Below are 57,671 nucleotides of genomic sequence, written 5' to 3'. Positions count from 1 at the left end.
AAGAATTATGAAGAAGGATATTGATTTTTCACCCGTTACAGGTGTGGAGTTAGTAATTACTCAATCAGAAAATGAAGGAAATGCTCAATGGGATGTTTATCTTATAAATAAAAATCTCATTGAATTAACTACGGTCATGATTACTTCAAAGGGTTATGGTAGAATAGATGGAGAAGAAAAGCAGACCTCTGTTTTGCGCCATATGATAGAAAAAGTGGAGGAACAAAGCTATGCACGCATTGAGCCAATTCAACCTGAGCTTTTTCAACTGAACAATGAATATTGGGTGAGTTATTTTATACTCGACCAGATTTTTGATAAGAAATTTGTCTTTGTCCCTGACAGTATTCAAAAAGAGAATCTTCAATATATTCCTGAATTGGATTTAATGGGAGTTCGTCATGCATAATCCATCTTATTGAAATTTAAATTTCAATTCTGTATATTGAATTTTTTAAACTTTCATATTATGAAATTCAATACTTTTTATCTTATCCTTTTTATAGTTTTTACTTTTTCCAATGGATTGGCGCAGATTAACGGTAAAAGCTGGAATACGGTTAAAACTGCTGGTCAAGGTGAACTTACTTGCGTTTATTATCAAACCCCTGGTTTGGTTTTTGAAGAAAATGGAAAGATGCAAGGGGTCTGTATTGATATTATGGTAGAGTTTAAGGGTTTTGTAAGTGATAAGTATAATGTTAACCTGACATTCAAATTTGAAAAAAGAATTCCCGTTTTTACTGACTTTATCAATACAGTTAGGAATGGTAAAAATATAATGGGGGTATGCAATACCAGTATCACCTCTGAAAGGAAACAGTATTTAAGTTTTAGTCCTGCATATATGAACAACCCTTCCGTATTACTTTCCAATCAAGATGCAGGGACACTGCGGGATTTTTCGAATATGGCTGATAATTTTGAAGGTTATAAGGCAGTGATTATTAAAGGTTCCACGCATGAAAAATACCTAAAGAAGATAGCTGATCAATACTATCCAAACTTGACTATTGAATATGCTAATTCTGGAACAGATGTGAATGCTAAATTAAGAAGTAATGCTAAATATTTCACCTTAATTGATTTTACGGAATACTTTGATGCAGTTAGAAAGAAAATGAACGTTACCAGACATCCTGTCCCTTTAAATGAATTGGAAGATCAACTAGGATTTATTTTTCCAAAAGGAAGTGATTGGGCAAAAGTATGGGAGGAGTTTTTAACGCCTTCTTTTAAAGAAAGCGTTAAATATAAAAAGATAGTAGCAGATAATTTAGGAACTGCATTTGTGAATTTAATCAGGTAATCAACTTTCCACAAGTTTTATTGAGGCTGAATTTATGCAATATCTTAATCCGGTAGGTTTAGGTCCATCCGGAAAAACATGACCGAGGTGTGCATCACAAACATTACATAGCACTTCAACTCTCACCATTCCGAAGCTAACATCTTTATGGTATTTGATTACATTATTTTCAATTGGCTCTGTAAAACTAGGCCAGCCTGAACTTGAGTCGAATTTTAATGTAGAATCAAAAAGGGAGGTGCCACAGCATCTGCAGGCATATTTTCCAGCTTCATGAGCTTCACAATATTCTCCGGTAAAAGCTCTTTCCGTTCCTTTCTTTCGCGTAACTCTAAATTCCTCATCGGTTAGGATGGATTTCCATTCCTCATCAGTTTTTTCCACTCTTTTTGGTGCTTGTGGACTACCATTGTTAGCGAATTTTATTACTTCGTTCCAGTTCATTTTTGAATGATTTTATTTATGAATATTAAACTGATGAAATGGAGCTATGTTTTGCTAAGTAAAATATTCTGGATGATATAATGTGTAGGCACAAAAAAAGGTTTCCCAAATTCGAGAAACCTTCATTCAATTAAATGATCTTAAAATGTATATTTATCAATTAAGCTAATTTCACATTCACTGCATTTAAACCCTTTTTTCCGTCTTGAAGTTCGTAAACAACTTCATCATTTTCTCTGATGTCATCAATTAGACCAGATACATGTACGAAATAATCTTGTTGTGTGCTCTCATCAATAATAAATCCAAAACCTTTTGAATCATTAAAGAATTTTACTGTTCCTTTATTCATTATAATAATTTTAATTTATGCAAAGCTACGGCTTTTATTTTCAATTACTATTGCTTTGCTATATTAATTTATATTTCTGTGGTTTTAGCTTACAGTGATATAACAAAAAGTACATTTAAATCGGGTGTTCGGATTATATTTCTATTATTTTTACGAAAAATATTTTTTGATATCTAATTAGTATGTCCAAAAGTTTCTGTTATCTATTCATTTTGTCTTTGATCATTAGCTCATGTACCAAGAACCAAAACTCTCAGTTTAATTCAGACTTTACCATAAAGTATATTGATAAAGTAAGCATTCCGAATGATCAGTTAATTGATAGTACTTTAATTGGGGGGCTTTCCTCTATAGACTATTTGGAAGGAAATAAATTTGTAGTAATATCTGATGACAGGTCTGAATTTTCGCCTGCTAGAATTTATGAAGTTCAGATTGATTTTGACTCAAGTGGTATAACGGATTTTATTTTCAATAAGACCACCTTATTGAAGAATAAAGACAGCTTATCTTTTAAGGAAAATGAAATGGATCCAGAATCCATAAGGTATAGAAAATCAACTGATACTTATTTTTATACAAGTGAAGGAGGAAGAACAGAGGATTGGATTGATCCTTTTATTTGGGAGATTAATAGGAGTGGGGAATTTATTTCTGAAGTAGAAGTACCAGATATTTTTCAATTTAGTGATGAAACAGGTTTAAGAGTAAATGGTGGTTTCGAAAGTTTAAGTTTTGAGAATGACACTATCATTTGGTATGCTAATGAATTGCCTTTAAAGGAGGATGGAGAAGTGGCCAGCTTTGAAGCTGGGGATTTTCCAGTGCGTTTAGTACGACATGATATTAAAAATAATAATGTGCTTAATCAATATGCTTATAAAATCAGTCATTTGAATGAAAAACCTATACCTGAAGATGGATTTTTCATCAATTCTGTGCCTGAAATATTATTCATTGATGATAACAGGCTTTGGGTAATGGAAAGGTCCTACACCAAAGGAATTGGAAATTTTGTCAAGTTATTTGAAATTAATTTAGACAATGCCACAGATATTATGGAAATTAAAGCACTGGCCGAGGCTGATTATAAGGCAGTTTCAAAAAATATGATCCTTGATTTTTCGGACTACAATCACAAAATCGATAATATAGAAGGAATGACTTTTGGCCCTGATTTTCCGGACGGTAGTAAAAGCTTGATATTTATTTCAGATGATAATTTTAATAAGGAGCAGGAAACGCAGTTGTGGTTGTTTTCAGTAAAGGGATTAAATTAGATAATTTTAAATACGATATACTTTCGTTTTCTTTACACGTTTACGTTATTATATATCCTAAACCATGATAATATGAGCTTTTTATCAAAATTTCTTAACAGTTCAGGTATTTTGGAAAATTCCAAAATAATGGAAGACTATGACCAACTTTTTCTTGATAATGAAGAAATAGAGGTAGGCTTTAAACTCATTGAGGACATCTTTATTTTCACCAATAAACGATTGATTGTAATTGAAAGGAAGAAGGATCAAGAGGATATTCTTGCCTATACGTCTTTACCATATTCTCAAATTTCTTATTTCACTGTAGAGGCCAAAAAGTCCTTTGATCTAAAATCAGTTCTTAAAATTTGGCTTAGTGGACAATCAGAAGTTGTTGTAGAAAAAGAATTTAATAAGTCGGTAGATGTTTATGAAGTTCAGAAAATGTTGGCTGATCATGTTTTATAGTAAATGCTTGTAAAAGGATTTTTGATTAAGCCACACACCTATCAAACCGTGTGTAGCCTAATCAAAGTTGATTATCTTTATTTTAATTCTATATCATAAATCCCAAATCTCCTTTTTAATTCCATACTGCCTAATAGGTCTTTGGACTTAATTTCTTTTAGGCTTAGCTGTCTTGTCGCCTCATCCGAACCTGCTAAATAAATAATAGCCTCTCTCAATAATTTTTCATTGACATCTCCTAATTCCAACTTGATCAATGAATTATCTCTTAGAGGGATATCAGGATAAAATCCTAAGTCATAATCGGACTGGTTTAGGCTGTTAAAAGATTTGGTAATAATAGGTTGCATACCCCATGTATTGTCAGGATTGTTCTCCTCATAAAAGCTGGTTGAACCAACATTCTTTCCTACTGTAGTATCACCTATAATAAAAGTTTCCATAAATGGATTCAAGCCGTTTATCAGAAGTTCAGATGCGGAGGCTGTTCTAGATGAGGTCAACACGGTTAGCTGAGGACTTTGCAGGTTAGCCCCAATGTTTTGGGTTTTACTCACAAATTTTCTATTTAATGATTCTTCCCCATATTCATCTATTAATGCCTGTTTCAACCCTTCGTTATAATCCCTTTTCACAAAAATATCTTGCTCGGTGATATTGGAGCCTATTAGGCTGGCCAGGTTTATGGTTGCTCTTTCAGCTCCGCCACTGTTATACCTTAAATCAAGGACAAGATGATCGATTCCCTCTGCTTTAAATTTCTCGAATATTTGATCCATCTCCTCGGCATATTTTGCACTGTCGGTGTCTATTCCAACTGAAAATAAATTATAGACATAATATCCTATTTTTTTACCATTTCGAGTGTAAACTGTGTCTAAGTGGTTCGGGTTTTCGGCAAATTCTATGGCACTTAGCTCGAAATCTCCAATTTCCTCAAATTGCTCGAGTTCAAAGTCATATCGTTCTATTGTTAGCTTATGATTTTGACTTAGGTTATTTAATTGATCTCTATAATTATCTAAAGTCAATGTACCTCCATTGATTTTAGTAAATAAATCGCCCCTTTTAAGGCCTACTTGTTCCGCTGGTGATCCTTTTTTCACGTAAGCAATTTGTCCAACCACGCCATTCTCATTGTTAGGGTCATTATATAGAATAAATTCATAACCCGACTCTAATGTGATTCCTTGAAGAGAATTAAGTAATTCTTGAAAATTAGGCTGTATCCAAGAAAATCTGTCTTGATTTGAAAGTAGGCTGTAAAAATAATCATCAGGACTTTCTCCGTTGATATTTTTATCAGGCAAATCCTGAGTCCAATAATAGTAGAGGTTCAGGTTGTCATAAATCCAATTGTTCACATATTCATTAGTGCCTTTTTCAAATTCCTCGGGTTCAGGCTCCTCTTCCCGGCAAGATGAAATGATGATGATGCTGAATAGCATTACATAACCGAAAAGACTTTTCAAATTTACCATATTATATTGTTGTTATTGTAATAATTTAAATTTCTAATTTAAGAAAAAAGTTCCGTTAGCAGTATAATAGGATTGGGATATTAATTTAAAATTATCCGAATTATGAATAGCTTTAAAATATCCGCCTCTAGGGCTTAATTGCCTTGATTCAAGTTTGGATTTTCCCAATTTTGTTGCCCAGAAATCTACCAAAACTGCTTGAGTTGAGCCGGTAGCATGATCTTCTAATTGTTGAACATGAGGAACAATAGTTCTGCAAACGAAGTCATCATTTTGCATTGAAGGGGCTGTCACTGAATACCCGAATACATCTATTTTCCGTAATGCATCAAAATCAGGTTTCATATTAGCTAGGCTCTTTTCATTTTCTAGTAGTACGATATGTTTGTTTTCCGTTGAATAGTATTCGATTATCTTTTGACCTAAAGCTTTTTCTAAACCTTCGGGAGGGCTTTGTATTTTACTTCTTTGAATATTTTTTAAAATTATGTAATGTTCAGTGTCTGAATTTTTGTCTGCTTCTATTATCGTTTTTCCTTTTATAAGTTTGAAACCATTCACCAAAGCTAATTCTGTGAATTCTTGAGATAAGAATACAGTGGCTGCCATAGCACCATGGCCACATAATCCAATTTCAGCATCTGGGGCAAACCATCTAATTTGAAATTCATTTTCTTGATCTGTCCTCCAAAGAAAGGTAGTTGCAGGTTGTTGCAATTCAGTGGCAATTGATTGTAGTTTATCATCTGACAATTCTTGATTAAGAAGAATTACAGCAGAAGGATTGCCTAATGTTTTGGTTTCCAAATTGGAGAAAACATTGATTATAGAGAAAGGAAATGTCGAATTCATAGAGAAAGGTGTTAAAGTAAAATTACAAGTAAAAAAAGAACAGCAAGTAAAATGGCGATCCATTTAAGATTTTTTTGGTAGCCACTACTTGGGAATTCATATTGACAAATCGGACAAACTTGAGCATCCTTTTCAATCATCATAGCACAAGAAGGACATTTTTTTTTCATTATTTCTTGATTGGTTTTATTATAATGGTGCTATTTAATGTTTCTATTGATGAATTTCAAAAATAGGAAAAATAAATACTCAAAAAATATTGATTACGCTTGTAAATATTGTATAGAATTCATACATTCATATTAACGAGTCGGGAGTAGTTTTCTCCCAAACGTTATCAAGAGGTAGGATTAATGGTGAAATACCGCCATTATCACCCCAAAGGCGAGTTTAAGCTCGCCTTTTGATTTTTATGGGGTAGTAACTTTTAAAGAATTAATTCTCTTTATTTTCAGAATTTTCTTCTTTATCTTTTTTCTTGTCTTTCTTTGGTTCTTCTGGTGGGCTGTCTAAAATATTTCCGTATTCATCAACATATGCAATCATATCATCCAAATTGCCTCCTTTAGATTGTTCTTTGCGCAATTCTTTCTTTTCTTGCTTCTCTTCTTTTTTCTTCATGCGCTTTTTCTCTTTTTGTTTTTTGATAAAGCTATTTTGTGATCTTGCCATAAAGTAGGGTTTTAATTAATAGTGTAAGACAAGTATTCTACTTGAATATAAATACCCCTTTTGTAGGAGTTCAAAGTAGGGAAACCATGGGAAGGTATCTTAAAAAGATAGATGCAAATGGTCAAACTGGCTTTGAGAAGATACAAAGCTACCAAAAAGCTTTTAAAATAACTATTATTTTAAAAAATCGGCTGATTAGTATCCTTGTATTGCTAAGCGATAAGTTTTACTTTTGGTTCATATTAAACAGTAATAATTTGAAAAGATTTCAAACAATAGAAGAAGAATTGGCCAATAGTCTTACACATGGCTTTGGAATATTATTTAGTGTAGTTGCTATTTCGCTTCTTATTACATTTTCTGTTTTGGAAGGAAGTGTCTTGCATATAATAAGTAGTAGTTTTTTTGGTGGCGCATTTTTATTGATGTACACATTTTCAACTCTATATCATGCAATTCAGCATCAAAAGACAAAATCTATTTTAAGGGTATTTGACCATATTAGTATTTATTTTTTAATTGCAGGAACCTATACACCCTTTTTAATCTTGGGAATAGGCGGTACGATGGGCTGGATAATGTTTGGCATTGTATGGGGTATTGCCTTATTCGGAACTGTCTTTAAGATCTTTTTCACACATCGATTTCCTAAGCTTTCGTTAATACTTTATTTGGGAATGGGATGGATTGCTATTTTTATTGCAAAACCGCTATATGAAGAATTATCAACTACAGTTCTCTTATTATTGATAGGTGGTGGGCTAAGCTATACTCTGGGGACAATTTTTTATACAAACCATAAAATGCATTATGCCCATGCCATTTGGCATGTTTTCGTGTTAATAGGTACGATAACACATTTTATAGCTGTTATGTATTTATTATAAGAATATCAGAAATCTGTTTCCCTTATATTTAATAATTTTTTGATGGCTTCCATGGTTTTGGTCTCCATATCGTGAATAAACCCATCAGCCATTATTACTTCCTGTAAATCATTCATAATCCTATTGGCATTGATATTATCATTTTTGTAATGAAGGTAATTATGATAGATGATGTGATTGATATCAGAGTCAGATAGTTCCTCATATTCATCCTTCAGGCTCACAAACTTGGACCTAAGTTGATCCATATCCTCAATATCTGGAAAGTAATCTTCCATTTTTGAAAGAATAACTTCTATTTCAGATCCCTTTAAGCTATAGTCTGAGCTTCCTACATGGATGAGTAGGAATAAAATAAAGCTTTCGTAATTCTTAAAAATATGATGCTTGTCCATTTCTTAGTTATGTTTATGTAAATCTAAGCTTTTTAAGAATAAAAAAATAAAAAAGGCTTTGTCAATCGACAAAGCCTTAATTTTCTTCTTTGAAATGGTGAAATTACATCATTCCACCCATTCCGCCCATGCCACCTGGCATTCCGCCACCTTGCATACCGCCACCAGCATCTTCTTCCTCTTCATCTGCCACTACACATTCTGTAGTTAACAATAATCCGGAGATTGAGGCCGCGTTTTCCAAGGCCAGACGAGTCACTTTAGTTGGGTCTATAACACCTACTTTAAATAAATTCTCAAATTTACCAGTACGTGCGTTATATCCATAATCATCTTTTCCTTCTAATACTTTGTTGATGATCACTGATCCTTCTTGGCCAGCATTTTCAACAATTGTTCTTAGAGGAGATTCAAGAGCTAATCTGATGATGTTTACACCTGTTTCTTGGTCTTCGTTTTCTACATCTACTTTGTCAAGTGATTTGATAGCTCTTAATAAAGCTATACCACCACCGGCAACAATTCCTTCTTGAACTGCAGCTCTTGTAGCATGTAATGCATCATCTACTCTATCTTTCTTCTCTTTCATTTCTACTTCTGTAGCGGCACCAATGTAAAGTATGGCTACCCCACCTGACAATTTAGCCAAACGCTCTTGTAACTTTTCTTTGTCATAATCAGAAGTAGTATTCTCCATTTGAGATTTGATTTGACTCACTCTCGCTTGAATATCTTCTTTTTTACCAGCTCCATTAACAATAGTAGTATTGTCTTTGTCGATAGTGATTTTCTCAGCAGTTCCAAGGTAATCTAAAGTAGCGCCATCTAATTTATAGCCTCTTTCTTCAGAAATTACAGTTCCACCAGTTAAGATCGCGATGTCTTCTAACATAGCTTTTCTTCTATCTCCAAAACCTGGAGCTTTAACAGCAGCAATTTTTAAAGAACCTCTTATTTTGTTTACTACTAAAGTAGCTAAAGCTTCACCTTCTACTTCTTCAGAGATAATCAATAAAGGCTTGCCAGTTTGAGAAACTGCCTCTAAGATTGGAAGCAATTCTTTCATGCTACCAATTTTCTTATCATAAATTAAGATATAAGGATTGTCTAATTCAGCTTCCATTTTTTCTGTGTTAGTCACGAAATACGGAGACTGATATCCTCTGTCAAACTGCATACCTTCAACAGTTTTAACTTCAGTTTCAGTACCTCTGGCTTCCTCAACTGTGATTACGCCATCCTTACCCACTTTATCCATTGCTTCGGCAATCATTTTACCGATAGTAGCATCGTTGTTAGCAGAAATTGTTCCTACTTGCTCAATTTCGTTGCTGTTGGAAATGTCCTTAGATTGTTTTCTTAAGTTTTCAACAACAACTTTTACTGCTTTCTCAATACCTCTTTTTAAGTCCATTGGGTTGGCACCCGCAGTAACGTTTTTCAAACCGTGTTTGAAAATTGATTGAGCTAATACAGTTGCAGTTGTAGTACCATCACCTGCTTCGTCAGCAGTTTTAGAAGCAACCTCTTTCACAAGCTGAGCGCCCATGTTTTCAATTGCATCTTTCAATTCGATTTCTTTCGCTACAGAAACACCATCTTTGGTAACAGTAGGAGCACCGAATTTTTTATCGATAATAACGTTTCTACCTTTTGGTCCTAAGGTAACTTTTACTGCGTTCGCTAATTTGTCAACGCCTTTTCTTAAGCCGTCTCTAGCTTTTAGGTCAAATGAAATATCCTTTGCCATAGTTTTATAATTTTTTAGTTAATTTTTAAATAGTACCGAAGATGTCGGAATTCCTCATGATTAAATACTCTTTGCCTTCTAAAGTAAATTCTGTTCCGGAATATTTACCGTATAATACAGAATCACCAACCTTAACGGTTACAGGAGCATCATCTTTTCCTGGCCCCACGGCAATTACAGTACCTTGTTGCGGTTTTTCCTTCGCTGTGTCAGGAATAATAATACCGGAGGCTGTTTTTTCTTCTACAGGAGCTGGTTCCACTAGAACCCTATCCTCGTTTGGTTTAAATGATACGTTTGACATTTTAGTTATTATTTATGTATTGATTTTTAATTTATCTGAGTTGCTGATATCATTAAATGTGCCACTTCTTAAAGTGTGTCAAAATTGCAGGCTTTTTATTTAAAAAATGTCATGTAATATTATTCAAATTATTCTTTGTGAATTTTTGACAGATTTTCACTATATTTCTATGTCAGTTTAAGTATAAAATTGAATGAACATGGAAAAATTATCAGATGATTGGATCACCAAAGGCACTTTAGATTTCGAATATAAGAAGTACATTTTATTGGCATACTTACAGCATGTGAGTAAAGCTTTTGAGCAACATAAACTCTATCCCACTTTTGCTGATTTAATCATGCATTACAAAAATGCGGCTCAGCTTAAAGAAGGGAAACAAAAACTATTGAAATCTTTTCCGAAGAAATTAACCGAGCTCGATTTAAAAAATTTTAGAATGTTTTTTAAATCTAAAGTTGAAGAAGATGTGCAACTTAAAGAATTGGAAGATATTATTGATTTTACAATGGATAAATTACAGGGTCATATTGCTATAGGTAAAGATATTTTCGATGAGGTAGAGCAACATCTTATTATCGAGCCGGTAGGGGTAAAGGCAATAGAAGAAAATGAAGGCTTGTTATTAATTGACCCTCAATATGATCCCTTTTATCATATTTACCAATATAGAATTTCAATTTTCGAGGCGGCCGAAGAAAAATTTAGAGGGCTTCAAACTGTATTCATTGAAAAAATCAGAAAGTCGATTGGGACTACATTGGAACAACTTAAAATCCAAGTTTTGAAAAATATCCAGCTAGTGAGTAATTATTCTGCCTTTAGGGTGGTAGCATTGCAACCTTATCCTTACGAGGAAACATTGTTACCTATCGTCAAGAGAAGTTTTTCCAGTTATTTGGAGAAATCTCAAAATTGAATCCGATTCATTACCATTAAACATTTAGTTTGTCCTTTTACGTACTTTGATTAGTAAATCAGCTTGGGTTTATATAATTTCACTTATCTCAAAGAATAAACCACAAAGCACTAGGCTTTGTATTTATGTTTATATAACCCTAAAACTAAACGATATGAAAAAAGTACTTTCCCTTTTCCTGCTGTTTTTTATAAGCTGGAATTTACAGGCACAAGAAAATTTAGATTACCAGAAGCCCCCTAAAGAAATTCTGGACTTGGTGGATGCGCCATTAGCGCCATCTGTTTTAATTGATAAAAAAGGCGAAAATGTAATTTTAATTTATAGGGATCCTTACAAATCAATAGCTGAGCTTTCTGAGGAAGAATTAAGACTAGGTGGTTTAAGGATTAACCCTAAAACTAATATTGGAAGCAGAACTCGCTATTATAATAATATCCAAATCAAAAAAGCACTGAAAGACAATATTAAACAAGTAGAAGGTTTGCCCGAAAATCCAAGATTGGCAAACTTCAATTGGTCCCCTGATCAAAAAATGATTGCTTTTACCCATACTACTTCAACTGGAGTGGAAATTTGGTTGCTTAATATAAGTGAAAATAAAGTTTCCCGTTTGATGGAGGCTACGGCTAATGCCAATATGGGAAATCCCATTGAATGGAAGAAAGATAATTCCGGACTTTTGGTCAAAGTTTTACCTGAAGATAGAAAAGAGTTAATTGATACGGATGAATCTATTCCATCTGGTCCTGTGATTTCTGTGAGCGATGGTGAAAAAGCACAAAATAGGACCTATCAGGATTTATTAAGCAACCCGAATGACGAATTCAATTTTCAGCAATTGGCCTTATCTAAAATTGTATCATTGGATTTAAATGGAAATCAAAAAGAGTTTTTGCCTACCGCCATGTATTCAGGAATTTCTTTTTCCCCAAATGGACAGTATGTGATGGTGAGTAAAATTAAAACACCTTTTTCCTACCTAGTCCCATACTATAGGTTTCCGAGTGAAACCAATATTTATAATATGGATGGTGAATTAGTCAGTCAAGTCAACGATGTCCCACTTCAAGAAGTATTACCTAAAGGCTTTATGTCAGTGAGAACCGGAAGAAGAAGCATGACATGGAGAAATGATAAACCAGCTACATTAATATATGCTATGGCTTTGGATGAAGGTGATCCTGAAAATGAGGTGGAATATAGGGATGAGGTTTATCAATTAGAAGCCCCTTTTAAAGGTGATGGAGAATCATTATTGAAGACCATCAATAGATATCGTTATATTCAATGGGGAAGTGATGATTTAGCTATTGCTCATGATTATTGGTGGAATACCCGAAACATGAAAGCTTATATATTCAATCCTTCTAACAATGAGCAAGAGCCAGAAGTATTATTTGATAGAAACTATCAAGATAGCTACAGTGATCCGGGAAGTTTTGTGACTACCAAAAACGATTTTAATGAATATGTTATTGAAATGGATGGAAATAAAGTTTTTCTAATGGGAGACGGCTATACACCAGAGGGACAATTTCCTTTTATAGATGAGATTAATTTAAAAACTAAAAAGACCACCAGGCTTTATGAATCAAAATATACAGATAAGCTGGAAAATCTGTATTCTTCTATTGATATGAAGAAAGGAAATGTACTTGTAAGGATAGAAGCTCAAACAGAATATCCTAACTATTATTTCCGAAATATTAGGAAGAAAAATGACTTGAAGCAAATTACTTCTTTTGATAATCCGTTCAAAAGTATGCAAGATGTTCACAAAGAAGTGATTAGTTATAAGAGGGAGGATGGTTTGTCATTGGATGGAACATTGTATCTACCTGTAGGCTATGACAAAACTAAAAAGGAGAAAATGCCTATGATTTTATGGGCTTATCCTCGTGAGTATAAAGATAAAAGCAGTGCTGGACAAAATACTTCCAATCCAAATGAATTTATTTATCCGTATTATGGCAGTCCGATATATTGGGTGACCCAAGGATATGTAGTGCTAGATGGCGCAGCATTTCCTATAGTTGGAGAAGGAGAGGAGGAGCCAAACGACACCTTTAGAAAGCAATTAGTATCAAATGCAAAGGCGGCAATTGATGCTGTGGATGAATTGGGTTATATCGATAGAGAAAGAGTTGCTGTGGGAGGCCATTCTTACGGGGCTTTTATGGTGGCCAATCTGCTGTCTCATTCCAACTTATTCGCTGCTGGGATTGCCAGAAGTGGTGCTTATAACCGAACCCTAACTCCCTTTGGTTTCCAGAGTGAAGAGCGTTCATATTGGGATTCTCCTGAGACTTATTATAATATGTCACCTTTTATGCATGCCGATAAAATGGATACTCCCTTATTATTGATTCATGGGCAAGCCGATAATAATTCAGGAACTTATCCTTTGCAAAGTGAGCGATATTTCAATGCCTTGAAAGGATTGGGAGCCACGGCTCGTTTAGTGATGTTGCCTAAGGAAAGTCATGGCTACAGTGCAAAGGAAAGTATATTGCACATGCTATGGGAACAACACGAGTGGTTGGAGAAGTACGTTAAAAATAAAACAGAAGATTCTAAAGGAGAAGGAAATTCTAAATAGTTAGAATCATTTGATAGGTATATTATTGAATCCTTTACCCATGATCTTGGGTAAAGGATTTTTTTATAGCTTTAGAAAATATATTCCACTTATATTTTGATTAAAAGAACTATAGCCCTACATTTGCAATCCAATTTTGACAAAGAACTAATCATGGCAGGAACAAGTCTTAAAAGAAAAGCAAGAAGAAACAGAGTAGTAGCAAAACAAAGGGTAACTAGTATCCAAAAATTGCAACAGCAGCCTGTTATCAAAAATGTTGATATAGAAGCAATAAAAGCAGAATTCGCTAAAGCAGATAAGAAAAAACCTGCTGCTAAGAAAGAGGAGACTGCAAAAGCTGAAAAGAAAGCAGAAGCACCAAAGGCTGAGAAAAAAGAGGAAACTCCAAAAGCAAAAAAGGCAGCTCCAAAAAAGAAAGCGGCTCCTAAAAAGGAAGAAGCTAAAACTGAAGATAAGCCAAAAGCTTCTAAGAAAAAAGAAGATAAGAAAGAGGACTAATACCTTTTCTTTTTGCAGATATAAAAAAAAAGCGAACATCAGTTCGCTTTTTTTGTTTGTAGGTACTAAATTATAAGTCTTATAAACCCACTCCATGGCTAAAGCTATTTTAGAAGCGATAAATATCTCTAAATCATTTGATAAGCCTATTCTTTCAAAAATAAATTTGAAAATAAGGGAAAGCGAAACCCATGTGGTGATGGGGAAGAGTGGCGAAGGTAAATCGACTTTGCTGAAAATTTTAGCCGGACTGACTGCTTCTGATAGTGGGGAAGTCATTTTTGAAGGAGAAGAACTAGATAATCCTGAGGAGGTATTGGTTGCAGGGCATGAGGAATTGGCTTATGTAGCACAAAACTTTAATCTACTGCACAATCGAACTGTTCTGGAGAATTTAAAAGATGCACTATTAGCTTTTAAGGACGATTTTGCTGAGCAACAGATCCAACAATTGCTTCAATTAATGAGACTGGAAGAAGTTAAAGCCCATAAAATCGAAAAGTTATCAGGTGGTGAAAAACAAAGGTTGGCAATTGCCAGAGCATTAGCCACTCAACCCGCAGTTTTGCTTTTGGATGAGCCTTTTACTCAACTTGATTTCCCAACTCGGCAAGTCCTTTTGGATGCCATTAAGGAAGTTAAATCAGAATTTGATACCAGTATTATTTTAGTCAGTCATAATCTTTATGAAGCTTTTTATTTAGCAGATCAGGTTCATATTCTTAAAAATGGGAAAATAATCAGAACGGATAATCCTAAATCTATTTATCAAATCCCTAAGTTCTTATCTGTGGCTAATTTGCTAAATGAAGCAACAATGCTTCCTAAAGGTGCTTTAGGGAAATGGCAGAAGAATTTAATGGGGATATGGAGCGAAAATATCTCAATTGAAAAGGAGGGGAGTTCTGGTTCAAATTATTCTTTAAAATTGGAACTTACCGAGAAGCTATTTATTGGTAATTACTACCGTTATCAATTCCAATTTTCTAATCCAGAAAAAATAGTCGTAAAATCTACACAATCAGAATATGAGATTGGAAAGAAATATCATGTCATATTCAATGAACAATATTTATTTGAGTTGATTGAAGATTGATTTTTTTATTATCTGAGTCCCTCTATATTGCTACTTCATAAATAAATCGTACCTTTGCAATCCGTTCAGGTGAACGGGCTTATCTGAGTAGATAAGTATTTGTAAACCAAAACGATGGCAATCTTGGCTCGGATTGACATTGTAATTAAAGAGCCCTGACACATTATGGCAGAAAATCAAGAAAACGTAAAGAACGAAGAGTTCGACTGGGAAGCATTTGAAACCAAAGGATTTGGTGAAGGCTACTCAAAATCAAAAAGAGAAGAATTAGCAGCAATGTATGACAATGTTGCTACTGATTTGGCAGAGCAGGAAGTAGTAAAAGGTATCGTGGTAGCGATCAATGATCGTGACGTGGTATTGAATGTTGGCTACAAATCTGACGGATTAGTTCCTACCAATGAATTCCGTGACACGCCTGACTTGAAAGTGGGTGATGAAGTGGAAGTTTACGTGGAAGAGCGTGAAGACCAAAACGGAGAATTAGTTTTATCCAGAAGAAAAGCAAAAATTGTAGGTGCTTGGGACAAAATCCAATCTGCACTTGACAATGACGAAATCATTGAAGGATTAGTGAAAAGAAGAACCAAAGGTGGTTTAATCGTGGATGTACACGGTGTGGAAGCCTTCTTGCCAGGTTCTCAAATTGACGTGAAGCCTATTCGCGATTTCGATGTTTTCGTTGGAAAGAAAATGGAAGTAAAAGTGGTGAAAATCAACTACAGCAACGATAACGTAGTAGTTTCCCACAAAGTATTAATAGAAAAAGACCTTGAGAAGCAAAAAGCTGAAATCTTGAACAACCTTGAAAAAGGACAAGTTCTAGAGGGTGTAATCAAGAACATGACCAACTTTGGTGTATTTATTGACCTTGGTGGCGTTGATGGTCTATTGCACATTACAGATATTTCTTGGGGTAGAATCAACCATCCTGAGGAAGTGTTGAAACTTGACGAAAAAGTGAAGGTCGTAGTGTTAGACTTTGACGAAGGCAAGAAACGTATTTCTTTAGGTATGAAGCAATTGACTTCTCACCCTTGGGACTCATTGGCTGAAGGCCTTGATGTAGGATCAAATGTGAAAGGTAAAATTGTTAATGTTGCCGATTATGGTGCATTCTTGGAGATCGCTCCAGGCGTAGAAGGTTTGATTCACGTTTCAGAAATGAGCTGGTCACAGCACTTGAGAAATCCTCAGGATTTCATCAATGTAGGTGATGAGTTAGAGGCAGTAGTTCTTACTTTGGATAAAGAAGAAAGAAAAATGTCTTTAGGTATCAAGCAATTGACTGAAGATCCATGGAACAAGAAAGAAGTATTAACAAAGTATGCTGTTGGTACTGAACATAAAGGAGTGGTTAGAAATATGACTAACTTCGGCTTGTTCATCGAATTGGAAGAAGGTATTGATGGTTTAGTTCACGTTTCAGATTTAAGCTGGACTAAGAAAATCAAGCATCCATCTGAATTCGTGAAAGTAGGAGAGGAATTAAACGTAGTAGTTTTAGAACTTGATGTTGAGAACAGAAGATTAGCATTAGGCCATAAACAACTAGAGGAAAATCCTTGGGATACTTTTGAATCAGTATTTACTGTAGGTTCTAAACACAAGTGTACGGTGTTGAACAAAAATGAAAAAGGCGCAGTATTGGAGCTTCCATACGGAATCGAAGGTTTTGCTGCAACTAAGCATTTGAAGAAAGCGGATGATTCTATGGCAGAGGTAGGTGAGTCTTTAGAATTCCAAGTATTAGAATTCTCTAAAGATGATAAGAGAATCGTTCTTTCTCACTTACACACACACGCTAAAGTTGAAGAAGCAGCTCCTAAGAAGAAAGCGGCAACTGGTGGTGGTAAGAAAAAATCAGCTCCTAAGCAACAAGCTTCTTCTTCTACATTAGGTGATTTAGATGCATTATCTGCATTGAAAACACAAATGGAAGATGATGCTAAAGGTGGGAGCAAGAAAAAGGCTGCTCCTAAAAAAGAGGAAGAGCCAAAAGCCGAAGCTAAAAAAGCAGCTAAGAAAGAAGAGCCTAAAGCTGATGAAGTCAAAGCAGAAACCAAAAAGGAAGAAGCTAAAGCAGATGAGAAAGAGGCGAAATCTGAAGAGAAAAAAGAAGATAAAGAGTAAAATTTAATTCTTTAAAATATATTGGAAAGCCATCTACTGAAAAGTGGATGGCTTTTTTGTTTTCCATAGAAGTAGTCGCACCGATCTTGATAGGGTTCTCCTGAAGGAGAAGAAAAATGGATAAGGTAGTAAACAAAACGACATTGATATAAATTTTCCTGAAGAATGGGAAGAACTAATATAAAAATGCAAATAATGTGTTGTTTTGACAGAGATAGATTCTTAAGGAATGTATTGTAAACATGATTAACCATGTCACATTTATCTAATACAACTGGTTTTTTGAGTAAAGCCTAGTTATTTTTTTTATGTAATATTTAGTATTACTTTTGCTAAAATTTTAAATATGAAAAATTATTACTCCCCTTTATTTTGCTTAGTAGCTTTAATTTCTGTTTACTTTTTTACTGCATCTTCCCAATATCATGTTAATGATAAGCAGACAAATTCTGATGAAATTTGGTCTGCCAAAAAAACGAAAATAAAATCTGGTAGGGATGCCTATATGAAGCCAGATGGATTTATAGATTATTTTAATTCCATAACAAAAACTTTAAATCAGGAAAAGGATAATTACAAAGCTGGTTATCAATATAAGGAATTACAAAAATCATTATATAATAAAAGTTTATCTAGAACACAGAGCCTATCAGCTGATTTTATTTCACGAGGCCCTGGAAATGTGGGTGGCAGAACCAGAGCAATAGCAGTTGATCCTGAAGATAATTCAAATTGCACTTGGATAGCAGGGGCAGCAAGTGGAGGTATCTGGAAAACTACTGATTGTGGTGAGTCATGGGAAAATTTATCACCTGATTTACCAAATTTATCCACAAATTCTATTGCGCAAAGTCAATCTAATCCTAATGTAATATATGTAGGGACAGGTGAAGTTTTTGCTGGTAATACTTCTTTTGTAAGGGGAAATGGAATTTATAAATCAACAGATAGAGGTGAATCTTGGGAATTATTAACTTCTACAATTTCTAATAATGATTACCTATCGGTAAATAGAATTGCTGTTGATCCAGCAAATGAAGATATAGTGGTGATAGCTACCAACACAGGGGTTTTTAAATCAACCGATGGAGGCCAAAGTTGGAATAAAAAATATACCCCATCGAATAATGGTTCAGTTCAGGATTTACAGGTAGATCCAAACGATTTTAACATACAATATGCCGGTGTAAATAGTTTAGGTATTATTAAATCAACCAATGGAGGTGAGACTTGGTCTGTTTCTAGTTCAGGAATAGCGGAAGGTGTTAGATACGAAATTGCAGTGGCACCAAGCAATCCAGAAATTGTTTATACTTCTACCTTCTCAGGTTCAAATACTTTACTTTATTTATCCGAAGATAAAGGTCAAAAATGGATCCTGGTGGATGATCCCAATTATAATACTAATTTCTTGGGAGAGCAGGGTTGGTATGATAATACTATTGCTGTAAATCCTTATGATCCTTATGAAGTATTTGTTGGCGGGGTAAGTATAGGGAAATATAATATTGATTCAGAAAATATTGGAGAATCAGACAGGCAGTTCATTGGTATTGATTACGAAGAGAATGCACTGATTGAACTTGTTAATTTTCAAGCTGATTTTAATGGAGGTTCACTGGATATAGCGGCTGGAGCGAATAGCCCTTCACAAAATCCCGTAACTGTTGAGATAAGGTTTGGAAATAATATTCAGCAAAAGGCTCATCGTTATACCGTACCTTCTGGTGCCACTTCAGGTGTAGCTATAGCAGATTATAGTTATGAAGATTATGTGGATGTTCCATTTGAGGTATGGGATATTGAGAATAATCGACAACTTATGGTTTCATTTAGGGATCAAGAAAACAATGGTGAATTTAACTTAAATAAAAGAAGCCAAACTGATGATCAGTTATCCAATGCCAGAGAATATTTATACATTCATGATGTAGAGTATAGTGATACTGAAAATAGTAGTATTGCTCAGGATGGAGGTATTGAATTTGCTAATATGTACTTCTTTTGGCCACTTTTAGCTGAATCCGCTTCATGGAACCCTGATAACCTAAGCAATTCGATTATGAGAATTAATTACGGGGCTCAATTTATTGCCCCAGCCAATGCTGTGGCCGTTTATGATGCTTATGGTAATTATGAAAATCAAAATCAAAACAACCTTCATCCAGATCACCATCATCTCACTTTAATAAAAACAAACGAAGCAGATGAAACATTTATGATCGTTAATGGAAATGATGGGGGATTTGGTATATCAACAAATAATGGTGAAAGAATAGATCAAATTACTGATGGTTATATAACAACTCAGTTTTATGGTGCTGATAAAAAACCTGGTGAAGAGAAATATATTGGCGGTATGCAAGATAATGGTACTTGGGTCTCATCGGGTACTAGTGTTGACGAGACAAATTTATATAACTTTGCTATTGGAGGTGATGGATTTGAGGTGATTTGGCATGCTACTGATCCGCAAAAAGTGATAGGAGGCTATCAATTTAATGGTATCGCAAGATCAACCAATGGTGGGCAATCATTCTCTCAAGCTACCAATGGCATTACGGATGGACCTTTTATTACGCGTTTGGCAGGTTCCATAACCAGCCCTGACGTAATTTATGCAATTGGTCCAGAAGGAGTCTATAAAAGCTCAAATTTTGGTCAAACTTGGAATATGAAGGAAATTAATGATGAGAGATGGGGTGCTACTGCCAGCGCAAATGATGTCGAAGTATCTTTGGCTAATGATCAGATAGTATGGGCTGGTGCAGGTATGGCCGATGGTGCTTTGAATTTATTTGTATCCACTGATGCTGGGGAAACCTATGAAGCGGTTAATAATTATTCCCCAAATCCTCAAGCTTACTATACGGGAATTTATACCCATCCTAAAGATGAAAATACCGCTTATGCATTATTTAGTCGTGCTAACTTCCCAAAGGTTTTAAAGACCACTGACTTGGGGCAGAGCTGGGAAGATATTTCAGGATTTGAGGGTAATAATAACGGTAGTGATAGAGGCTTCCCAGATGTAATTGCCCATAGTTTATTGGTCATGCCTTTTGATACAGATATAATATGGGTTGGAACTGAGATTGGAATATACGAATCACTTGATGGCGGTCAATCTTGGAATATTAGAGATGATTTCCCGGCTGTATCAGTTTGGTCCATGAAGATTGTGGATAATGAAGTTGTAATAGGAACACATGGAAGAGGAATATGGTCTGCTAAAGTTGATGCATTAGCAAATGGTAATATTGCACTATCGGAATTCAATTACGCTGGATATGGAAATGCTCAATTAAAATTTGATTTTCCGGTTGATTATACAAATGTAAAGTTGATGATTGATGATGAGGAAATTGAAAGTCTTAATGAAGCGCAATCAGGGGAGAACATATTTGAATTAAATAATTTTTATGCTTTTGACGGTGCCAATGCAAAGATTGTGGCCACCTTTAATGATACTGAAATTGAATCTCAAGTATTCTCCATTCCAAGTATAGATGCTAAACCAGTAATTCTTTCTCAAGAAAGCTCAGGAGCTAATGGTGAATACCAAGTGAAATTGATTTTGAAGAATAATGAACCTTATGATAAAATTGAGGTATTATTCGATAATGAAATAGTTCACATTGATGAACAAATTTTAACTATTGAGGATGGTGATAGAATAATAGAATTTGATTATAATATTCCCAATAGTAATATTTTACAAGTCAAGGGCTACATTTTGGATACCGTTTTTACGGCCATTGGTCAAGAGCCATTGATAACCTCAAATAGTGCTTCTAGAAATCAGCGTTTAGGTATTTACCCAAATCCTGCAAAAGACTATTTAAATATTGAGAATAGAAATTCAAGCTTCCGTGAAGTTAAAATATATAACACAAAAGGAGCATTGATTATGAAACACATTCTTAAGGAAGGTAATAATTCCATTCAACTGGATTCCTTTGAGGAGGGCGTATATCTTTTACAGTTTAAAGATGATGAGGGTAAATTAGTGACCAAACGAATAATTAAGGAATAATGAAATTGTTTTATATATCAGTTGTGCTAATTTATTTTATGAGTGCGTGTACCGCACCAAAAGTAAATTCCAATAATATAGATATTAATATTCATAACTTGGCGTATTCATCTTTAAATATTGAGGCTATGAATTTTGAATATAATGAAAGTAAGGACTTCTTACTTGGCATTTTTCAAGATGATAATGTAGCTAGCCCGAGAGTATTGAAATATGTGGTAATAGATATCAAAAATGAATCGGTTATTTATAAGGAAAGTATTCCAAATGGGAAAGTTAAATGGATTGCAGACTATAAAATACAAATCGTAAATCCACCTAGAATAGTGAAGAATCCATCAGAATTATCAGATGAATATACCTCAATATTAAATGTTAAAACAGCTGAAAAAGTAAAAAAAGGAGCTACTCTTAAATGAGTAGCTTTTTTTTTATCTTAAAAATTCCGTGGATTTATCTACAATCAATTTGTAATGATTAGGTAAAGTGGATTTTTCCCAAGGATGGGCAGCACCAAAAACATGATTTTCGCCTTCAAAAATAACTAATTCAGTATCTGACTTCCATTCTTTTATTTGATGAGCCATTTCAACAGGCAGTGTTTCATCTTCTGTTCCATGAAATGCCAATAAGGGTTGTTTCATTTCCTTTACAGCTTTTGGGATAGAAAGCCTTTCAGGATTGTTTAAAACATCATCATAAAGTTGTAAATATAAAGGCATCATTTGATTAGTTCTTTTGTTTTCTATGTACTGAACCCCTTTTGCACGCCATTCATCCAAAAAAGATTGTGGCCACCTTTTGCTTAAATCATTGATGGCAGCTAAGGTTATTACTTTTTTGATTCTTTCATCCTCTCGTGCCTTTAATAGTATTAAACCACCTCCTCTGCTATGTCCCATTAAGTGAAGGTTTTCTAAATCGATTTCATTTGCAGGAATAACAGAGTCGGGAGAAAAGAGGTAATCAATACTATCGTTTAAATCTCCTAATTCAATGGTGAAATTATTATTTCCAAAAGCTTCTAAATCTGCAAATTCCTTTAATTTATTAGGTGTAGTACCATTATGGCTTAAATTAATCTTTATGAAGATGAATCCTCTAGTAGCGAATTCATTAGCCAATAAATTAAAAACACCCCAATCTTTAAAACCCTTAAAACCATGAACAAAAAGGATTAACGGTTTCTTTTCTTTGTTAGAAATGTATCTTAAATCAGCTGAAATAGGCTTATTATGTACCGTACTTGTAATTATTATATTTTCTTGAATCATTTTGTTTGTTTGCATTGCTTAGATATTCATTTGGTAGTAATATTGCACACGCATGGGGAGTAAAATTAAAGAAATACAAACACCAATAGCCAATGAAATGGCAGAATTTGAAATAAAATTCCGCCAATTCATGAAAAGTAAGGTTTATCTGCTTGATAAAATCATGGGCTATATTGTTAAAAGGAAAGGTAAGCAAATGCGGCCCATGTTTGTTTTCCTTTCAGCGGGAGTACATGGTCAAATTAATGAAGCCACTTACAGAGGTGCCGCATTGATTGAATTATTACATACCGCCACCTTGGTTCATGATGATGTGGTGGATGATGCCAATTACAGAAGGGGCTTTTTCTCCATTAATGCCCTATGGAAAAATAAAATAGCCATTTTAGTAGGTGATTATTTGCTTTCAAGAGGACTGCTTCTCTCAATTGATAATGAAGACTTCGATTTATTGAAAATCGTTTCAGAAGCAGTTCGAGAAATGAGCGAGGGTGAGTTGCTTCAAATTGAAAAAGCCAGAAAGTTGAATATAACTGAAGATATTTACTATGACATCATTAAACAAAAAACGGCTTCCCTAATAGCCTCATGTTGTGCAGTTGGTAGTCGATCTGTGAGCAAGGATGATGATGTTAGTGAAAAAATGAAGCTTTTTGGTGAAAAAGTTGGGATGGCATTTCAAATTAAAGATGATTTGTTTGATTATGGAACCAATGAAATAGGAAAACCATTAGGTATCGATATTAAAGAAAAGAAAATGACTCTACCTTTGATTTACGCATTAAACAATGCCGATAAATCGGAGCAGAAACAAATTGTAAAGTTAATTAAAAATAAAAGTGAAAGGAGCTCTACAGTAAAAACCGTAGTAGAGTTCGTAAGATCAAAAAATGGAATAGCTTATGCGGAGGAGGTGATGCATAACTATTACCAAGAAGCAATGACTATAATTCAAGATTTCCCTGATTCTGAGTATCGTCAATCACTCATGGATCTGGTAAAATACACTATTGAAAGGAAGAAATAGTTTATTGTAGCTTATACCGCTGAATATGAGAACTCGCCAGTGGCTTTTCAGCAAATAAAACCTTAGTAGCGGGCCAAACCTTTCCAAATGTTTCAGATTGTCTATATTGATTCAAACACTCTTCATTTTCCCACAGGCTGTAGGTACTAAAAATATTGGGTTGGTCTTTATCCTGCCATAATTCTAAATGGAGGCAACCAGTCTGATTTCGAATGGCTTCTTTATTTTTGTCAAAAATTTGGACAAAATCATCAATTTTATCCATTTGAAAGGTCATTTTTACTATGCGAATAAGCATTAATATGAATTTAAAGTTGTCTCAAAAGTCAAATTCTAGATTTAACTTTTGAGACTTTTAGTAAGTTTTACTTTCTTTTAATTACTTTTTCAACCGCGGAAATAATGTTTTCAGCATCTAAGCCGTATTTTTTCATCAATTCATCGGGCTTTCCACTTTCCCCAAATTGATCATTAACCGCAACATATTCTTGTGGAGTAGGGGAATTTTGTGCTAGTACTTGCGCTACAGCATCACCTAAACCACCATTTCTTTGATGCTCTTCAGCTGTAACCACACAGCCTGTTTTAGCAACTGATTTCAAAATAGCTTCTTCATCTATAGGTTTGATGGTGTGTATATTAATTAGTTCAACACTAATTCCTTTTGCTCTCAATACAGCTTCCGCTTCGATTGCTTCCCAAACCAAATGCCCAGTTGCAAAAATCGTAACGTCTGATCCTTCTATCATATTGATAGCTTTACCAATTTCAAATTTTTGATTTTCAGGGGTGAAAACAGGCACTTTTGGTCTTCCGAATCTTAAATAAACAGGTCCGTGATGATCTGTTATCGCTAAAGTGGCTGCTTTAGTTTGGTTGTAATCACAAGGATTTATAACTGTCATATTGGGTAACATTCTCATCATCCCTACATCTTCCAGTATTTGATGAGTAGCCCCATCTTCTCCGAGAGTAACTCCGGCATGAGAGGCACAAATTTTTACATTCTTTTCTGAATAAGCAATTGACTGTCGAATTTGATCATAGACCCTACCGGTCGAGAAATTGGCAAATGTCCCGGTAAAAGGAATTTTTCCTCCAATTGTCATTCCTGCCGCCAGGCCCATCATATTAGCTTCAGCAATACCAGTTTGGAAAAATCTTTCCGGAAATTCTTTTTGAAAAGCCCCCATCTTCAATGAACCGATCAAATCAGCACATAATCCTACCACCTGATCATTTTTTCTGCCAGCTTCCAAAAGGCCATCTCCAAAACCTGAACGGGTATCTTTTTTTTCTGTAAATGTAAACTTAGTTTCTGCCATTTTGCTCTAATTAGTAAATTTTGATATTTATGGTTTGTCCTGACCGGACATTAAATTCTTTTATTTGTGTGTACTTGCTGCCCATTGCTCTATCAGAACGATAAACGTACTTATATTTGCCGGGCTGAATCCCAAAACTTGATTGACCACCGCGCAAATCTAATTTTTTAATCCAAGTTTGCCTTCCATTTTCATCTATGGAATATAAACTTCCAATACCACTGCTACTGTAGCTAATATTTACCCTGCCAGGTGCCGGGATATTGATATTTCTTGTTTTACCTTGTAGTAAATTTACATTATTGATATATATACGAGGTAAAGTCAAAATCTCTAAATCGTAATTACCGATTAAATATTTTTCTTCCGATCTTATGGATTGAGTATTAATAATTTCAGGTTTTGAGGATTTTCTGACCAATACCTGTACATCTTTATCATATTCTGTTGTATTATCCTGATTGATTTTTAATGCGCCTTGAGGAGTTTTTATTTCGATTACATTGTGAGTACCTCCCTTTAGGTACACATTTCTTTTTACAACTGGTGGGACTGTGTTTACCACCACATCATAACTCAAAACTGGGTCAACTTCAACAGAATCCGGTCGTCCATTACGGTCTCTGAAATGGATAAAATCAAATTCTGATATGCCAGTAAATGTGTTAATAAATGAAACATTAACATCTTTTTCAACTTTTCTTCCATTTTGATCTAATAGCTCTACACTAGCAGTGGTTTTACTTAAAGATTGACTCAGTATTCCATTTAAAACTGATTGAAAAGCGTAAATATTTTTGGCATTGAAATATTCTCCCATGCAATCAAATTCAGATGCAAACTTTTCTTCCATTCCTAAGCCAATAACAAATGGCCTTAAGAATATATCTTTTTTCTGTAATTCTAAGGAAACTGCACATGGATCACCATCACAGGATTCTATTCCATCTGTTATAATAATGATGATATTTCTGTAATTATTATCTTGGGGGAAGTCCTTGGCTGATTGCTCTAAAGAATAAGCTATAGGAGTGGTTCCTCGTGGGTAAATGTATTTTAAACGATCTATTATGCGGTCATTGTTATTAGGAGCAAAAGGGATTTCCAATTTGGTGTCTTGACAATTCCTTTCTTTTGCAGGCGTCAAATGACCATAGGGTCTTAAGGCTAATTCTATTTTGTCATTTACTCTTAATGAATCTACCAAGTTTGTTAAAACTCGTTTCGCAGCATCAATTCTCAACTCATTTCCCCATTGAGCGAGCATACTTCCTGAAGCATCAAACAAAAATAATATTCTTGTTTTTTCGGGAATGCTTTGCTCTACTCTTTGCGCTTTTGCTTCAAGCATTGCAAAGAACAGAATAAGAAATGATATGATAATTTTATTTTTCATAGAATTTAAATATGCGCCAAGAGTTTATCTTGACGCTATTTATTCTGTTTTAGTAATCTCCCAATGTTTCTTCTAATTGAGACAATGCATCTGCTAACTGTTCATCATTAGGAGCCACCCCATGCCATTTGTGTGTACCCACCATAAAATCTACTCCAAAGCCCATTTCAGTTTTCATTAGATTCAATACTGGTTTCCCTTTGCCAGTCAGACTTTTGGCATGTTCCAATGATTTAATGATTTCAGCCATGTTATTTCCTTCACTTTCTATTACTTCCCATCCAAAAGCCTGCCATTTAGCTTTTAGGTCTTGTAAATCCATCACTTCAGAGATGGGGCCATCAATTTGCTGACCGTTATAATCAACTGTTGCGATAATATTATCTACCTTATGATGGGCACCGTACATGGCTGCTTCCCAAATTTGACCTTCTTGCAATTCTCCATCTCCCATCAAAACATAAACTAAATTGTCTTCTTTATTAAGTTTTTTGGTTTGGGCTGCCCCTAAAGCCGCAGATAAACCTTGGCCTAAAGATCCTGATGCAATTCTTACTCCTGGTAAATTTTCTTCAGTGGTTGGATGACCTTGCAAGCGACTATTGATTTTTCTAAAAGTATTTAATTCTGAAGTTTCAAAATACCCACTTCTTGCCAATACGCTATACCATACCGGAGAAATGTGTCCATTTGATAAGAAAAATAAATCTTCATTCTTAGCATCCATGTCGAAATTGACATTATGCTTTAGAATGTGGAAATATAATGCCACAAAAAAATCTGTACATCCTAAAGAACCTCCAGGATGGCCGGAATTTACTGCGTGCACCATTCTAACGATGTCTCTTCTTACTTGAGAAGCTATTTTTTCCAGCTCTTGTATGTTTGCCTGACTTGCCATTGATTATGAATTTAATATTTGTGCTGTATGATCTTTTGTTTTTACTTTTTGAATGATGTCCTCAATTTTCCCTTCCTCATCGATGATAAATGTGGTGCGTAATGTTCCCATATAGGTTTTTCCATACATTTTTTTCTCGCCCCATGTACCGTATAAATTGTGAACCGTATGGTCTTCATCTGCAATTAACGGAAAAGGTAAACCTTGTTTCTCTATAAATTTTTTGTGTGATTTTTCTGAATCTTGACTTACCCCTAAAACCACATATCCGTCTTTTTGAAGATCTTCGTAATTATCCCTCAAGTTGCAAGCCTGAGCTGTACATCCTGGGGTATTGTCTTTTGGATAAAAGTAAAGAATTACTTTTTTACCCTTGAAATCACTCAATTTAATTTCATTACCATCTTGATCTTTTGCTTTAAAATCTGGTGCTTTATCGCCAATATTCAATTCCATAATATTTATAGTTTAGTGATATATTCTGATTTGTTTCCGGCATTGTCAGTAACAACTAACTTAAACTCACCGGTTTTTTTCATTTCGTTATTTAGCCAATCTACCCAAATTAAATCATCCTTTGGTTCGTATTTCATCAATACCCACTCATCATTCAAATGAGCCTCAAAAGATTTAACTCCTGAAAGGTCATCTTTTATGACAAAGTTAAGATTATTTTTTGCTTCAATTAAGGGAGGAACACTGTCTGTTAAAAGTGTATAGTCTGCCAATTCTCTTGTGCTAAACTTTATTTTTCCATCTTTCCACTCTCCGCCTTCAAATGAGAAATTACCCGAATCATCTGCTTTGTAAATATGCGTTTTTGTTTCTTTAGGGTATTCTTTTTGTGGAGATAATTCAATTTCAATATTGCTTTTTAAAGGAACAGAAGTAGGTTCAAGTGAAAAAATTTCCAATGAATCGGATGTTTTAATTTCATAAGAAGTCTGCAAATATAAACTATCAAAAAGTGTATAAGGACTAAATGATATTCTTATATTATTTGATACCAATTCCTTGTTTTCTTTTGGAATTATTTCAGTGATCTCCGGAAGGTTCATTCCCTTTTCACAATTTAGTATTGATTTTGGAATCCCATTTTTGAGGTGCCATAAATAAACTGCTGATTTTTTAAGATAATAAGCTGGTAGAATGCTTTCAATCCTTTCTCCTAAATTCAGATTCAATTCTTCTTTTTCTCCCTCACAATTAGATTGGGTATAAATTTTTAAAATTTCATTCTCTACTTGAAAGTCGAGCCCGTCAATATCATAGGATATACTTTCATTTAGAAATTGGTCTTGGTTTTCTCCTCTAATAATTAAGTTTAGCTCACTTTTATTTTGATAAGGATCATACATATAAATTTTGATGTCATATATTTTGCCCTCTTCAATATTTAAAGCTCCGTTTTTGTGTTTGGTTTCATAAAATTTTAAATTATTTCCATCATCAACATATAATTTATGAAATGTACCACCCCTAGCTTGTTTTACTTCATAAGGATAATGAACAAGAATATGTCTTTGTAAACTAAAGCTCATAACATCTATATCTTGCTTAAAATATCTTTCACCATTCACAAAGACTTCAATTATGCTGATCCCATTTTTATTGGCCGAGCCGTTTAATTTGTCATGTCCCCATAATTCCAATCCTATTTCGCCTAAAGCGGAAATAGTATCGCGCGACTCATAATTGAAACCATTTCTTTTTAGTTGGATTTCTTTTCTCTCGAATTGATTTGATACTCTTGATGAGATTGACATAGGACGAATTGCAAATCCTTGTACGATAGGAGGGATATTGTCTCTTATTTCATCAAAACCGTAATGTAATGGGTTTAAAACTCTTTGTTGTTTGTCCCTAATTTCAAAATGAAGGTGGGGACCTAAAGAGCCTCCCGTATTTCCAGAGATGCCAATAACTTCTTGGCTTTTAAATGCAAATTGATAAGGTTCTGGAAACAGCTCAATTTCAAAAGTTTGCTGTTTATATTGTTGTTTTTTGACATAATCCTGTATTTCAGGTGCAAATTCTTCTAAATGGGCATAAACAGAGGTGTTCCCATCCGGGTGTAGCATATACAATGCATTTCCATAGCCAACGGTTGAAACTTTGATTCTGGTGATATATCCTCTCTTAGTGGCATGAACAGGCTCACCTATTTTTCCACCAGTTTTAATGTCAATTCCGGCATGAAAATGAGATGATCTTAATTCTCCCATAGTTCCAGATAAGAAATTGGTTTTATTGGGTCGGATCGGGAAAGTGTAAGGGTCGGAATTTTGAGCTATAACCGATACTGGTAAGCTTAGGAGAAAGAGGAATAGTATATTAATTAGTTTATTTAACTTCAAAATCCAATAATTTTTGATTTTCGATATAACCTTCTAACCGGTCTCCAATAGCCACAGGTCCTACACCCTTTGGTGTACCTGTAAAAATAATATCTCCGGTTTTTAAAGTAAAAAACTGCGATAAATATGCAATGATATAATCTATGGAAAACAGCATTAAAGATGAGTTCCCTTCTTGTTTTAATTGGTCATTTACTTTTAATGAGAAATTGATATTCTGAATATTTTCGAACTCACTTTTATCAAGCCAATTTGAAATAGGGGCAGATCCATTAAAGCCTTTGGCAATTGCCCAAGGTAAACCTTTTTCCTTTGCTTTGGATTGTAAATCACGAGCTGTAAAATCAATTCCTAAACCAATTTTGTCATAATATTTATGGGCATGCGCTGCCTGTACAAATTTCCCTTCTTTGCAGATTCTTACAACTAACTCCACTTCATGGTGGATATCATGGCTGTATGAAGGATAATAAAATGGCTCATTGTTTTTAAGGATTGCCGTATCGGGTTTAGTGAAAATCACGGGTTCATCAGGTCGCTCATTTTCAAGCTCTTTAATGTGGTCACCGTAATTTCTGCCAATAGCCAATATCTTCATCTGAGGAAATTTTATGCAAAAATATGGTTTCTTTTAACTATAAAAATGAAAGTTTCGTTAAATTATCAAAGAAATCTTTTAGATGGTATTTAAAGGATTTAAAACTGTAATTTTATAATTCGATTTCACTAAATTTATGTATATGAAAAAGATATTAAGTTTATTAATTTTAGTAGCAATACTTTTTGCGTGTAAGAAAGTACCGCTTACCGATAGAAAACAATTTAATGCTATCCCTAATAGTCAATTAAATTCTTCAAGTTTTAGCTCCTATGATCAAGTCATTAAGGAAAGTAAACTTTCATCTAATACTGGTCAAGTTGATATGGTGAAAAATGTAGGGAATCGTATTAAGGAAGCTGTTGAGAAGTATTTAAAGGAAAATGACTTAGGTGATGCAACGGAAGGCTTCCAATGGGAATTCAATTTGATTTCTGAGAATACAGTCAATGCATGGTGTATGCCGGGTGGTAAGGTGGCCTTTTATGAAGGTATTTTGCCTGTTTGTCAAGATGAAGCTGGAATTGCCGTAGTAATGGGGCATGAGGTGGCTCATGCAATAGCCAAACATGGTGGAGAAAGAATGACACAGGCCTTAACTCAACAATTAGGAGGTATGGCTTTAAGTGTTGCCATGAGAGAACAGCCTGAGAAAACCCAGGCTTTGGCCATGACAGCTTATACGGGAGTAAGTACAGTTGGTGCCATGTTACCATTTAGTAGATTACATGAATCTGAAGCGGATGAATTAGGTTTAAAATTTATGGCTTTAGCTGGCTACGATCCTGCTGAAGCTCCTGAATTCTGGAAAAGAATGAAAGCGCAATCAGGCGGTGCGCCACCTGAATTTCTAAGTACACACCCAAGTAGTGATACACGTGTTAAAGATTTGAATAAGTTATTACCTGAAGCCAAAAAATATTATGCTAAAAGTAATAAGGCTACTAATAAACCCATTCCGAATTTGAGTAATATTTCAAGTTCATCTTCTAAGGAAGAAAAAAGTGAGACGAAGACAAAAATGAAAATGAAGATTGGAAACTGATTTGTTGTTAATTCGAAACAAATAAAAAGGCACAATAGATTTTTGTGCCTTTTGTTTCTAATTTTAAATCCTTTTCTCTAATTTATTAACCGGAAAGTTTCAGTTTGTATTACATTACTTTTGTTTCCGGCTCTGTCTAAAATATAAACTTCTAAATACATTGGGTAATCCCTAAATGTAGCCCTGAAACCAACACTTTTCATTTCATAAGTTAATGATCCATTTAAAGGGCGGTTATAATTTTCAGTATTGAGAATTGGGAATCTACCGTGAAATGATTGGTAAAAACCGGGTTCAGTTTCCCATTCAAATTGTTCAAAATCATTGCTTCCAGGGGGTTGATAAAAAAATGCGACATAAATATTAAAATGACGTTCATTAAATCGAACAAAGACCGTATCATTTACTAATACTTCATTGTTAATGATTGTAGAATCCCGAAATATATTATAATCATAATAATTGAAAGGTGGTAAATCTGGTGAGCTTCCAAAATAGATTAATTCCCGCTCTTCATTTAAGGGGATATCAAATTGATGATAAGGTGGTTCATTTTCACTATTTCTCAATCCCAAATCACCATCACCATCTTCAAAAGAAATGGTTACACTGATAACATCCTGGTTTAAGGGTTGACCACTAGCCGAAGTATCAGTTATAATACTGAATTCAACATCCTCATATTCAATTTTGGGAACATCCTCAAATTCCGGTGGGGTAGGGCATGCCGTTAGGATTGTCATAAATCCAATAATAATAGTGGAATTAAATATGAGATGCCGTGCCTTATTTTTAATATTGTATTGCATAATAATTTTACAAATGTCAGAAAGAGAACGCTTTTTAAAGCAATTTGATGCCTTAAATGTTATAAATTTTCAGGATTTTGCTTTGAATTTATTCTACTACCAAAGTAAATACAATTTAGTTTATAAAAAATATATTCAGGCTTTAAATATTAATCCTGATTCAATACAGGATTTGCGTTCAATTCCTTTTCTCCCGATAGATTTTTTTAAAAGACACCGAGTAATAACAAGCAATAATGGATTACAAAATTTTGATGCCATATTTGAGAGTAGTGGGACTGGCTCGGGAATTAGCAGTAAACACTATATCCCTAATTTAAATCATTATTTGGCACATGCCCAGCATATTTTCGAACAACAATACGGAAAGCTTGAAGATTTCATCATTTTAGCATTATTGCCATCCTATTTAGAGAGAAAAGGATCTTCACTCGTGGCCATGGTGGATGATTTTATTAAAAAGACCAAGTCCTCTGAATCTGGGTTTTATCTATCCAATTTAGAAGAATTAATTAAAAAGGTGACAGAGCTCAAAGCGCAAAATAATGGAAAGAAAATCATCATTTGGGGTGTAAGTTTTGCTTTATTGGATTTAGCCGAAAACTATGAAGCGGATTTTTCTGATTGCATAATAATGGAAACTGGAGGGATGAAAGGAAGAAGAAAGGAAATTACCAGAGAGGAATTACATAGTATTTTATGTAAAGGATTAAATGTCTCCACCATCCATTCAGAATATGGAATGACTGAACTATTATCACAAAGTTATAGCCAGGGAAAAGGTGTTTTTGAACCAAGCCCTAGTATGAAAATATTAGTAAGAGAAGTCAATGACCCATTTGATATCAAATTTTCGGATAAAAGAAGTGGGGGACTAAATGTGATAGATCTGGCCAATATTGATAGCTGTGCCTTTATTGAAACTCAGGATGTGGGCTTGGTGCATGAAAATGGCCATTTCCAAGTCTTGGGCAGATTTGATAACTCAGATATCAGAGGATGTAATTTGATGGTTATTTGATGGCTAAATAGCCAATAATTCTTTAGCGCTTTTAATAGCTGATTCACTAGGGTTTTCACCTCCTATCATCTTGGCTATTTCCAAAGAACGTTCACTCTCGTCTAATAATTTAATTTTACTAACCGATTTATCTGCGGTATTATCTTTATAAACAAAATAATGCTGATGGCCTTTTGCAGCGATTTGAGGTAAATGACTGATGGTAATTACTTGGTGATTTTCAGCCATTTTCTGCATCATATTAACCATTTTAATGGCCACTTCACCAGAAATACCAGTGTCTATTTCATCGAATATAATGGTTGGCATAGCAATTTTGTCCGCCATAATATATTTGATGGCAAACATCAGCCTTGAAAATTCACCTCCAGATGCAACGTTTTTCAGATTTTGAGGGGAAACTCCCTTATTAGCACTGAATAAAATTTTGATATCATCTATACCACTTTTATCGTGCGCTTTAGGATGATTATCAATTTTGACAATGGCATCTTCCATTCCTAGACCGGCTAGCAGGGATTGCAATTCTTTTTCGAGCTTTTCAAAATGGTAAATTCGCTGCTTACTTATTTCTTGGGCTTTTTCATCCATTTTTGCAAAAGCTTCTTCCATTGCTTTTTGCAATTTTGATTCACTGCCTTCTATATCTTCAACGGCCAGTAATTTTTCCTCTAAATCAGTTTTTATTTTATTTAGCTCATCAATGGAGTCAACATGGTGTTTTTGTTGTAATGAGTAAATGAGGCTAAGCCTTTCCTGGGTTTGATTTAATTCTTCGGGTTGATGTTCAAATTCATTGGTGGTAATTTCCAATTCTTTGGCAATGTCTTGGATTTCAATGAAGCTACTGTTCAATCTTTCAGATAATTCTTGAAAATCTTTACCATAGGACTGAATGGCCTTAAGGCTTTCACTTGCTTGATGTAAATTGTGTACGGCCGCAAATTCTTGTCCATCCACTAATTGGTAGGCTTCTGATAATTTAAGTTTTATCAGTTCCCCATTCTCTAATATTTCTAACTTATCTTCTAATTCCTCTTGCTCATTATCTTTTAATTGGGCTTTATCCAACTCATCAAAAAAAAATTGATTGAAATCTTTTTCCTGTTGCATTTGGGCGGAATTTTCTTGAAAGGTCCGAAAGTCTTTTTTTGCCTTTGTATAGGTCGCATACAAAGATTTATATGCCTTAAGACTTTCAATGGTTCCGGAATAAGCATCAATTATTTTCAATTGGAAATCCTGATCCCCGATGAGTAGTGTTTCGTGTTGCGAATGGACATCCATGAGGTTGTTTCCCAACTTTTTAAGGATGTCTAAGGTTACGGGGGTATCGTTAATAAAAGCCCTTGATTTACCACTTACACTTATTTCCCTTCTGATAACACATTCGTTATCATAATCTAAGTCTTCAGATTCAAAAAAAGAATGAAGATTATATTCTGAGATATCAAAGATTCCTTCAACAACGCATTTTGAGTCTGATGAATAAAGCACCTTAGTGTCAGCTCTTTTTCCAATTAATAGTCCTACTGCACCTAGCATGATAGACTTTCCAGCACCTGTTTCTCCCGTTATAGTATTAAGGTTAGCTGATGGGTTGATATTAAGTTCTTGAATTAAGGCGTAATTTTTAATCAAAAGCTTTTGAAGCATATTGGTACTTTGTTTTATCGCAGGGCTAATTTAGTTAAAAATTACGGATAGTAAATTCTTTCGCATTTAGTATTCGAGAAATTTTATATATTTTCCTCATCATTAAATGGGTAAGCGAAAACAGAAGTTTATTTAATCATTACTTCATATCGCTCAGAATTAGCAGGGGCTAATTCCCGCATGATTTCATAAGCCTTTCTTCTTAGCGCAAGGTCACCTTCTGTGAAAATTTGTACTATTTCATCTGCTTTACTCTGAATGATTAATGTTATAAAAGGTGAATTAGGATTTAACTTATTGGCTTTTTGAATATTTTCCAAAGCCTCTAAAATTGACTTTCTTGCTAGTTCCGGATCATCTTCCATAACATCCAGACCTTTTCGGTAATACAAATAAAGACTTTTGCGCACCGGCTCTAATTGTGAATTTAAGGCAGATTGAATTAAGGAGTATTTACTCTCTATATTTCCAAATTGCTCCCATCCTGGTTTAAATCCTTGCTGATTAGCTGATCTGGCTATGTTTAATGCCTCGTCATAATATGCTTGCCCACCTAATTCGGAAAAACTGTCAAAATCCATCCCCAAAAGAAAATTGGCATAAAAAGCCAAAATGCTGACTAGGTTTTCATTAAAAGTATTTTGGGTATAAATGAGGGGCTGTGATTCCGTAAAATCAAAGTTTAGGTTTCTATCAGCAATATTAATCATGATTGATTCATAATTACTGTTGTATATCGGACGAACAGATTGTATTTGCATCCTAGCCTCAAATCTCCCTGTCCTTGGGATACCGGTAATATTGATAGCCATTACTCCTTTTATCCTTTCAAATAGCTCAATATCTTCTTGCATCCATTTTGTTTCGTTCAGAAATTGGCGAAAAGAATTTTCCATATTGGTAAAAATTCGCGTTTCTGAAGTGTTTGCAGTTGAAGCATCAACTTTTACTTGAAAGTATAAATCTTGAGCAAATAATGGGCTAATATTCAAAATTAAAATAAAGAATATAAGGGCTAGTCTATTCATTTTTACTGCTCAATTTATGGATTTGATTTAAAATTATATTGGCAATCTCAGATTTGGCTAATAACTCGGACTCTTCTAATAGACCTTTTTTACCGAAAATTTTAATTTTATTGGTGTTGTGGCCAAATGCTGCTTTTTCGTCTCTTAGACTATTAAGAACGATCAAATCAAAGTTTTTATTTTTTAATTTATTTAAAGCATTGACTTCTTCGTTTTCGGTTTCTAGTGCAAAACCTATATTGAGTTGATTTTTTTGTTTCTTTAGGCCTAGGGCTTTGGCAATATCAATGGTTTTTTCCATTTCGATTGTCATACCATCAGCTTTCTTTTTTATTTTTTCTTTGGCTACTGATCTTGGGCGATAATCTGCTACAGCTGCCGAAAAAACCACTATATCAGCTTCGATATAATTTTTTTCAGCCTCTTCATACATTTCTTGAGCGGAATTTACTTTTACAAAATTCGTTATGCCTGAAGGAGGGTTTAAGGAGGAAGGGCCTGAGATTAGGGTAACCTTAGCACCTTCGTTTAGAAAAGATTGGGCTATAGCATATCCCATTTTTCCAGAGGAATGATTACCGATAAATCTAACTGGGTCAATAGCTTCCTGAGTTGGCCCAGCCGTGATCACTATATTTTTACCCTTAAATTTTTTTTTTAAGGAAAGTATATTTTCAATTTCTTTTACTAGATATTCTGGCTCTTGCATTCTCCCTTGGCCTTCAAGTCCACTGGCTAATTCACCTGAGGCGGCATGGATAACAATATTACCAAAGGATTCAAGCTTTTTTAGGTTTTCAGAAGTGCTAGGATGTTTGTACATATCCAGGTCCATAGCTGGAGCAAATGCAATGGGACATTTTGCAGATAAGTATGTGGCCAATAATAGGTTGTCACATATCCCGTGAGCACATTTTGCTATCGTATTAGCTGAAGCAGGTGCGATTAATATTAAATCTGCCCACAAGCCCAAATCAACATGATTGTTCCATTCTCCTGAATCAGATTTTACAAAATTTGATAAGACAGGTTTCTGGCTTAAGGTACTTAAGGTTAAAGGGGTAATAAATTCTTTTGCATCTTCAGTCATGATGACCTGAATCTCAGCTCCCGCTTTAACCAATAAACGGGTCAACATCGCAGTTTTATAAGCTGCAATGCTACCCGTTATTCCTAAGATTATTTTTTTACCTTGGAGCATTTACCAAGTTTATTTGTCCTCTTCTTCTCTCTTACGGTAATACACTTTACCTTCCAAGAATTCTTCCATAGCCATGATAGTTGGCTTCGGCATTCTTTCGTAAAATTTAGAGATTTCAATTTGTTCTCTGTTTTCAAAAATCTCTTCAAGATTGTCAACAGTAGAAGCAAATTCAGCAAGTTTATTGCTCAATTCTTCTTTCATATTACTTGAAATTTGTCGAGCTCTTTTTGAAGCCACTACAACAGTTTGGTAAATATTATCAGTGTCTTTTACCAACTCATCTGTGTCCCTAGTTGTAATTGATGGATTTGCCATATATGTTATGAATTTAATTTTCTAATTTGTTCTAAGCAGTCCTCGTAAATCTTTTCTGCTTTCTTTAAATATTTACTTTCTTTATAAGTATCAATAAAAATCTCGTAGAAATCTATTGCTTCTTGGTAACGTTCTTTTCGTAACGAGTAAATACTAACTTCAGCTAAATTATACATAGCCTCAATTTCTAAATACTGGATTTCTTCCGTGTAAATTGAACCTGGGAAATCATCTTGAAAGTTATCAAATGCAACTAAAGCCGCTTTGAGATATTCCCCCGTCATGAACTTTTTCAGATCATAATACAATAAAGCTTTTTCATATGCTTTTCGTTCCAATTTCGATCTTAATTGACTTAAGGCAGCATCGGCTTTTGGCACAAATTCTGAATTAGGATAAAGATTTATGAATCCTTGAAGAGCCGTAATTGCTTCCTTTGAACTTGCCTGATCTAAATTATAACGTGGAGAGTCTTGAAACAAAGAATATCCAAACATAAATCTGGCTTCTTCGGCAAATTGACTTCTGTTAAAGGTATCGTAAAAAGTTTTAAAGTAATGCGATGCTAAAAGATATTGACCTTGGTAATAATAAGTATAGCCATAGTAAAAATTAGCAATCTCTGCTTTTTCAGAACCCTTAATTATAGGTAAAATCTGCTCAAGCAACACATTGGCTTTATAATAATCACCTTGCTCATAATATCTGATGGCCGCATCATATTTCTTTTCCCAATCATCACTTTTCTGTAATTTTCTAAAATCACTACAAGATGAAATGGATACCGCCAGAAGTATTAATATAAATAGATTTTTGTACGAATTTCGCATAAGGGTGCAAATATACATTTGTTTTGTGGAATGAACAATTTTTTATTGGTAACGAAGCCAATTAGATTAGATTGGGTAAGAGGTTATTTTTTTACAATTAATTTTCTTGTGGCTAAACCCTCATCTTTTATGGAAAGCGTATAGAAATAAACGCCCGGATTTAAATTTTCAGTATTGATGCTTAATTTATTTTCATCGGGGCTTAATTCGTATGTGTCAACAATGCTCCCCAATACATTTTGGAGTGTTATTTTTACCTCAGTATCATTCGGATTTAAACTATATTCCATAATAGCATTTTTGACAGATGGGTTTGGAAAAAAACTATTTACAACCAAATCTCCTTTTTCAAAAAAGACATCCTTTGGTTTAGCTTCCGTTACCTTAAGGGCCAACTCCTTCTTTACGATATTATCTACTTCTAAATCTATGAATTCTAAATATGCAATAATATTTAAATTGGATAAGCCACCATTTAATATAATTTTGATTTCTTTAGAAATGCTATTGGGTGGAATACTAATGATTATAGACTCGTTGTTGTAACTGCAATTTCCATCATAACAAATTAAGAATGTGCTTCCCCCCTGAATTTTTTCAATACTTTGCTTAATCTTAATAGATTTAGTGAAATTGGTGAAGTTTTGTATTTTGAAAGTCTTGGTATTTGTTTTTTGATAGCCAGTGATTATTTCAGAATCCAAATCCTTGACCATTATATCCTGAGACCATGCTGACATGGTCACAATGAATGATAGGATTATGGTGAAAAATATTTTCATTAGGCTATAGAAATTTGACTAGTAAAAATAGGATTTATTTATTATAAAGTCTAATGTTTTTTAAAAAAAATAGAATTGGTGTATAATAAATAAATTTTAAGAGCGTTTAACTGAATTTAATTTTCAGTTTTCAACTTAGTTTCATCAGGTAGGATAGGTTTTTCTGCATCAGAATTCTGCTTTTGAACGGGGGCGTATTTTCCCAATACATCAATTATTGTGGGTTTTCTCTCGATAAGCCATTCAAAATCTTTCAATCTTGTTTCTGGTTCTGCAATTTCGTGCGGTGGTATAAATCGACCTTCTGGGTCCTTATAAAAAGTAATATCATTCATTTCGCCATTAAGGAATTGAATTTTCATGGAACTGCACAAGACTTTGTTCATGCCAATCAGGTCTAAGGTTTCTTCATCAACTGCGAAATATATACTTTCTCCATTTCCTTCCACTAATATTTTATCCATTTCATCATTCTTCATATAGGCTGTCATATTCCGACCTTTTATCTGATTGAAATTTTTGACGGTATCCTGATTTATGGAAAAAGCTTTGTTTCGCATATTCAATTTATCCACTTTTCCATCTTTAATTTCCATGAATATGGTATCTGCAATTATTTGATTTCCATCACTCCATAAAATAGGATTGTCATAAAAGAAAATCATTGAATCTTGCATCATATAAGCCATAGAGTCCGAAACTCCCTGCAAATCGGATTTGAAAATTTTCACGTTATTGAAAGCCAATAATCTGCTTAATGAATCATACTCTGAATCAATGGAAATTAAGGAGTCAGCCGTAAGATTCAATGTATCATTATCTACGGCTTGCTTTAGTAAGATATTTCCCCAAATTTTTGTAATTCCTTGCTCTTTTTTAGTAGATGCTTCATCTCCAAAAATAATGATGTCATTTTCTTCGGAAATTACTTTCACATTTCCTTTGGCTCTTGATTCTTGAGTTAAATCATCAAAGTAAAGCTCATCGCCAAAAATTTCATAAGATTCGGTAGTAATTTTCCCCGAAGTATATTGTGCATTTTTCTTATCAGTATAAAATTTACCGCCTTTATCTGCGTCCACCACTTCTCCATTTTTCATGATGGTTTTAGTGGGGCCAAAAGTAGTAGCAATTTTAGTAGTTCGGTGATAATACAGTGTGTCGGTCAATAATTGATATTTGGGATTCGTCAAATCCACATCCTGATAGAATTTAATTAAGTCTTCAGCATTGACTACGAATCCTTCTCTTGCAATTAAGGTCGTTTCATCATCTACTAACTTACCTCCATTAAAAAAATGGCCGTCTTCTGTGGTCATATAGTAATCTAAATAATTGGTGGTCATACGCATTTCACCGTCATCATACACCACATTATTCCTTAATTCTGCTTTATTTTCATCTATGTAGTAATTTAACCTTTTCGAAGTGATATCAATCGTATCGTTTTTTGTAACCACCACGTCTCCAAATACGATCATGATTCCTTGCTTATCATAATAAAGTGCGGAATCTCCAGTGATTTTAACATTTTCTTTTTCAATATCAAACCAAACTTTTTCTACTAAACGAGTGAAACTATTGTTGCCTTTATTAATAAATTCTTGATATCCCTCTGAACCGTATTTTACTCCATTCTTTTGTGCATTAGCACTTATGGATAAGATTAGAAAGAAACAAAGGATTAAAATTCGTTGGAAGTTCATACATTTACTTTTGATTGCTTTTTAATAGCAAATTCTGTGCAAATCTAAGTAATTTCACAAAGAAATATGTTAAGCGCACCATTTTTAGATTTTATAAATAAAGAAAGACTTTTCGAAAAAGACGAGTACCTACTGTTAGCCATCAGTGGGGGACTCGATTCTGTGGTCTTAGCCCATCTTTTAAAGCATAACGGTTATAATTTTGCTTTAGCGCACATGAATTTTCAATTGAGAGGGGAAGATTCAAATATTGATGAGCAATTTTTGGAGGATTTGGCCAAAAAATTAAAAGTAAAATTCTTTATCAAAAGAGTTGAGGTCCCCAAAGATCAAGGATCCACGCAAATTCAGGCTAGGGAATTACGCTATAATTGGTTCAAAGAATTGATGAAAAAACATTCTTTTAGTAAGTTATTAACGGCACATCATGCTAATGATTTATTGGAAACTGCTCTTTTAAATTTGAGTAGGGGAACTGGAATAAAAGGGATCAGAAGTATTCTGCCTTTGCAGAACAATATTGCCAGACCTTTACTTTTTACCGGAAAAGAGGAGTTAGAGCAATTTGCAAGGGAAAATTCAATTGAATGGAGGGAAGATGCATCCAATGCTTCGGATCATTATACTCGCAATAAAATCAGACATCATGTGATTCCACAATTAATGGCCATAAACCCAAATTTGATAGCTAGTTTTCAGCAAACTGCGTTGCGTTTAAGGGCAACAGAGGAGGCTTGGAATGAAAAAATGGAAAGTATAGCAAAGCAATATTTTCGCTATTTAGAAGAGCATATTGAAATCGATAAATTAATATTCAAAAATCCGCATTCACTGATATATTTATCTGAATTATTGTCAGATTATGGTTTCGGGTTAGCGCAATTACAATCTTTTGACTTCAACAGAGTAGGAGCTCAATTTTTCGGTTCGGAATATATTTTAAGTGTTGATAGAGATGTTTTATTCGTGACTAAATCAAAAGATGGCAATCTTTTATCTTTCTTTCCCAAGCTGATAAATTTAGAAGAAGGTTCAATAAAAACCCCTTTTGGATTGCTAAAGTGGAACTTTGTTGATTATTATGAAGTAAACTTTAATCAGGATGCAAAGGTAGCCTATGTTCATTATGAATTATTGAAAGCGCCATTAGAAATCGATATTTGGCATGAAGGAGATAAAATTCAGCCAATAGGGATGAAGGGCAAGAAAAAAATAAGTGATATATTGATAGACCAAAAAGTACCTTTACATCAGAAAGAATATACTATGGTATTAAAATCAAATGAAGAAATTGTTTGGGTTGTGGGATATAAATTCTCTGATGTATTTAAAATTAAAAAAACGAGCAAAAAAATATTAAGAATAGCATACTATGAAAATACTAAATCCATTTAGGAAGACTTATGACCATAAACAAATGGTACTTTTTCAGTTTTTGAAAGAGATAAAATTATTTGAGCAATTATCCTTTGAACAATTGTCGCATTTTTTACCATTTATGCATATGCGAGTTTATAAAAAAGATGAAGTAGTCTTTTTCAGGGATGATCCCAGTCATGCACTTTACTTGATTCAAAGAGGAGAAATATCTTTGACGCTAGATATACAAGAAAGATTCGAAAGCTTGGGAATACTGCATGAAAACAAATCCTTTGGTGATAATGCATTGATTCCTGATGCGCGAAGGATTTATAATGCCGTTGTTGCCTCAGAAAAAGCCCAGATTTATGTAATCCCGCAAATTAATATTTTTGAAATTTTTGATCATTATCCGAAAATTAAAGCCAAGGTTTTAGAGTCTTATACCCAGCAACAAAATGAATATGTGGCTCGTTTATTTTCTACTTATAAAACTAATTTCGGCTTTTTTGATTTAGGACATGTTTACGGAAAAATGTAAACAACTATTTGTTTTTCAATGCTAAGTGATATTTGTCAGTTTTACCATAACGGTTTAAATGGTCGGTGTGCCACCAACCATGGATTCTACCCCGGTCGGTGGCACACCGATCGGAAACGGTAAGGTATGATAATACTGACCGGTTTAGTGATTTTTGCTGTTAAAGAAAATGTGACTTTTTCTGTTGAGACTATGCTATTCTATCCTTAGAAACACTTAAGGAATCATCGTCAGAATAGCATTATTTTTTGTAGTTTTGTGGACGAATTTAAGATTGTTTAACTTATAAAATAAATAAAATGAAAGTTACAGTAGTAGGAGCTGGAGCAGTAGGTGCAAGTTGTGCCGAATACATTGCTATTAAAAATTTTGCCGAAGAAGTAGTTTTGGTTGACATTAAAGAAGGTTTTGCTGAAGGAAAAGCCATGGATTTGATGCAATGTGCATCATTGAATGGCTTTGATACTAAAATCACAGGAGTTACAAATGATTACAGCCAAACTGCTGGCAGTGATGTAGCCGTAATTACTTCGGGTATTCCTAGAAAACCAGGAATGACCAGAGAAGAATTAATATCCACTAATGCTGGTATCGTTAAGCAAGTTGCTGAAAATCTAATTAAAAACTCTCCTGATGTAACCATCATTGTAGTGTCCAACCCTATGGATACTATGGCTTATTTAGCGCATAAAGCTACTGGTCTTCCAAAAAATAAAATTATTGGAATGGGCGGTGCATTGGATTCTGCTCGATTCAAATACAGATTAGCTGAAGCTTTGGAATGTCCTGCATCTGATGTAGATGGTATGGTAATCGGAGGGCACAGTGATACTGGTATGATTCCGTTGACAAGATTGGCAACTAGAAATAGTGTTCCTGTTTCCAAGTTTATTTCAGCAGATAAACTAGAAAATGTAAAAGAAGAAACAAAAGTGGGGGGAGCAACTTTAACCAAATTATTGGGAACTTCTGCTTGGTATGCTCCGGGTGCGGCCGTTTCTGCTATGGTTCATGCAATTGCTAATGACTCTAAGAAAATGTTCCCTTGTTCTTGTTTGTTAGATGGGGAATATGGCTTAAAGGACATTTCTATAGGTGTTCCAGCTATCATTGGTAGAAATGGAATTGAAAAAATCGTGGAAATTGAATTAGATGATGCTGAAAAAGCAAAATTGAATGAAAGCGCAGAAGCTGTTAGAAAAACTAACGGACTATTGTAAACTAATTGAGTACAGTTACTAACTGTTAGGTTTCATCAAAAATATTAGAAAGCATTCGGCTAAAGTCGGATGCTTTTTCTATTTTAAAGTATTAAAATAAGATTATGCCAGAGCAACAACCGAATAATCCACTACATGGTGTAACGCTAAAAGCCATTTTAGAACATTTAGTGGAAATCTATGGCTGGGAAGAATTGGGAGAAAGGATCAAGATTAATAGTTTTAATTTTGACCCTTCCGTAAAATCCAGTCTCACATTTTTGAGAAAAACACCTTGGGCAAGGGAGAAAGTTGAGAGACTTTATATCAAAAGTTTGAAAGGAAAATAACTATTAGCAATACGCTAAAATGACCTTCTTCACTCTTGTAAAGTGGGTTCAAAATTAAAATCAGATTTAGGCTAACTGTAGATACTTCGATATTTCTTCAAATTATTATGAATTTTAAAGGTAAATTATCATTTTTGAATTCGAACCATTGTATTCAAAATGAAGTCGTTTTTACCAAAACCTATCTTTCTATCCGTATTGTTCCTACTAGTTTTTTCTCATCTGCATGCTCAAAATGCATGGATCAATGAATTTCATTATGATAATGTAAGTACAGATGAAGGGGAATTTGTTGAAATAGTTTTAGAAGATGCAGAATCTTATGACTTAAGCTTGTTTAATTTATCACTTTATAATGGTTCCGATGGCGAAACCTATAGTAGCTCCCATTCATTGGATACTTTTACTGCAGGCGATACCGAAAATGGATATACCATTTATTTTAAAAATATATCAAGCATTCAAAACGGCCCTGATGCATTTTCTTTGGATTATAATGGAAATTTAATTCAATTTATAAGTTATGAGGGCAGTTTCACTGGGGTAGGAGGCCCGGCAGATGGTGAGTCTTCTGTAGATATTGGAGTGGAGGAAACCACGTCAACGCCAGTTGCTGAATCATTACAGCTGTCAGGAAGTGGGGCTTATTATGCGGATTTCACATGGCAAGCACCTGCAAGCCAAACAAAAGGGCAACTTAATAATGGTCAAACTTTAGGCGCTTCTTGTACAGCACCAACTACTCAAGCTAGTTTCTCAAGCCCAACAGCAGGAGATATTGACGACAATCAAATTACGCTCAATTGGAGTAGAGGAAATGGTGATGCAGTTGTAGTAGTTGTCAAGGAAAATGAGGCAGTTAATGGAGAACCTGAAAATGGAACCTCATACACTGCTGATGCAGATCTTAGCAGTGGTCTGGCAGATGAAATTGGGACGGGTACTTTTGTGGTTTATGATGGAAGTGGTAGTTCAATTGATGTTACGGGTCTCACGCAAGGTACTGAATATCATTTTTCAATATTTGAATATTTAACAACCGATCATTGCTACTTAAATGAGAGCGAAACTATTTCCATAAGCACAAGCACTGCTTTTGATGAGGATAGTAAAATTGAAGCTCCTTTAACCCAAATTTCCTCAAGCAATATCTCATCAATTACAAATTCGGAAATAGATGCAGTACCCGTTTTTAAATTTGTTATTGAAGATCAAGGGAGTGGCGATGGAGTCTCAACTTTAGTTAATAAAATTGTAATAGAAAAAAGTGCTGATAATAATATTTCGGACTGGTCTTCAATCATAAAAGGAGCAAAATTAAATGATGGCACTGTTGATTTGAGTATTACAGATTTATCTATTAATCAAGATCATATTGCATTCGATTTAGCAGGAAATGAGTTCGAAATAGCTGATGGCAACGCTGAAAGCTTAACGCTCTTCATTTGGCTGGAAGAAAACCAAATTGACCAGGCAGTTTTAGGATTTGAAATTCCTGAAACCAATGGTATTGAAGCTGATGCAAGTGGTTCCTTGTTTGAAACCCCAATCTCATCAGCCATTACTTCCAATCCATTCACCATTGATGTTGAGGCCACGGATTATGAAATTTCTACCGTATCAAGCGCACAAGTAAATGAAGCCTTTAATTTGAATGTGTCCGCAGTGGATGCAAATGGAAATATAGACAGGGCTAGCAGAAATCTCAGCCTGTCTCTAAATACTGGCAGTGGAAATTTAAGTTCCCCATCAGTTGGTTTAGGGCCGGTAGCTATGACAGATGGTTTTTATGAATGGACTGATCTGAAATATGACACAGAGGAAAGCATTATAATTGAAATTTCTGATGGAAATAGTTTGACAGTAAATACATCAGAAATTGATATAATTCCTTTGATTACCAGCGTTTTCTTTTCTGAATACATAGAAGGTAGTAGCAGTAATAAAGCTTTGGAAATATTCAATAACAGTGGAAATGTTATTGATTTAAATGATTTTTCCATTGCGATTTATACAAATGGAAGTGAAAGTGTAAGTTTTGAGTATGCACTTTCAGAAATACAAACGGATTTAGCGGATCAAGAAAATTTAGTGATTGTTAATACCAGTGCTGAAGCTGAACTTAAGGCGCTTGCGGATATTGAGCAATTTTCCATTACTAATTTCAATGGTGATGATGCCTTGGTATTATTGTACAAAGGAAATATCATAGATGAGATTGGAGAGATTGGAGTTGATCCAGGCTCGGCTTGGAATGTTTCAGGTATAGAAGAAGCTACTCAGGACAAAACATTGGTCAGAAAGGCTTCCGTCACGGAAGGAAACCCCAATAACTTGGTGTCATTTGGTAATAATTCATTTGATTCTGAATGGATTGTTTATGACATGGATGATTTTTCAAATCTAGGCGATCATTTTAGATGTCAGTCACCTACTGAACAAGTGTCAAATATTTCCCTTCAAAACATCACTGAAAATACGGCTGAACTCAGTTGGGATGCTCCTGTAGGATTAAATTCAATGGTTTTAATCAAAGAAGGCAGTCCGGTAGATGCAGAGCCGGTAAGCGGAATTTCATACACCGCTAATTCCGATTTCACTCAAGCTAATGAATTGCGTAATGGAAATAAGATTGTTTTTACAGGAAGTGGAGAAAGTGCCATCATCTCTGAACTGAATGATGGTACTAATTATCATATAGCCATTTACGCATATGAGGATAGTTGTTATAATATTACAAGTCCTGCTGTGACCAATTTTAGCACCGAAATTGCATTGGATCAAGATTCCAAAGTCAATGCTTTGGCTCAACCTGAAGTTACAAGTTTATTATCCACTGTAGATCAGGAATCAGAAGCTATGGATGTTTTTAGCTTTCAAATTTCTGATTTGGCTACTCAAGATACTGAACCCACTTTAGTTAAGAAGATGGTATTTGAATCTCATGATAACAATACCTTAGCATGGGAAAACACAGTGAACGCTATCTTGAAAGCTGGAAATGATAAGATCAATAATGCTGAACTTTCCATTTTCAATAATAGAATAGAAATTGATTTTCCTGAAAATGAGGAATATGAAATTCCTTCAGGCGAGTCAGTTGATTTCACCCTATCCGTTTGGTTTAACCGTTTTCAAATTAGCGATACTGCCCAATTTACCATTCAAATTCCTACGGAGCATGAGTTTGTAAGCTTGAATTCAGCTTCAGCTATTGAGCCTAATTTGGATGCATCCATATCATCAAATGAAATTGAAGTTGTTGAGGTTTTGGATTCTATTCATGCAATCCGTAATGGTATAAATGGGGAAATCTATGTAAGCTCGTGCTTTGTTTCCTCCAATGATTTCGGATTATCAAATTCTCAATTTTATATTCAAAAGGATGAGGCCAAGACTTATGAAAAAGGTATTGCCATATATTCAAATGAGGTAATTGACAATTTGGCTACCGGAAATAAGGTGAAAGTTATAGGCAGTAGGGAAGAGGTAAATGGTATAGTCAGGATTAATGCAGATACAGTGATTATTTTGGATAATGCCGAATTTATTCCAAAGACCTACCATATTTCAGCGCAAGAATTCAATTCATTCAGCGAATTAATGGGAACTAGGGTTGAAATGGATAGCCTCACTTTAATTCAACCATCATTATGGAGTGATTTGAAAGCAAATATCCTTCAGTTTTCAAGTGGAGAAGATACAGTTTTAGTAAAAATCCAGCCTCAAAATATTTATTTTGATGGAAATGCACAAATTCCTTTTGGAGCTATAGATTTGGCTGGTATAATGGAAAAATCAAATGACAGTATTCAATTATTTTTGACTTTGGATGATGAGATTTCAGATACTTATCCGCCTATTTTTGAGATTGAACCTACTATTTCAAATATAAATGGCGAATCAGTTGATTTCAATTTTGTAGTCAATGAATTATCCACAGTATATTATGCGGTGAAAAATGTAGGTGATTCAATTATTGAGGTTGAAACTTTGAAAAATCCTTCATCCGATGAGCATATAATTGTTGCTGGTAATCAGAAAATTGACTTAGAAAAAGCAAGTGAAAATTTATTAATAAATATTGAAGATTTGTCTTCCAATACTGAATATTCATTATTTACTGTAGCCGAGGATACTTTGGGCAATGCAACTGAAATTATTCAATTGGACTTCTTCACACTAAATACCAATGCGGATCAAGACGTAAAAGTAGTTTCTTCTTCAGAAAAAATTCCGGCAACTAATATCAATGCTTTTGAGGCAACTCAGGATTTTATCCCTGTTTATAATTTTACTGTTGAAGATGGCGGTACCAGTGATGAATTGCCAACCTATATTTCCCGAATGGTCATTTATTCGGCTGCTGAAAATGAAGTCAATTTCCATAAGGTATTTAATGCAGTGGAATTAATTGACTCTTCTAATGATGTAAAATTGAGTACTGAAAATTATATTTTCCCAGATTCTATTGTATTTGAATTCGCTCAAGAATTTGAGCTTAATGATGGCCGGCAAAATTCATATCAATTAAGGATTAAACTAAAGGAAAGAGTGGATGATGAGCAGCATTTGGCTTTTGAAATCCCCAATATAAATACTTCTTTGGAAGTGAAACCCAATGGCTCGCAATTGGCTGATGATTTTGGTAAAGCTGTTGTTTCCGATGTTCATCAGCTAGATGTGACAGCTACAGAATTTGAGCTTGAAGCACCTGCGGAAGTATATGTTTATGAAGGTTTCAATATTTCCCTTACAGCTCAAGATCAGAATGGAAATATAGATTATGCGAATAGAACATTGAATATTGTGGTTGAAAAGGATAGTTCTTTTTCTGGTCAAACAGAGTTAAGCCTTAGCAATGGAGAGGGTGTTTTTAAGGATTTGAGTTACAAGCAAACAGGAAAAATCTCCTTTGAGATAACAGATGGGAGTATTTCAGAAATTTTGGAGATCAATTTTATCAAATCTGAATTAGTATTGGATACCAGCGGATTTTCCACTGATTTTGGATTGGTTCATTTTCCAAATACCTCCGAAATTCAATCTTATCAGCTTTTAGCTGAAAATTTAAGGGATTCTGTTGTAGTTGTGGCAACTGAGGCATTTAAGCTTTCCTTGGAGCCTGATTTTTCCACGGAAGCCGATACACTTGTTTTTGACCATGAAACCTTCGATGGAAGACAGATATATGTGAGATTCACTCCCCAAGATAGCAATGGAGTTTTTTATCAAGGTAATATCATCCATATAAGCCAAAATGCCGACACAATTAAATTACCTATTACAGCTCAAGAAGGCACTTTAAATTTAACTGATATAGCGTCTGTTAGAGATAAACCTATAGGTGAAAGAGTGAAAATTCAGGGTGTTGTAATAGGAGGAAATAATCATTTTGAGGATAGAAGAATCATTCAAGATAAAACTGCGGGAATAGCAATTGAGGGTTTAAATTCTACTAATCTGAGGTTTGGAGATAGTGTGGAGGTGGAGGGTGTTCTATCTAAAATAGAAAATTGGCTTAGCATTATTCCCGAAAAGGAGATTGATATTCTATCGTCTGATTCTGTTGTGATAGCACCCTTGCATTCAACTATTTCAGATCTAAATGAATCAATTGCTGCACAAAGAGTGAGGATTGAGGATTTAACCATATCAGACGAGGGCTTTTTCGAGTCCAAAGAATATAGGGTTTTTAACCATTCAGATACTATTTCCTTAATGATAAATTCTGAATCTCACCCATTAGTGGGTATGGAAATTCCTTTTGAAAAAATAAATATCACGGGTTTTATCGGAAAGAGTCAAGGTTCATTTTATATATACCCAGAATTGTTAGCGGATTTAGAAATCATTCCTCGGGATACTGTTTTGAATATTGAAGCTCCACAGCAGGGCTTGAGTTTTGGAAGTGTGTTGATAGATTATAATTCAGAACCCAAACGATATAAATTACAAGCCCAAAATTTAGTAGAAAATCTACACGTGACGGCAAGTGAAAATTTTGAAATTAGCTTACTGAAAGAAACTAATTATACCAATAATTTAATCTTGCCCATAGATGAAAAAGGAGATATTCCTGAAATCACAATTTATGTTCGTTTTTCCCCAATTATGGCTAGGGGAGGAGCCCTTAGTGGAAAAATCCACCATAAATCTGGTGGACAAGAATTCACTTTACCTTTAAACGGAATAGAAGAATTAATCACATCCCATAATTTATCCTTGAGTAATGAAATAACAATTTATCCAAATCCTGTTCATTCAGAATTGAAGATTGAATTATTAGAGCCAAAAGAATATTATTATCAATTAATGGGATTAGAAGGCGCTCAATTATTGAATGGAAAATTTAATAATGATCATACGCTAGACCTCTCTCAATTGAAGGCTGGGATTTATTTTTTAAATATTAAAAGAGGAATGAAAAATGTCGTCTTTAGAATATTCAAGAATTAATAGGAAGATCTTAATTTGTTATTTTTTCTGATGTCAAAACCTGGTAGTTATCTTCTCTCTAATTAACTTGACTTAATCTTACTTTGTCAATTTTAATAGCGATAAAAGCAAAACAACTAAGACCCCCTTTTTTTTACCTGAAAGTTTCTGTAAGATGAAATTGGCCAAGAGGGTAGTTGTTTAGGTGAGTTTAGAATCCGAATTAGTAATTTGTTTTATGCTCAAAACAGAAAGCTATATTCTCGATAATAAACTTGACGAAATGGGATTTACCGTTGCGTTTAAAATTCCTGCGGTGGATTATATTTTCTAAAATGACCATTCATTTGGATCAACTCCTTAGCCCTTTGAACATCTCTTAATTTTGGAAGTAATACTTTTAAATGATCTAATACAAATCTCTGCCTTTGCCTTTCTTCTGTGATTTGAATCAGTTCGTATTCTGCTTCTTGAGATAAGCCAATTTGATGAGCGATATCAAAAATTTGAAAATCCATGGAAAGCTGACGATTATCCACTTCCACTAAATCGTACATTTCTTGAACAGCTTCATAAATTTCCTCTTTCAGTAAAACATCACCATTATTTTTATTGGGAATTTCTTCAATGGCACCAATCGCATATTTTTTACTTTGGTAAGGGTTTTCCATATCAAGGACTTTTATAATTCTTTTACCTCTAGTTTTAATATCATATTTTCCGTCCTCATATTTTTTGGTGACCTCACGTATTTCCATTTCAGTACCATATTCTACTTTATTCTTAACATAAGAAGGAATGGCAAAGGTGCTTTTATTTTCAATACAGTCGGATATAAGATCCTTATATCGTGGCTCGAAAACATGTAAATTTAAATTTTGATATGGAAATGCCACGAGTTTCAAAGGAAAAAGAGGTAAAGTTCGATTCATCTCTCGTTAAATGTTGATACATTGGTTTATAAGTATTGTTTAATAATGAGGTTACATAAATAAACAAAATAAATTCATTTTATTTGAAATGGATAATTTTATATTCGAATAAGTAAATTACTGGAAATAGTAAGATTAAAAATGACAATTTATTTAGCAACAATTATTTAATAAGGTTGATGTTTTTGATGTTAACCCAAATACTTATAACTAAACAAGCTAAAAATATTATTAGAGTTCCTGTATCAACAATCGACCGTGGCAAATCAACATTCAATAGATTGATTATTAGAAAATCAATGTATGAACTAGTTTCAATTGGGAGGCCGAGCTTTGAACGAAACATCCAATGCCAATCAGTACAGGGACAATAACCCCAACCTTTCCAAATTCCCAACACAAACCATGAGCCTGCAGTAGCCAAAAGTGTGATCAAATTCCAAAATCTGGTGCGCTTAAATAACCAACCCAGAACATTGAATATTATCAGCACACCATGGAAAATAAAGAAGAAAATATTAAGGATGTGGAGTGATATTTCGTTCATCTCAATTCAAAGGATGATCATTTCTTCTTTAAAAGTAGAAAATTTATTCTATTTCATCCATCAAAGGGCCAGTGCAATCATCACTTTTTCCTTCCATACAATCCGATACTTTTCGAATGACTTCTTCTTTGAAATCCCCATCCTTTGGAATGGTGAAATATAGGGGTTTGCCTTCCCAATCTTTGTTGGGATTGCGATCATAAACCATTGAAATTTTGCATTTATCATCCATATTTTTTTCTATGGTATAGAGCACACTAAGTCTAAAATTTAATCGACCTCCGAATACTGCCGTTTCACAGTTGGCTAGTTTTTCTTCCATGCATTTTGCATCCCAACAGATTTCTTTCCCATCTTTAGATACGGTAGGAACTTCTAAGTTATAATCTTCTGGTGGCTCAAATTGAAATATTCTAATAATATCTAGTTCCTTTAAAAAGGATTTTAGCGTCTCCTTAGATTGGTTAAACTTGTTTTTCTCACTTTCAATAAATAGACGGAGTAAAAGATTGTCCTTCATCATGAAAGCTCCAATACCATTTCTTATTTCCATAAAAGTATAGCTATGGTTATTAACTGAAAATTGACCACTTTCCATCTCTTCATTTTCATTAAATGTCTTTAATTGAAATTCATGATACTCTTTTACAGCCTTCATACCATAGCTCAGTCCAAGATTTACTTCATCATCTTTTTTATTTTTATAAACGTATCCTGCTTCAAGATCATTTATATCGAAGCCACATTTTATCAGCTTGAAAACCCCAACCTTAGCAGGAACTAAATCTACAAGAGGATTGGCTTTGGAGAAATCAACATTTTCCTTTTCCCAAAGTGCAATCTTTTGTTTATCAAAAGAATAGGAATTGTTGATAATATCTAGTTTCTCACCTCTTTCCAAATCAACTCGGCCACATTCAAATTCTTCATATACCTCAAAATGGTTAATTCTGTATATATTTGACCTACCGCCATCTATTTCTTTTCCGAAATCACCATATGCCAAATGTAGTTTAAAATTGAGCTGTTCTGGCTCATTAGAAATATGGTAAGTTAGGATCATCTTATCTTCATGAGAAGTGACTTTTTGCAACTTAAAATCTTCATTGTTTATAGTGAATACCTCTCTAAAAAAATCTGTATCCATTTTTGTATTGGGTACATCAGCAAATGGTTGATGAATAGAAGGAAATTCAAATTGCTTCATGGATTCTATGTCCAATTTTTCTAAAAGAGGCTTAATCTCCTCTAATTCATCCTCTAAAGCACGATTTTCATCGGCATCAATTTTGACAGTCACTAAAATTCCTTCTTGGTAGTATTTTAATGTTAGATTCGTTTTATTTCTCTTCCGAATGTTTTTTTCTACAAAAAATTCATTCTCATTTACAAGGTAGGGAGATGATTTATCACAAACTTTAAAATTTAATTTTGCCTTTAAACCATGATCAATTGTCACTTTCACATCTTTATTAAGCTCGGGATTAAAGTAGGTTACAGAATTACTAAGGTTTCTAGATGAAGCACCTTGATAGATAGTCATTTCTTCATAATTGAAATTTTCAATCTCTAAAGGAAAGAGAGATAAGGCGGGTAGATCTTCTAGAATATCGCCATATTGAACCTGCCATTTTATGAAGCTTTCTTTATTGATCAGTTCCTCTCTTATTTTAGTATTTATATCCCATAATTGCTCCTTCTCAATCTTATCTGTAAGAGCATTTCTATCCATGCTGTAATATATCTCATGGATATTAGGCGGATTAAAAACTATATTCGGTGTTTTGCCAATTTCATTTTTTTCTAAATGTGATTTTTCAGGATATTCAAGAAAGACTGGAACTTCTACTTTTACCCCCTCATTTTCATAGTTGAAAACTGACTTCAAGAAATATTCATCGGGCCCCTCTTTGATAAATTCCTGATTTAACAATGTAAAACCTTCGGCTTCTTTATTAAACAAATTTTGAAAATCTTGTTTAGCATTTTGGGCACTGGATTTCGTAAAGCCCAATAAGAAAAAAGCAAGGAATAAAATTAGAAAATTAGATTTTTTGAATAATAGAAAAAAGCGCATGTTTCATATTCTTTTGGTTGCACACAGCATAAAAAAATGTTGTAGAATGCAAAAAAAATGTGGAAGAAACTTAAATTTTCAATCAGACTTTATAAAGTTTTAAAGATGAAAAGGTATAAGAAATGAATTCGTTTATCTATCTTGATATATCCAATTTTAGGAACAAGATATTAAATATAATCATATAGTTTACCGGTTTTCTATTACATGAGGTTACAAGTAGTCAATCAGTAAACCGTTTTATTCGAGACCCGAATCCGCTAGCTAGCTGATGAGAGGCGCAGCGTGGGCTTATGGCTCACGGTCGTCTGGTCGATTGGCAACTTTTATTATTATTCTAGTAATATCCTGTCGGCCAATGATTGCCATAATCTCAACAATATTGTCATCATCCTTGATTCTAAAATAGATGCTGTCAGCCCCGCAAACACAAGGTCTATATCCTTCTTTAATGGAGTCAACTGATTCGTATGAAAATGGTCTCTCGGCAATCATGTCAAAGTAATCGAAAAAAGTATTGAAATAGTTATCAGCTTGTATTTCACCAAATTTTTCAACTCCGTATTGATGTATTCTGATTAGGTCATTTTTAGCTTCGTTGCTCAGTCTATATTCAGCCATGTAAATCAGACTTTGATTCTGCTAAAATCTGTTCTTTAGTTGCGTCTGTATAACCACTTTTCTCAGCTTTTTCAAGTTTTGCTTTAATCCAATCAATTTGCTTTTGTTGGCTTCTTGCTTGTCGGATTAAATCGTTCACTAATTCGCTTTTGCTTGAATATTCCTGACTGTCGACTTGGGATTTTAGCCACTCGTCATTCGGTTCGGTAAATGATATACTTTGACGTGCCATAATTTATAATTTGATGTAAAAATCCACCAAATTCGAATCAATTGCAAGGGCAATTATTGTTGGCAACGCTTAGGCTAAAAAACTTTGGCGGATTAAAAGCACTCACTTTCAATCTCAGATAAAGATAGCAAAAAGAGATAATATTTAAATTACCTGCTAATCGCCATTGTTTTTAGCTAATGTTGCCAACTTTATTATTTTATTAGCTTGTAGTCGTTTATTAGAATTTGCGCTGATAGATTTAATCTTAAAGCCAAGCTGCGAACCATATCAACAGTCAACTTTTTCTTTCGATTAAGAATTTCTGAAACCCTGCTTTTCCCGCCAATTACACCTACTAAATCTTTCTGTTTCAAGTCCATTTCCTCCATTCTAATTTTAATTGCTTCAATGGGGTCTGGTGCTTCTATCGGGTAATGTTTTTTCTCATATTCATCAATAAGAAGTCCTAGAATATCAGCCTCATCACTTTCTGGTGTACCTATTTTAGCATCAAAGATTTCTTCAAGTCTCTTTAGAGCCTCTTGATATTCACTATCTGTTTTTATAAGTTTTAGCGTCATAATTATCTATTTAAATGTTGTTAGCATCAATTTTATCGTATTCTGCATGCGTTCCTATAAATCGGATAAATATCCACTGCTTTTCAAAATTGAACTTTACCACAAGTCTGTATGAGTTTCCTTTGATGTTAAATACAACTCGTTCATCTTTTAATATACTAGCATTTGCATAAGTGTTTTTCACGTCATTCGGGGTTTTCCACTGACTGTTCATAGCTGTATCATACCATGTCTTGAGATACTGTTCTGAATCAGCATGCTTTTCCCAAAATTCTCTTAAGGTTCTTTTAGCAAATATTCTATCCATGTAAAAGCTTCATAATTACAACAAAGATACAAATTTAGTTCTTAAAAAGAGAACTTTTATTAGGGTATTTTGAGAAGCAGTACATTTGTTTTTTGAAAGCTGAATTGAATACATGTAGCTTCTTAGATATCCGAAATACAAAGTAGTAAGATTATAACCTAATGGGGGTATTTCATATTACAGATTATTGTTGCCAACGACCAGCTCGTATGTTAGCGTTCTGTTTAAAAACGATTCAATATAGTGTAACTTGGGAATATATAAAAACAATAAGAGGATGGGATACAGTGCCTAGCTTGATACAATTTATTTGATATCGCATTTTAGGATTTCTACCCATCCTTTTGCTCAATAGAACTTGGACAAGTACCTAGGTCAGTATAGCTAGACCGGATCAATTACGAGCAAAAGTGCCATTGAGAAATTTAAACCACTTTAATATGGAATTACAACTTATTAGACAATCTGTAGGCATAGACGTAGCAATGAATGATTTCAAAGTATTTTATGGTTATATGACTAACAAGATGGAGCAGGAAATGGTGGCTGAATCAACCTTTGAAAATACAGCTCAAGGAATGGAAGACTTATTGGCTTGGCTTACTGACTATTTGCATGGTGCAGACAATCTTTATTTTGTGATGGAGGCAACCGGAGTATATCATGAACAGCTGTGCCACTATCTAAGTAACCAAGGACTAAATGTATCTGTTATGCCATCTGGAAGAGTTAAAAAGTATGCGCAGAGTTTAAAACAGCGATCAAAAACTGATTTGTTGGATGCAAAGATGCTTTGTAGTTTAGGATTGGAAAGACAATTGGATTTGTGGGTTTCTCCTTCTCAAGAGCTATTGGAGTTGAAGCAAATGTCAAGAGAAAGAGGACAATTGGTCAAAGAACAAAGTGCGTTAAAATGTAAGTTACATGCGCTGGAACATGGTTTCCTTGATAAAAGCAAAGTGATTAAAAGATTAGGGGAGAGGCTTCAATTATTGGCTGTTCAGATTCAAGAGGTTGAAATGGAAATGAGAGCTTTAGTTGCAAAAAATCATCAATTGACAAGAAAAGTGGATCAATTAACTTCCATCCCAGGGGTTAGTTTATTGTCGGCTGTAGTGGTAATCGGAGAAACACTGGGTTTTCATGGTATAAAGAATGCAAAGCAACTAACATCTTACACGGGCTATGACGTTGTTCACAGAGAGTCAGGTTTGTATAGAGGAAAAACATCTATCAGTAAAAGAGGTAATAGCCACATTAGGGCAATGCTTCATATGCCTTCAATGACCGCTGTAAGATGCAACCCCACCCTTAAACCTTTCTATGAAAGATTAAAAGCTAGAAAATCAAAACCTATAATTGCTCTGATAGCTGTACAAAGAAAGCTTTTATGTTTAATGTTTACTTTATGGAATACAGACGCCAAATATAATCCTCACTATGAAAAAAAATCGGCAGAAGCCTTAGCCCCTGCCTAACAGGATGGAAAGATATAATGATCTTTCCTCCTTATTTTTCTTAAATGATTTGGATTTTCACACAGTACCTAAAATGAGTATGCGCCACATTTCTTGTAACTGGTATAGTTTAATTTTACTAAATAATAGCCAAAAAGCACCGTCCGCATATTCATTTTTAGCATTTGTGTGTGCCCAGTATGGGCATCTGGTATCGAAGATACCATATTATTCCAGAGGGTGCAAGTCCCTTGCAGGCAAGTTGGTGAAGCCTGTTAGTAAGCCGCAAGCTGGTTTTCCGTGAGGAATGC

The 57,671-nt window shown here is 34.2% G+C and carries 54 protein-coding genes (1 of these 54 running past the window's edge); 22 read left to right on the top strand and 32 right to left on the bottom strand.

The window, feature by feature from the left end:
• The 3 genes in view from lipB to ACFE0M_RS10610 are tightly spaced (at most 60 nt apart) and all read left to right on the top strand, a layout consistent with a single transcriptional unit that may run on beyond the window.
• Window positions 1–11: the 3' end of a lipoyl(octanoyl) transferase LipB gene (gene lipB / locus ACFE0M_RS10620; protein WP_434545741.1), read on the top strand. It extends 718 nt beyond the left edge of the window; only the last 11 of its 729 coding nucleotides appear in the window; the start codon falls outside the window, past its left edge; the stop codon is at window positions 9–11.
• Window positions 8–409, top strand: coding sequence for a hypothetical protein (locus tag ACFE0M_RS10615; protein WP_434545740.1), 402 nt, complete (start codon window positions 8–10; stop codon window positions 407–409). The genes lipB and ACFE0M_RS10615 overlap by 4 nt, the downstream gene beginning before the upstream one ends.
• Window positions 410–469: 60 nt before the next feature.
• Complete coding sequence (locus ACFE0M_RS10610) at window positions 470–1,309, top strand: substrate-binding periplasmic protein (protein WP_434545739.1); 840 nt, start codon at window positions 470–472, stop codon at window positions 1,307–1,309.
• On the opposite strand, the gene msrB is transcribed toward ACFE0M_RS10610, so the two are convergent.
• Together msrB and ACFE0M_RS10600 are read right to left on the bottom strand one after the other, a co-directional pair.
• A complete protein-coding gene (gene msrB / locus ACFE0M_RS10605; RefSeq protein WP_434545738.1) occupies window positions 1,310–1,753 on the bottom strand; it encodes a peptide-methionine (R)-S-oxide reductase MsrB in 444 nt (147 codons plus the stop codon). It lies immediately after the preceding gene.
• Window positions 1,754–1,913: 160 nt separating this feature from the next.
• Complete coding sequence (locus tag ACFE0M_RS10600) at window positions 1,914–2,105, bottom strand: cold-shock protein (RefSeq protein ID WP_013452942.1); 192 nt, start codon at window positions 2,103–2,105, stop codon at window positions 1,914–1,916.
• A 182-nt stretch (window positions 2,106–2,287) separates the two neighbouring features.
• Between ACFE0M_RS10600 and ACFE0M_RS10595 the strand changes: the two genes are divergently transcribed.
• Window positions 2,288–3,385: an esterase-like activity of phytase family protein gene (locus ACFE0M_RS10595; protein WP_434545737.1), complete on the top strand. Its 1,098-nt coding sequence runs from the start codon at window positions 2,288–2,290 to the stop codon at window positions 3,383–3,385.
• A gap of 72 nt (window positions 3,386–3,457) precedes the next feature.
• The gene (locus ACFE0M_RS10590) at window positions 3,458–3,835 is read left to right on the top strand and encodes a PH domain-containing protein (RefSeq protein WP_434545736.1); all 378 of its coding nucleotides are present in this window, start codon (window positions 3,458–3,460) and stop codon (window positions 3,833–3,835) included.
• A 77-nt stretch (window positions 3,836–3,912) separates the two neighbouring features.
• On the opposite strand, the gene ACFE0M_RS10585 is transcribed toward ACFE0M_RS10590, so the two are convergent.
• The 4 genes from ACFE0M_RS10585 to ACFE0M_RS10570 form a co-directional block, all read right to left on the bottom strand.
• Window positions 3,913–5,316 carry a S41 family peptidase gene (locus ACFE0M_RS10585; RefSeq protein WP_434545735.1) on the bottom strand — a complete coding sequence of 468 codons (1,404 nt, stop codon included), beginning with the start codon at window positions 5,314–5,316 and terminating at the stop codon, window positions 3,913–3,915.
• A 33-nt stretch (window positions 5,317–5,349) separates the two neighbouring features.
• Window positions 5,350–6,168: a PhzF family phenazine biosynthesis protein gene (locus ACFE0M_RS10580; protein WP_434545734.1), complete on the bottom strand. Its 819-nt coding sequence runs from the start codon at window positions 6,166–6,168 to the stop codon at window positions 5,350–5,352.
• Window positions 6,169–6,179: 11 nt separating this feature from the next.
• Window positions 6,180–6,338, bottom strand: coding sequence for a zinc ribbon domain-containing protein (locus tag ACFE0M_RS10575; RefSeq protein WP_434545733.1), 159 nt, complete (start codon window positions 6,336–6,338; stop codon window positions 6,180–6,182).
• Between the two features lie 265 nt (window positions 6,339–6,603).
• The gene (locus ACFE0M_RS10570; protein WP_434545732.1) at window positions 6,604–6,840 is read right to left on the bottom strand and encodes a cold-shock protein; all 237 of its coding nucleotides are present in this window, start codon (window positions 6,838–6,840) and stop codon (window positions 6,604–6,606) included.
• Window positions 6,841–6,926: 86 nt separating this feature from the next.
• Here ACFE0M_RS10570 and trhA point away from each other — a divergent pair, with 86 nt between their 5' ends.
• The gene (gene trhA / locus ACFE0M_RS10565) at window positions 6,927–7,727 is read left to right on the top strand and encodes a PAQR family membrane homeostasis protein TrhA (protein WP_434545731.1); all 801 of its coding nucleotides are present in this window, start codon (window positions 6,927–6,929) and stop codon (window positions 7,725–7,727) included.
• Between the two features lie 5 nt (window positions 7,728–7,732).
• Here trhA and ACFE0M_RS10560 read toward each other — a convergent pair whose 3' ends face one another.
• The 3 genes from ACFE0M_RS10560 to ACFE0M_RS10550 form a co-directional block, all read right to left on the bottom strand.
• On the bottom strand, window positions 7,733–8,122 hold the full coding sequence (locus ACFE0M_RS10560; protein ID WP_434545730.1) for a TerB family tellurite resistance protein: 390 nt from the start codon (window positions 8,120–8,122) through the stop codon (window positions 7,733–7,735).
• Between the two features lie 103 nt (window positions 8,123–8,225).
• Window positions 8,226–9,872 (bottom strand): chaperonin GroEL, encoded by a 1,647-nt coding sequence (gene groL, locus ACFE0M_RS10555; protein ID WP_434545729.1) that lies wholly within the window; start codon window positions 9,870–9,872, stop codon window positions 8,226–8,228.
• Between the two features lie 25 nt (window positions 9,873–9,897).
• Window positions 9,898–10,176 (bottom strand): co-chaperone GroES, encoded by a 279-nt coding sequence (locus ACFE0M_RS10550; RefSeq protein ID WP_434545728.1) that lies wholly within the window; start codon window positions 10,174–10,176, stop codon window positions 9,898–9,900.
• Window positions 10,177–10,375: 199 nt separating this feature from the next.
• On the opposite strand from ACFE0M_RS10550, the gene ACFE0M_RS10545 reads away from it, so the two are divergent.
• The 7 genes from ACFE0M_RS10545 (at window position 10,376) to ACFE0M_RS10515 (ending at window position 21,882) form a co-directional block, all read left to right on the top strand.
• On the top strand, window positions 10,376–11,095 hold the full coding sequence (locus tag ACFE0M_RS10545) for a hypothetical protein (RefSeq protein ID WP_434545727.1): 720 nt from the start codon (window positions 10,376–10,378) through the stop codon (window positions 11,093–11,095).
• A 154-nt stretch (window positions 11,096–11,249) separates the two neighbouring features.
• Complete coding sequence (locus ACFE0M_RS10540; protein WP_434545726.1) at window positions 11,250–13,697, top strand: alpha/beta hydrolase family protein; 2,448 nt, start codon at window positions 11,250–11,252, stop codon at window positions 13,695–13,697.
• Between the two features lie 153 nt (window positions 13,698–13,850).
• Complete coding sequence (locus tag ACFE0M_RS10535) at window positions 13,851–14,198, top strand: hypothetical protein (protein WP_434545725.1); 348 nt, start codon at window positions 13,851–13,853, stop codon at window positions 14,196–14,198.
• A 94-nt stretch (window positions 14,199–14,292) separates the two neighbouring features.
• Window positions 14,293–15,294, top strand: coding sequence for an ABC transporter ATP-binding protein (locus tag ACFE0M_RS10530; RefSeq protein ID WP_434545724.1), 1,002 nt, complete (start codon window positions 14,293–14,295; stop codon window positions 15,292–15,294).
• 165 nt (window positions 15,295–15,459) lie between these two features.
• Complete coding sequence (gene rpsA, locus ACFE0M_RS10525) at window positions 15,460–17,427, top strand: 30S ribosomal protein S1 (RefSeq protein WP_434545723.1); 1,968 nt, start codon at window positions 15,460–15,462, stop codon at window positions 17,425–17,427.
• A gap of 346 nt (window positions 17,428–17,773) precedes the next feature.
• Window positions 17,774–21,463, top strand: a complete 3,690-nt coding sequence (locus ACFE0M_RS10520) for a T9SS type A sorting domain-containing protein (RefSeq protein ID WP_434545722.1) — start codon at window positions 17,774–17,776, stop codon at window positions 21,461–21,463.
• A gap of 38 nt (window positions 21,464–21,501) precedes the next feature.
• The gene (locus ACFE0M_RS10515; protein ID WP_434545721.1) at window positions 21,502–21,882 is read left to right on the top strand and encodes a hypothetical protein; all 381 of its coding nucleotides are present in this window, start codon (window positions 21,502–21,504) and stop codon (window positions 21,880–21,882) included.
• Window positions 21,883–21,894: 12 nt separating this feature from the next.
• On the opposite strand, the gene ACFE0M_RS10510 is transcribed toward ACFE0M_RS10515, so the two are convergent.
• Complete coding sequence (locus tag ACFE0M_RS10510) at window positions 21,895–22,752, bottom strand: alpha/beta hydrolase family protein (protein ID WP_434545720.1); 858 nt, start codon at window positions 22,750–22,752, stop codon at window positions 21,895–21,897.
• 37 nt (window positions 22,753–22,789) lie between these two features.
• Here ACFE0M_RS10510 and ACFE0M_RS10505 point away from each other — a divergent pair, with 37 nt between their 5' ends.
• Window positions 22,790–23,764, top strand: coding sequence for a polyprenyl synthetase family protein (locus ACFE0M_RS10505; protein ID WP_434545719.1), 975 nt, complete (start codon window positions 22,790–22,792; stop codon window positions 23,762–23,764).
• Window position 23,765: 1 nt separating this feature from the next.
• Here the strand turns inward: ACFE0M_RS10505 and ACFE0M_RS10500 are convergent, their stop codons facing one another.
• The 7 genes from ACFE0M_RS10500 to ACFE0M_RS10470 all read right to left on the bottom strand — a co-directional run bounded on the left by ACFE0M_RS10500 (window position 23,766) and on the right by ACFE0M_RS10470 (window position 30,341).
• Entirely contained in the window at window positions 23,766–24,062 is a 297-nt protein-coding gene (locus ACFE0M_RS10500; protein ID WP_434545718.1) for a putative quinol monooxygenase, read from the bottom strand.
• A 67-nt stretch (window positions 24,063–24,129) separates the two neighbouring features.
• Window positions 24,130–25,089: a transketolase family protein gene (locus ACFE0M_RS10495; protein WP_434545717.1), complete on the bottom strand. Its 960-nt coding sequence runs from the start codon at window positions 25,087–25,089 to the stop codon at window positions 24,130–24,132.
• A 10-nt stretch (window positions 25,090–25,099) separates the two neighbouring features.
• Window positions 25,100–26,485 carry a vWA domain-containing protein gene (locus tag ACFE0M_RS10490; RefSeq protein ID WP_434545716.1) on the bottom strand — a complete coding sequence of 462 codons (1,386 nt, stop codon included), beginning with the start codon at window positions 26,483–26,485 and terminating at the stop codon, window positions 25,100–25,102.
• Between the two features lie 49 nt (window positions 26,486–26,534).
• A complete protein-coding gene (locus ACFE0M_RS10485) occupies window positions 26,535–27,386 on the bottom strand; it encodes a transketolase (RefSeq protein ID WP_434545715.1) in 852 nt (283 codons plus the stop codon).
• Window positions 27,387–27,389: 3 nt separating this feature from the next.
• Window positions 27,390–27,842: a thioredoxin-dependent thiol peroxidase gene (bcp, locus tag ACFE0M_RS10480; protein ID WP_434545714.1), complete on the bottom strand. Its 453-nt coding sequence runs from the start codon at window positions 27,840–27,842 to the stop codon at window positions 27,390–27,392.
• A gap of 5 nt (window positions 27,843–27,847) precedes the next feature.
• Window positions 27,848–29,743: a M23 family metallopeptidase gene (locus ACFE0M_RS10475; protein ID WP_434545713.1), complete on the bottom strand. Its 1,896-nt coding sequence runs from the start codon at window positions 29,741–29,743 to the stop codon at window positions 27,848–27,850.
• A complete protein-coding gene (locus ACFE0M_RS10470; protein WP_434545712.1) occupies window positions 29,730–30,341 on the bottom strand; it encodes a fumarylacetoacetate hydrolase family protein in 612 nt (203 codons plus the stop codon). The genes ACFE0M_RS10475 and ACFE0M_RS10470 overlap by 14 nt, the downstream gene beginning before the upstream one ends.
• 142 nt (window positions 30,342–30,483) lie before the next feature.
• Between ACFE0M_RS10470 and ACFE0M_RS10465 the strand changes: the two genes are divergently transcribed.
• On the top strand, window positions 30,484–31,386 hold the full coding sequence (locus tag ACFE0M_RS10465; RefSeq protein WP_434545711.1) for a M48 family metallopeptidase: 903 nt from the start codon (window positions 30,484–30,486) through the stop codon (window positions 31,384–31,386).
• Between the two features lie 77 nt (window positions 31,387–31,463).
• On the opposite strand, the gene ACFE0M_RS10460 is transcribed toward ACFE0M_RS10465, so the two are convergent.
• Window positions 31,464–32,195 carry a hypothetical protein gene (locus ACFE0M_RS10460; RefSeq protein WP_434545710.1) on the bottom strand — a complete coding sequence of 244 codons (732 nt, stop codon included), beginning with the start codon at window positions 32,193–32,195 and terminating at the stop codon, window positions 31,464–31,466.
• Between the two features lie 13 nt (window positions 32,196–32,208).
• Here ACFE0M_RS10460 and ACFE0M_RS10455 point away from each other — a divergent pair, with 13 nt between their 5' ends.
• Window positions 32,209–33,216, top strand: coding sequence for an acyl transferase (locus tag ACFE0M_RS10455; protein ID WP_434545709.1), 1,008 nt, complete (start codon window positions 32,209–32,211; stop codon window positions 33,214–33,216).
• A 3-nt stretch (window positions 33,217–33,219) separates the two neighbouring features.
• Here ACFE0M_RS10455 and recN read toward each other — a convergent pair whose 3' ends face one another.
• The 7 genes from recN to ACFE0M_RS10420 all read right to left on the bottom strand — a co-directional run bounded on the left by recN (window position 33,220) and on the right by ACFE0M_RS10420 (window position 40,737).
• On the bottom strand, window positions 33,220–34,872 hold the full coding sequence (gene recN / locus ACFE0M_RS10450; RefSeq protein ID WP_434545708.1) for a DNA repair protein RecN: 1,653 nt from the start codon (window positions 34,870–34,872) through the stop codon (window positions 33,220–33,222).
• A gap of 128 nt (window positions 34,873–35,000) precedes the next feature.
• Window positions 35,001–35,900 (bottom strand): DUF4835 family protein, encoded by a 900-nt coding sequence (locus ACFE0M_RS10445; RefSeq protein ID WP_434545707.1) that lies wholly within the window; start codon window positions 35,898–35,900, stop codon window positions 35,001–35,003.
• Complete coding sequence (gene coaBC, locus ACFE0M_RS10440; RefSeq protein WP_434545706.1) at window positions 35,893–37,101, bottom strand: bifunctional phosphopantothenoylcysteine decarboxylase/phosphopantothenate--cysteine ligase CoaBC; 1,209 nt, start codon at window positions 37,099–37,101, stop codon at window positions 35,893–35,895. The genes ACFE0M_RS10445 and coaBC overlap by 8 nt, the downstream gene beginning before the upstream one ends.
• A 9-nt stretch (window positions 37,102–37,110) precedes the next feature.
• Window positions 37,111–37,419: a DNA-directed RNA polymerase subunit omega gene (gene rpoZ, locus ACFE0M_RS10435; RefSeq protein WP_434545705.1), complete on the bottom strand. Its 309-nt coding sequence runs from the start codon at window positions 37,417–37,419 to the stop codon at window positions 37,111–37,113.
• A gap of 5 nt (window positions 37,420–37,424) precedes the next feature.
• On the bottom strand, window positions 37,425–38,249 hold the full coding sequence (locus tag ACFE0M_RS10430) for an outer membrane protein assembly factor BamD (RefSeq protein ID WP_434545704.1): 825 nt from the start codon (window positions 38,247–38,249) through the stop codon (window positions 37,425–37,427).
• A gap of 83 nt (window positions 38,250–38,332) precedes the next feature.
• Window positions 38,333–39,031: a T9SS type A sorting domain-containing protein gene (locus ACFE0M_RS10425; RefSeq protein WP_434545703.1), complete on the bottom strand. Its 699-nt coding sequence runs from the start codon at window positions 39,029–39,031 to the stop codon at window positions 38,333–38,335.
• Between the two features lie 116 nt (window positions 39,032–39,147).
• Window positions 39,148–40,737: an OstA-like protein gene (locus tag ACFE0M_RS10420; RefSeq protein WP_434545702.1), complete on the bottom strand. Its 1,590-nt coding sequence runs from the start codon at window positions 40,735–40,737 to the stop codon at window positions 39,148–39,150.
• Between the two features lie 66 nt (window positions 40,738–40,803).
• Here ACFE0M_RS10420 and tilS point away from each other — a divergent pair, with 66 nt between their 5' ends.
• From tilS to ACFE0M_RS10395, 5 genes are all read left to right on the top strand, one after another.
• Window positions 40,804–42,132 (top strand): tRNA lysidine(34) synthetase TilS, encoded by a 1,329-nt coding sequence (tilS, locus tag ACFE0M_RS10415; RefSeq protein ID WP_434545701.1) that lies wholly within the window; start codon window positions 40,804–40,806, stop codon window positions 42,130–42,132.
• Window positions 42,110–42,637, top strand: a complete 528-nt coding sequence (locus ACFE0M_RS10410) for a Crp/Fnr family transcriptional regulator (protein WP_434545700.1) — start codon at window positions 42,110–42,112, stop codon at window positions 42,635–42,637. Before tilS ends, ACFE0M_RS10410 begins: the two co-directional genes overlap by 23 nt.
• A 299-nt stretch (window positions 42,638–42,936) precedes the next feature.
• Window positions 42,937–43,857 (top strand): malate dehydrogenase, encoded by a 921-nt coding sequence (mdh, locus tag ACFE0M_RS10405; RefSeq protein ID WP_434545699.1) that lies wholly within the window; start codon window positions 42,937–42,939, stop codon window positions 43,855–43,857.
• A gap of 104 nt (window positions 43,858–43,961) precedes the next feature.
• Window positions 43,962–44,186, top strand: a complete 225-nt coding sequence (locus ACFE0M_RS10400; protein WP_434545698.1) for a VF530 family DNA-binding protein — start codon at window positions 43,962–43,964, stop codon at window positions 44,184–44,186.
• A 159-nt stretch (window positions 44,187–44,345) separates the two neighbouring features.
• Window positions 44,346–50,645 (top strand): T9SS type A sorting domain-containing protein, encoded by a 6,300-nt coding sequence (locus ACFE0M_RS10395; RefSeq protein ID WP_434545697.1) that lies wholly within the window; start codon window positions 44,346–44,348, stop codon window positions 50,643–50,645.
• A gap of 281 nt (window positions 50,646–50,926) precedes the next feature.
• Here the strand turns inward: ACFE0M_RS10395 and ACFE0M_RS10390 are convergent, their stop codons facing one another.
• The 7 genes from ACFE0M_RS10390 to ACFE0M_RS10360 all read right to left on the bottom strand — a co-directional run bounded on the left by ACFE0M_RS10390 (window position 50,927) and on the right by ACFE0M_RS10360 (window position 55,903).
• The gene (locus tag ACFE0M_RS10390; protein WP_434545696.1) at window positions 50,927–51,556 is read right to left on the bottom strand and encodes an LON peptidase substrate-binding domain-containing protein; all 630 of its coding nucleotides are present in this window, start codon (window positions 51,554–51,556) and stop codon (window positions 50,927–50,929) included.
• 163 nt (window positions 51,557–51,719) lie between these two features.
• On the bottom strand, window positions 51,720–52,103 hold the full coding sequence (locus tag ACFE0M_RS10385) for a DUF2784 domain-containing protein (RefSeq protein WP_434545695.1): 384 nt from the start codon (window positions 52,101–52,103) through the stop codon (window positions 51,720–51,722).
• Between the two features lie 43 nt (window positions 52,104–52,146).
• On the bottom strand, window positions 52,147–54,180 hold the full coding sequence (locus tag ACFE0M_RS10380; RefSeq protein ID WP_434545694.1) for a hypothetical protein: 2,034 nt from the start codon (window positions 54,178–54,180) through the stop codon (window positions 52,147–52,149).
• Between the two features lie 291 nt (window positions 54,181–54,471).
• Entirely contained in the window at window positions 54,472–54,801 is a 330-nt protein-coding gene (locus ACFE0M_RS10375) for a type II toxin-antitoxin system RelE/ParE family toxin (RefSeq protein ID WP_434545693.1), read from the bottom strand.
• Window positions 54,794–55,033 carry a ribbon-helix-helix domain-containing protein gene (locus ACFE0M_RS10370; protein WP_434545692.1) on the bottom strand — a complete coding sequence of 80 codons (240 nt, stop codon included), beginning with the start codon at window positions 55,031–55,033 and terminating at the stop codon, window positions 54,794–54,796. The genes ACFE0M_RS10375 and ACFE0M_RS10370 overlap by 8 nt, the downstream gene beginning before the upstream one ends.
• A gap of 194 nt (window positions 55,034–55,227) precedes the next feature.
• The gene (locus ACFE0M_RS10365) at window positions 55,228–55,596 is read right to left on the bottom strand and encodes a helix-turn-helix domain-containing protein (protein WP_434545691.1); all 369 of its coding nucleotides are present in this window, start codon (window positions 55,594–55,596) and stop codon (window positions 55,228–55,230) included.
• 10 nt (window positions 55,597–55,606) lie between these two features.
• Window positions 55,607–55,903, bottom strand: a complete 297-nt coding sequence (locus ACFE0M_RS10360) for a type II toxin-antitoxin system HigB family toxin (RefSeq protein WP_201429092.1) — start codon at window positions 55,901–55,903, stop codon at window positions 55,607–55,609.
• 440 nt (window positions 55,904–56,343) lie between these two features.
• Between ACFE0M_RS10360 and ACFE0M_RS10355 the strand changes: the two genes are divergently transcribed.
• A complete protein-coding gene (locus ACFE0M_RS10355; protein ID WP_434545690.1) occupies window positions 56,344–57,381 on the top strand; it encodes an IS110 family transposase in 1,038 nt (345 codons plus the stop codon).
• The last annotated feature ends 290 nt before the right edge of the window (window positions 57,382–57,671 follow it).

The organism is Marivirga sp. (assembly GCF_051117495.1).
GTDB lineage: Bacteria > Bacteroidota > Bacteroidia > Cytophagales > Cyclobacteriaceae > Marivirga.
The sequence above is the reverse complement of the archived record's forward strand: the minus strand, read 5'-3'. Positions and strand labels throughout refer to the sequence as shown.

Coding starts and splice junctions, on each gene's coding strand:
- ACFE0M_RS10615 (WP_434545740.1), top strand. CDS start 8: ATGAAGAAGGATATTGATTTTTCACCCGTTACAGGTGTGGAGTTAGTA.
- ACFE0M_RS10465 (WP_434545711.1), top strand. CDS start 30,484: ATGAAAAAGATATTAAGTTTATTAATTTTAGTAGCAATACTTTTTGCG.
- ACFE0M_RS10425 (WP_434545703.1), bottom strand. CDS start 39,031: ATGAAAATATTTTTCACCATAATCCTATCATTCATTGTGACCATGTCA.
- ACFE0M_RS10420 (WP_434545702.1), bottom strand. CDS start 40,737: ATGAACTTCCAACGAATTTTAATCCTTTGTTTCTTTCTAATCTTATCC.
- ACFE0M_RS10580 (WP_434545734.1), bottom strand. CDS start 6,168: ATGAATTCGACATTTCCTTTCTCTATAATCAATGTTTTCTCCAATTTG.
- msrB (WP_434545738.1), bottom strand. CDS start 1,753: ATGAACTGGAACGAAGTAATAAAATTCGCTAACAATGGTAGTCCACAA.
- ACFE0M_RS10600 (WP_013452942.1), bottom strand. CDS start 2,105: ATGAATAAAGGAACAGTAAAATTCTTTAATGATTCAAAAGGTTTTGGA.
- tilS (WP_434545701.1), top strand. CDS start 40,804: ATGTTAAGCGCACCATTTTTAGATTTTATAAATAAAGAAAGACTTTTC.
- ACFE0M_RS10530 (WP_434545724.1), top strand. CDS start 14,293: ATGGCTAAAGCTATTTTAGAAGCGATAAATATCTCTAAATCATTTGAT.
- ACFE0M_RS10365 (WP_434545691.1), bottom strand. CDS start 55,596: ATGACGCTAAAACTTATAAAAACAGATAGTGAATATCAAGAGGCTCTA.
- ACFE0M_RS10520 (WP_434545722.1), top strand. CDS start 17,774: ATGAAAAATTATTACTCCCCTTTATTTTGCTTAGTAGCTTTAATTTCT.
- ACFE0M_RS10505 (WP_434545719.1), top strand. CDS start 22,790: ATGGGGAGTAAAATTAAAGAAATACAAACACCAATAGCCAATGAAATG.
- groL (WP_434545729.1), bottom strand. CDS start 9,872: ATGGCAAAGGATATTTCATTTGACCTAAAAGCTAGAGACGGCTTAAGA.
- ACFE0M_RS10550 (WP_434545728.1), bottom strand. CDS start 10,176: ATGTCAAACGTATCATTTAAACCAAACGAGGATAGGGTTCTAGTGGAA.
- ACFE0M_RS10430 (WP_434545704.1), bottom strand. CDS start 38,249: ATGCGAAATTCGTACAAAAATCTATTTATATTAATACTTCTGGCGGTA.
- ACFE0M_RS10370 (WP_434545692.1), bottom strand. CDS start 55,033: ATGGCACGTCAAAGTATATCATTTACCGAACCGAATGACGAGTGGCTA.
- ACFE0M_RS10485 (WP_434545715.1), bottom strand. CDS start 27,386: ATGGCAAGTCAGGCAAACATACAAGAGCTGGAAAAAATAGCTTCTCAA.
- ACFE0M_RS10410 (WP_434545700.1), top strand. CDS start 42,110: ATGAAAATACTAAATCCATTTAGGAAGACTTATGACCATAAACAAATG.
- ACFE0M_RS10585 (WP_434545735.1), bottom strand. CDS start 5,316: ATGGTAAATTTGAAAAGTCTTTTCGGTTATGTAATGCTATTCAGCATC.
- ACFE0M_RS10575 (WP_434545733.1), bottom strand. CDS start 6,338: ATGAAAAAAAAATGTCCTTCTTGTGCTATGATGATTGAAAAGGATGCT.
- ACFE0M_RS10590 (WP_434545736.1), top strand. CDS start 3,458: ATGAGCTTTTTATCAAAATTTCTTAACAGTTCAGGTATTTTGGAAAAT.
- ACFE0M_RS10560 (WP_434545730.1), bottom strand. CDS start 8,122: ATGGACAAGCATCATATTTTTAAGAATTACGAAAGCTTTATTTTATTC.
- ACFE0M_RS10545 (WP_434545727.1), top strand. CDS start 10,376: ATGGAAAAATTATCAGATGATTGGATCACCAAAGGCACTTTAGATTTC.
- coaBC (WP_434545706.1), bottom strand. CDS start 37,101: ATGCTCCAAGGTAAAAAAATAATCTTAGGAATAACGGGTAGCATTGCA.
- rpoZ (WP_434545705.1), bottom strand. CDS start 37,419: ATGGCAAATCCATCAATTACAACTAGGGACACAGATGAGTTGGTAAAA.
- ACFE0M_RS10390 (WP_434545696.1), bottom strand. CDS start 51,556: ATGAATCGAACTTTACCTCTTTTTCCTTTGAAACTCGTGGCATTTCCA.
- ACFE0M_RS10490 (WP_434545716.1), bottom strand. CDS start 26,485: ATGAAAAATAAAATTATCATATCATTTCTTATTCTGTTCTTTGCAATG.
- ACFE0M_RS10455 (WP_434545709.1), top strand. CDS start 32,209: ATGTCAGAAAGAGAACGCTTTTTAAAGCAATTTGATGCCTTAAATGTT.
- mdh (WP_434545699.1), top strand. CDS start 42,937: ATGAAAGTTACAGTAGTAGGAGCTGGAGCAGTAGGTGCAAGTTGTGCC.
- ACFE0M_RS10535 (WP_434545725.1), top strand. CDS start 13,851: ATGGCAGGAACAAGTCTTAAAAGAAAAGCAAGAAGAAACAGAGTAGTA.
- trhA (WP_434545731.1), top strand. CDS start 6,927: ATGGGAAGGTATCTTAAAAAGATAGATGCAAATGGTCAAACTGGCTTT.
- ACFE0M_RS10380 (WP_434545694.1), bottom strand. CDS start 54,180: ATGCGCTTTTTTCTATTATTCAAAAAATCTAATTTTCTAATTTTATTC.
- ACFE0M_RS10460 (WP_434545710.1), bottom strand. CDS start 32,195: ATGCAATACAATATTAAAAATAAGGCACGGCATCTCATATTTAATTCC.
- ACFE0M_RS10470 (WP_434545712.1), bottom strand. CDS start 30,341: ATGAAGATATTGGCTATTGGCAGAAATTACGGTGACCACATTAAAGAG.
- ACFE0M_RS10445 (WP_434545707.1), bottom strand. CDS start 35,900: ATGAATAGACTAGCCCTTATATTCTTTATTTTAATTTTGAATATTAGC.
- ACFE0M_RS10515 (WP_434545721.1), top strand. CDS start 21,502: ATGAGTGCGTGTACCGCACCAAAAGTAAATTCCAATAATATAGATATT.
- ACFE0M_RS10500 (WP_434545718.1), bottom strand. CDS start 24,062: ATGCTTATTCGCATAGTAAAAATGACCTTTCAAATGGATAAAATTGAT.
- ACFE0M_RS10385 (WP_434545695.1), bottom strand. CDS start 52,103: ATGAACGAAATATCACTCCACATCCTTAATATTTTCTTCTTTATTTTC.
- ACFE0M_RS10355 (WP_434545690.1), top strand. CDS start 56,344: ATGGAATTACAACTTATTAGACAATCTGTAGGCATAGACGTAGCAATG.
- ACFE0M_RS10610 (WP_434545739.1), top strand. CDS start 470: ATGAAATTCAATACTTTTTATCTTATCCTTTTTATAGTTTTTACTTTT.
- ACFE0M_RS10570 (WP_434545732.1), bottom strand. CDS start 6,840: ATGGCAAGATCACAAAATAGCTTTATCAAAAAACAAAAAGAGAAAAAG.
- ACFE0M_RS10360 (WP_201429092.1), bottom strand. CDS start 55,903: ATGGATAGAATATTTGCTAAAAGAACCTTAAGAGAATTTTGGGAAAAG.
- ACFE0M_RS10395 (WP_434545697.1), top strand. CDS start 44,346: ATGAAGTCGTTTTTACCAAAACCTATCTTTCTATCCGTATTGTTCCTA.
- rpsA (WP_434545723.1), top strand. CDS start 15,460: ATGGCAGAAAATCAAGAAAACGTAAAGAACGAAGAGTTCGACTGGGAA.
- bcp (WP_434545714.1), bottom strand. CDS start 27,842: ATGGAATTGAATATTGGCGATAAAGCACCAGATTTTAAAGCAAAAGAT.
- ACFE0M_RS10510 (WP_434545720.1), bottom strand. CDS start 22,752: ATGCAAACAAACAAAATGATTCAAGAAAATATAATAATTACAAGTACG.
- ACFE0M_RS10595 (WP_434545737.1), top strand. CDS start 2,288: ATGTCCAAAAGTTTCTGTTATCTATTCATTTTGTCTTTGATCATTAGC.
- ACFE0M_RS10400 (WP_434545698.1), top strand. CDS start 43,962: ATGCCAGAGCAACAACCGAATAATCCACTACATGGTGTAACGCTAAAA.
- ACFE0M_RS10375 (WP_434545693.1), bottom strand. CDS start 54,801: ATGGCTGAATATAGACTGAGCAACGAAGCTAAAAATGACCTAATCAGA.
- recN (WP_434545708.1), bottom strand. CDS start 34,872: ATGCTTCAAAAGCTTTTGATTAAAAATTACGCCTTAATTCAAGAACTT.
- ACFE0M_RS10495 (WP_434545717.1), bottom strand. CDS start 25,089: ATGGCAGAAACTAAGTTTACATTTACAGAAAAAAAAGATACCCGTTCA.
- ACFE0M_RS10540 (WP_434545726.1), top strand. CDS start 11,250: ATGAAAAAAGTACTTTCCCTTTTCCTGCTGTTTTTTATAAGCTGGAAT.